At 57.8% G+C, this 47442-nt stretch carries 38 protein-coding genes, 2 tRNA genes, 2 rRNA genes and 4 pseudogenes (2 of these 46 only partly in view); 23 read left to right on the forward strand and 23 right to left on the reverse strand.

Going from position 1 to position 47442, the window contains the following annotated elements; genetic code table 11:
* The 3 genes in view from prmC to hemA are tightly spaced (each overlapping or abutting the next) and all read right to left on the reverse strand, a layout consistent with a single transcriptional unit that may run on beyond the window.
* Nucleotides 1-179, reverse strand: the 5' end (the start) of a protein-coding gene (gene prmC / locus AC1MDT_RS17495; protein WP_480418278.1) for a peptide chain release factor N(5)-glutamine methyltransferase. It extends 652 nt beyond the left edge of the window; 179 of the gene's 831 nt are visible here — the first part of the coding sequence; its start codon is at nt 177-179; the stop codon falls past the left edge of the window.
* The gene (prfA, locus tag AC1MDT_RS17500) at nt 180-1262 is read right to left on the reverse strand and encodes a peptide chain release factor 1 (RefSeq protein WP_414907518.1); all 1083 of its coding nucleotides are present in this window, start codon (nt 1260-1262) and stop codon (nt 180-182) included.
* Nucleotides 1259-2548: a glutamyl-tRNA reductase gene (gene hemA / locus AC1MDT_RS17505; protein ID WP_008011966.1), complete on the reverse strand. Its 1290-nt coding sequence runs from the start codon at nt 2546-2548 to the stop codon at nt 1259-1261. Before hemA ends, prfA begins: the two co-directional genes overlap by 4 nt.
* Before the next feature lie 275 nt (nt 2549-2823).
* Between hemA and AC1MDT_RS17510 the strand changes: the two genes are divergently transcribed.
* The 8 genes from AC1MDT_RS17510 to ychF all read left to right on the forward strand — a co-directional run bounded on the left by AC1MDT_RS17510 (nt 2824) and on the right by ychF (nt 9742).
* Nucleotides 2824-4548, forward strand: a complete 1725-nt coding sequence (locus AC1MDT_RS17510) for a tetratricopeptide repeat protein (RefSeq protein ID WP_480418279.1) — start codon at nt 2824-2826, stop codon at nt 4546-4548.
* A gap of 4 nt (nt 4549-4552) precedes the next feature.
* Nucleotides 4553-5170 carry a lipoprotein insertase outer membrane protein LolB gene (lolB, locus tag AC1MDT_RS17515; protein ID WP_480418280.1) on the forward strand — a complete coding sequence of 206 codons (618 nt, stop codon included), beginning with the start codon at nt 4553-4555 and terminating at the stop codon, nt 5168-5170.
* 2 nt (nt 5171-5172) lie between these two features.
* Nucleotides 5173-6024 carry a 4-(cytidine 5'-diphospho)-2-C-methyl-D-erythritol kinase gene (gene ispE, locus AC1MDT_RS17520; RefSeq protein ID WP_480422818.1) on the forward strand — a complete coding sequence of 284 codons (852 nt, stop codon included), beginning with the start codon at nt 5173-5175 and terminating at the stop codon, nt 6022-6024.
* Nucleotides 6025-6060: 36 nt separating this feature from the next.
* A tRNA-Gln gene (locus tag AC1MDT_RS17525) sits at nt 6061-6135 on the forward strand.
* A 46-nt stretch (nt 6136-6181) separates the two neighbouring features.
* Nucleotides 6182-7123: a ribose-phosphate pyrophosphokinase gene (locus AC1MDT_RS17530; protein WP_003208392.1), complete on the forward strand. Its 942-nt coding sequence runs from the start codon at nt 6182-6184 to the stop codon at nt 7121-7123.
* 141 nt (nt 7124-7264) lie between these two features.
* A complete protein-coding gene (locus AC1MDT_RS17535) occupies nt 7265-7864 on the forward strand; it encodes a 50S ribosomal protein L25/general stress protein Ctc (RefSeq protein ID WP_480418281.1) in 600 nt (199 codons plus the stop codon).
* Nucleotides 7865-8033: 169 nt separating this feature from the next.
* Nucleotides 8034-8618, forward strand: a complete 585-nt coding sequence (pth, locus tag AC1MDT_RS17540) for an aminoacyl-tRNA hydrolase (RefSeq protein ID WP_480418282.1) — start codon at nt 8034-8036, stop codon at nt 8616-8618.
* Nucleotides 8619-8641: 23 nt separating this feature from the next.
* Nucleotides 8642-9742, forward strand: a complete 1101-nt coding sequence (gene ychF, locus AC1MDT_RS17545; protein WP_008011955.1) for a redox-regulated ATPase YchF — start codon at nt 8642-8644, stop codon at nt 9740-9742.
* A 261-nt stretch (nt 9743-10003) separates the two neighbouring features.
* On the opposite strand, the gene AC1MDT_RS17550 is transcribed toward ychF, so the two are convergent.
* From AC1MDT_RS17550 to AC1MDT_RS17560, 3 genes are all read right to left on the reverse strand, one after another.
* The gene (locus AC1MDT_RS17550; protein ID WP_480422820.1) at nt 10004-10732 is read right to left on the reverse strand and encodes an MBL fold metallo-hydrolase; all 729 of its coding nucleotides are present in this window, start codon (nt 10730-10732) and stop codon (nt 10004-10006) included.
* Nucleotides 10732-12252, reverse strand: a complete 1521-nt coding sequence (locus AC1MDT_RS17555) for a purine-cytosine permease family protein (RefSeq protein ID WP_480418283.1) — start codon at nt 12250-12252, stop codon at nt 10732-10734. Before AC1MDT_RS17555 ends, AC1MDT_RS17550 begins: the two co-directional genes overlap by 1 nt.
* Nucleotides 12253-12537: 285 nt before the next feature.
* Nucleotides 12538-13674 (reverse strand): alkene reductase, encoded by a 1137-nt coding sequence (locus AC1MDT_RS17560; protein ID WP_480418284.1) that lies wholly within the window; start codon nt 13672-13674, stop codon nt 12538-12540.
* 144 nt (nt 13675-13818) lie between these two features.
* On the opposite strand from AC1MDT_RS17560, the gene AC1MDT_RS17565 reads away from it, so the two are divergent.
* On the forward strand, nt 13819-14724 hold the full coding sequence (locus AC1MDT_RS17565; RefSeq protein WP_480422821.1) for a LysR family transcriptional regulator: 906 nt from the start codon (nt 13819-13821) through the stop codon (nt 14722-14724).
* 83 nt (nt 14725-14807) lie between these two features.
* On the opposite strand, the gene AC1MDT_RS17570 is transcribed toward AC1MDT_RS17565, so the two are convergent.
* Complete coding sequence (locus AC1MDT_RS17570) at nt 14808-16025, reverse strand: MFS transporter (RefSeq protein WP_480418285.1); 1218 nt, start codon at nt 16023-16025, stop codon at nt 14808-14810.
* Nucleotides 16026-16358: 333 nt separating this feature from the next.
* Between AC1MDT_RS17570 and AC1MDT_RS17575 the strand changes: the two genes are divergently transcribed.
* Together AC1MDT_RS17575 and AC1MDT_RS17580 are read left to right on the forward strand one after the other, a co-directional pair.
* On the forward strand, nt 16359-18416 hold the full coding sequence (locus tag AC1MDT_RS17575; protein WP_480418286.1) for a methyl-accepting chemotaxis protein: 2058 nt from the start codon (nt 16359-16361) through the stop codon (nt 18414-18416).
* 116 nt (nt 18417-18532) lie between these two features.
* A tRNA-Met gene (locus AC1MDT_RS17580) sits at nt 18533-18609 on the forward strand.
* A gap of 187 nt (nt 18610-18796) precedes the next feature.
* Here AC1MDT_RS17580 and AC1MDT_RS17585 read toward each other — a convergent pair.
* Nucleotides 18797-19906, reverse strand: coding sequence for a DUF2817 domain-containing protein (locus tag AC1MDT_RS17585; protein WP_480418287.1), 1110 nt, complete (start codon nt 19904-19906; stop codon nt 18797-18799).
* 163 nt (nt 19907-20069) lie between these two features.
* Between AC1MDT_RS17585 and ggt the strand changes: the two genes are divergently transcribed.
* The 3 genes from ggt to AC1MDT_RS17600 all read left to right on the forward strand — a co-directional run bounded on the left by ggt (nt 20070) and on the right by AC1MDT_RS17600 (nt 22850).
* A complete protein-coding gene (gene ggt / locus AC1MDT_RS17590) occupies nt 20070-21902 on the forward strand; it encodes a gamma-glutamyltransferase (RefSeq protein ID WP_480418288.1) in 1833 nt (610 codons plus the stop codon).
* A 270-nt stretch (nt 21903-22172) separates the two neighbouring features.
* Nucleotides 22173-22475 carry a type II toxin-antitoxin system HigB family toxin gene (locus AC1MDT_RS17595; protein WP_201120522.1) on the forward strand — a complete coding sequence of 101 codons (303 nt, stop codon included), beginning with the start codon at nt 22173-22175 and terminating at the stop codon, nt 22473-22475.
* 3 nt (nt 22476-22478) lie between these two features.
* Entirely contained in the window at nt 22479-22850 is a 372-nt protein-coding gene (locus tag AC1MDT_RS17600) for a helix-turn-helix domain-containing protein (RefSeq protein ID WP_480418289.1), read from the forward strand.
* A gap of 24 nt (nt 22851-22874) precedes the next feature.
* Here AC1MDT_RS17600 and AC1MDT_RS17605 read toward each other — a convergent pair whose 3' ends face one another.
* Together AC1MDT_RS17605 and AC1MDT_RS17610 are read right to left on the reverse strand one after the other, a co-directional pair.
* Nucleotides 22875-23303 carry a TOBE domain-containing protein gene (locus tag AC1MDT_RS17605; RefSeq protein WP_480418290.1) on the reverse strand — a complete coding sequence of 143 codons (429 nt, stop codon included), beginning with the start codon at nt 23301-23303 and terminating at the stop codon, nt 22875-22877.
* 37 nt (nt 23304-23340) lie between these two features.
* Nucleotides 23341-23625: pseudogene (locus AC1MDT_RS17610) on the reverse strand (D-alanine--D-alanine ligase A); the annotation flags it as partial.
* Between AC1MDT_RS17610 and AC1MDT_RS17615 the strand changes: the two are divergent.
* A pseudogene (locus AC1MDT_RS17615) lies at nt 23626-23829 on the forward strand (cupin domain-containing protein); the annotation flags it as partial.
* A gap of 12 nt (nt 23830-23841) precedes the next feature.
* On the opposite strand, the gene AC1MDT_RS17620 reads toward AC1MDT_RS17615, so the two are convergent.
* The 4 genes and pseudogenes from AC1MDT_RS17620 to AC1MDT_RS17635 form a co-directional block, all read right to left on the reverse strand.
* Complete coding sequence (locus tag AC1MDT_RS17620; RefSeq protein WP_480418291.1) at nt 23842-24441, reverse strand: flavin reductase family protein; 600 nt, start codon at nt 24439-24441, stop codon at nt 23842-23844.
* A gap of 54 nt (nt 24442-24495) precedes the next feature.
* Complete coding sequence (locus AC1MDT_RS17625) at nt 24496-25056, reverse strand: methyl-accepting chemotaxis protein (RefSeq protein WP_480422822.1); 561 nt, start codon at nt 25054-25056, stop codon at nt 24496-24498.
* Nucleotides 25036-25860: pseudogene (locus AC1MDT_RS17630) on the reverse strand (PAS domain-containing protein); the annotation flags it as partial. The pseudogene AC1MDT_RS17630 and the gene AC1MDT_RS17625, both read right to left, overlap by 21 nt.
* Nucleotides 25861-25941: 81 nt before the next feature.
* On the reverse strand, nt 25942-27255 hold the full coding sequence (locus AC1MDT_RS17635; RefSeq protein ID WP_480418292.1) for an MFS transporter: 1314 nt from the start codon (nt 27253-27255) through the stop codon (nt 25942-25944).
* Between the two features lie 314 nt (nt 27256-27569).
* Here AC1MDT_RS17635 and AC1MDT_RS17640 point away from each other — a divergent pair, with 314 nt between their 5' ends.
* On the forward strand, nt 27570-28988 hold the full coding sequence (locus AC1MDT_RS17640) for a short-chain fatty acid transporter (protein ID WP_480418293.1): 1419 nt from the start codon (nt 27570-27572) through the stop codon (nt 28986-28988).
* Between the two features lie 90 nt (nt 28989-29078).
* On the opposite strand, the gene AC1MDT_RS17645 is transcribed toward AC1MDT_RS17640, so the two are convergent.
* Nucleotides 29079-29306: a hypothetical protein gene (locus tag AC1MDT_RS17645; protein ID WP_480418294.1), complete on the reverse strand. Its 228-nt coding sequence runs from the start codon at nt 29304-29306 to the stop codon at nt 29079-29081.
* Nucleotides 29307-29395: 89 nt separating this feature from the next.
* On the opposite strand from AC1MDT_RS17645, the gene AC1MDT_RS17650 reads away from it, so the two are divergent.
* The 3 genes and pseudogenes from AC1MDT_RS17650 (at nt 29396) to AC1MDT_RS17660 (ending at nt 32963) form a co-directional block, all read left to right on the forward strand.
* A complete protein-coding gene (locus AC1MDT_RS17650) occupies nt 29396-31096 on the forward strand; it encodes an acid phosphatase (RefSeq protein WP_480418295.1) in 1701 nt (566 codons plus the stop codon).
* 192 nt (nt 31097-31288) lie between these two features.
* Nucleotides 31289-31609 (forward strand): hypothetical protein, encoded by a 321-nt coding sequence (locus AC1MDT_RS17655; protein ID WP_480418296.1) that lies wholly within the window; start codon nt 31289-31291, stop codon nt 31607-31609.
* Between the two features lie 181 nt (nt 31610-31790).
* Nucleotides 31791-32963: pseudogene (locus tag AC1MDT_RS17660) on the forward strand (hypothetical protein).
* 63 nt (nt 32964-33026) lie between these two features.
* Here the strand turns inward: AC1MDT_RS17660 and can are convergent.
* Complete coding sequence (gene can / locus AC1MDT_RS17665; RefSeq protein ID WP_480418297.1) at nt 33027-33671, reverse strand: carbonate dehydratase; 645 nt, start codon at nt 33669-33671, stop codon at nt 33027-33029.
* Nucleotides 33672-33844: 173 nt separating this feature from the next.
* On the opposite strand from can, the gene AC1MDT_RS17670 reads away from it, so the two are divergent.
* On the forward strand, nt 33845-34249 hold the full coding sequence (locus AC1MDT_RS17670; RefSeq protein ID WP_480418298.1) for a serine kinase/phosphatase: 405 nt from the start codon (nt 33845-33847) through the stop codon (nt 34247-34249).
* A gap of 113 nt (nt 34250-34362) precedes the next feature.
* Here AC1MDT_RS17670 and rimI read toward each other — a convergent pair whose 3' ends face one another.
* Nucleotides 34363-34815 carry a ribosomal protein S18-alanine N-acetyltransferase gene (rimI, locus tag AC1MDT_RS17675; RefSeq protein ID WP_480418299.1) on the reverse strand — a complete coding sequence of 151 codons (453 nt, stop codon included), beginning with the start codon at nt 34813-34815 and terminating at the stop codon, nt 34363-34365.
* A complete protein-coding gene (locus AC1MDT_RS17680; protein ID WP_480422823.1) occupies nt 34808-35548 on the reverse strand; it encodes an energy transducer TonB in 741 nt (246 codons plus the stop codon). Before AC1MDT_RS17680 ends, rimI begins: the two co-directional genes overlap by 8 nt.
* Before the next feature lie 238 nt (nt 35549-35786).
* Here AC1MDT_RS17680 and mksB point away from each other — a divergent pair, with 238 nt between their 5' ends.
* Genes mksB through mksF form a run of 3 tightly spaced genes read left to right on the forward strand, consistent with a single transcriptional unit; the run spans nt 35787 to nt 40592 of the window.
* Nucleotides 35787-37064, forward strand: a complete 1278-nt coding sequence (mksB, locus tag AC1MDT_RS17685) for an Mks condensin complex protein MksB (protein WP_480418300.1) — start codon at nt 35787-35789, stop codon at nt 37062-37064.
* A complete protein-coding gene (gene mksE, locus AC1MDT_RS17690) occupies nt 37054-37755 on the forward strand; it encodes an Mks condensin complex protein MksE (protein ID WP_480418301.1) in 702 nt (233 codons plus the stop codon). Before mksB ends, mksE begins: the two co-directional genes overlap by 11 nt.
* Complete coding sequence (gene mksF / locus AC1MDT_RS17695) at nt 37752-40592, forward strand: Mks condensin complex protein MksF (RefSeq protein WP_480418302.1); 2841 nt, start codon at nt 37752-37754, stop codon at nt 40590-40592. Before mksE ends, mksF begins: the two co-directional genes overlap by 4 nt.
* A 222-nt stretch (nt 40593-40814) precedes the next feature.
* On the opposite strand, the gene AC1MDT_RS17700 is transcribed toward mksF, so the two are convergent.
* The 5 genes from AC1MDT_RS17700 to AC1MDT_RS17720 form a co-directional block, all read right to left on the reverse strand.
* Complete coding sequence (locus AC1MDT_RS17700) at nt 40815-43118, reverse strand: PqiB family protein (RefSeq protein WP_480418303.1); 2304 nt, start codon at nt 43116-43118, stop codon at nt 40815-40817.
* Complete coding sequence (locus AC1MDT_RS17705; RefSeq protein ID WP_480418305.1) at nt 43111-43734, reverse strand: paraquat-inducible protein A; 624 nt, start codon at nt 43732-43734, stop codon at nt 43111-43113. Before AC1MDT_RS17705 ends, AC1MDT_RS17700 begins: the two co-directional genes overlap by 8 nt.
* The gene (locus tag AC1MDT_RS17710) at nt 43721-44380 is read right to left on the reverse strand and encodes a paraquat-inducible protein A (RefSeq protein ID WP_480418306.1); all 660 of its coding nucleotides are present in this window, start codon (nt 44378-44380) and stop codon (nt 43721-43723) included. Before AC1MDT_RS17710 ends, AC1MDT_RS17705 begins: the two co-directional genes overlap by 14 nt.
* Before the next feature lie 147 nt (nt 44381-44527).
* Nucleotides 44528-44643 (reverse strand): 5S ribosomal RNA (gene rrf / locus AC1MDT_RS17715).
* Nucleotides 44644-44816: 173 nt separating this feature from the next.
* Nucleotides 44817-47442: ribosomal RNA gene (locus AC1MDT_RS17720) — 23S ribosomal RNA — on the reverse strand; it runs 266 nt beyond the window's last position.

Consider the following 47442-nt stretch of genomic DNA (forward strand, 5'->3'; position numbering starts at 1 on the left):
CGTTGCAAATACTCGGCAAATATCAGTGCCGCCTCGCTCGGCACGATACGTTCCGGCCACGTGTGCAAAAAGCTGCGGGACTTGCCCAAGGCGGCCGCCAGCAGCAATTCGGCATCCAGGCGCGCGCTGGGCGAATCGGGCAAATCGGCGGCGCGCAGCAAACTGGCAATGATCGTCATTTACTCACCTATGGCCGCCAATTGGTCGGCCTGGTACTCGGCCAGCAACGGCTCGATCACCGCATCGACACCGCCCGCGAGGATTTCGTCGAGGGAGTACAGCGTCAGGTTGACCCGGTGGTCGGTGACCCGGCCCTGGGCAAAGTTGTACGTGCGAATCCGCTCGGAGCGATCACCCGAACCCACCAGCAACTTACGCTCACTGGCGATGGCATTGGCAGCGGCGCTGGTCTGCTGGTCGTTCAGTTTGGCCGACAGCCAGGACATCGCCCGGGCGCGGTTCTTGTGCTGGGAACGTTCTTCCTGGCATTCGACGACGATACCGGACGGCAAGTGCGTGATGCGGATCGCCGAGTCGGTCTTGTTGACGTGCTGACCGCCGGCCCCCGAGGACTTGTAGGTATCGACCCGTATATCCGCCGGGTTGATCTCGATTGCTTCCTGCTCATCCGGCTCAGGCAACACCGCGACGGTGCAGGCCGAGGTGTGGATGCGGCCCTGGGATTCGGTGGCCGGAACACGCTGTACGCGGTGCGCACCGGATTCAAATTTCAGCTTGCCATAGACGCTGTCGCCTTCAACCCGGGCAATGACTTCTTTATAGCCGCCGTGTTCGCCGATGTTCTCCGAGAGAATTTCTACCCGCCAGCCACGCCGCTCGGCGTAACGCGAATACATGCGGAACAGGTCGCCGGAAAAAATCGCCGCCTCGTCACCACCGGTGCCAGCACGGATTTCGAGGAACACGTTGCGCCCGTCGTTCGGGTCCTTGGGCAGCAGCATGCGTTGCAGGCTGGCTTCGATGTCGATCAGTTGCTCTTTGGCTTCGCGGACTTCTTCCACGGCCATTTCGCGCATGTCCGGGTCGCTGTCTTTTAGCAGTGCCTGAGCGCCTTCGAGGTCACCTTGCACTTTGAGCAACTGTTTATAGGTGTCGACAATCGGCTCGACTTCCGCGTACTCCTTGGAATAGGTGCGGAATTTGTTCTGATCGGAAATGACTTCGCCGTCGCCAAGCAAGGCAGTCAGTTCCTCGAAACGGTCCTGGAGGATGTCCAGCTTATTGAGCAGTGACGCTTTCATTGCGGTTTTTTATCCGAAAAGCTATCCGATGAGCCCTCACCGAGGGCAAAGAGTTCCTGGGCCATGGCCAGTGCGTCGAGGCGACCTTCGGCAGAAAGCTTTTTCAACTGCACGCTCGGTGCGTGCAAAAGTTTGTTGGTCAGGCCCCGCGCCAGTTGCACCAGCACGTCTTCGGCGCTGCTGCCGTTGGCCAGCATGCGCTGGGCTTTCTGCAATTCTTCGTCGCGCATGCGCTCGCTTTGTTGGCGATAGGCCTTGAGCACATCCACGGCCGCCAGTTCACGCAAGCGGACCATGAAATCTTCGGCGCCGACCGAGACCATCTCTTCGGCCGCCTGGGCCGCCCCCTGACGACTCTTGAGGTTCTCTGCAACGACTTCGTGGAGATCGTCGACGCTATAGAGGTAAACGTCGTCCAACTCGCCGACTTCAGGCTCGATATCGCGAGGGACGGCGATATCCACCATAAAGATCGGTTTGTGCTTGCGCAGCTTCAAGGCGCTTTCCACAGCGCCCTTGCCCAGGATCGGCAACTGGCTGGCCGTGGAACTGATGACGATATCGCTGCGCACCAGCTCTGCCGGAATGTCCGAGAGCAATACGGCATGAGCGCCGAATTGTTCTGCCAGAATGCTTGCGCGCTCAAGGGTACGGTTGGCGACAACGATGCGTTTCACCCCCAGTTCGTGCAGGTGACGGGCGACCAGGGTAATGGTTTCGCCGGCGCCGATCAGCAAGGCCTGGCTGCGTTGCAGGTCGCTGAAAATCTGTTTCGCCAGGCTGACCGCTGCAAACGCCACGGACACCGGGTTCTCGCCAATGGCGGTGTCGGTGCGTACTTGCTTGGCCGCATTGAACGTCGCCTGAAACAAACGCCCGAGCAATGGACCGATGGTGCCGGCCTCGCGGGCTACGGCATAGGCCGATTTCATCTGACCGAGAATCTGCGGTTCGCCCAACACCAGCGAATCAAGCCCGGAGGCGACCCGCATCATGTGACGAACTGCCGCATCGTCTTCGTGCACATAAGCGCTCGCACGCAGCTCATCGAGGCTCAAATGGTGATAATCAGCCAGCCAGCGCAACACGATGTCAGCTGAAAGGTGATCCTGTTCTATGTAGAGCTCACTGCGATTGCAGGTGGAGAGGATCGCAGCTTCGCGGCTGTCGGTGAGTCGGCAGAGCTGCTGCAAGGCCTCCACCAGCTGCTCAGGGGTAAAGGCCACGCGCTCGCGGACGTCTACTGAAGCAGTCTTGTGGTTAATACCGAGTGCAAGGAAGGCCATTCAAGGTCGCTGATGGTGACGTGAAGCCGGCAATTGTCCTACTTCGACAGAGCCAGAACAACTACCGCTGACTATTGTCCTGCCAGCTTGCGTTTATAAAGACCTTTTTGCAGGAGCGAGCTCGCTCGCGAAGGTCGTTAACGATATCGCGGGCTCACTGGATAAAACGCGTTATCCTCAGGTTCTTCGCGAGCAAGCTCGCTCCTACATGGTTATGTTTGGCCGAAGGCTTGTGTCATGATGATCTGACCGCAGGTTAGTCGCCCTCTTCCTATATGAATAGATCTTCCGCGTTGCTCCTTGCTTTTGTCTTCCTCAGCGGCTGCCACGCCTTGGCACCCGTTTCGTCGGACGGTACGTCGCCGGTCGAAGACAGCACTCCGGCCCCTGAAAAGCCCAAGGTTTATAGCTCATTCAGCGAAGAAACCATCTTCAGTCTGTTGAGCGCTGAACTGGCTGGCCAGCGCAATCGTTTCGACATTGCCCTGGACAACTATGTGACCCAGGCCATCAATACCCAGGATCCGGGCATCTCCGAGCGCGCATTCCGCATCGCCGAATACCTGGGCGCCGATCAGGCCGCCCTGGATACCGCGCTGATCTGGGCAAAAAACGCCCCGAACGATCTCGAAGCGCAACGAGCCGCTGCCGTGCAACTGGCCCGCGCCGGGCGTTATGACGACTCCATGGTCTATATGGAGAAAGTCCTGCAAGGCAAGGGCGATACGCATTTCGACTTCCTCGCCTTGTCCGCGGCCGATACCGACCAGGAGACGCGCAACGGCCTGATGAAAAGTTTTGATCGTCTATTGCAGCGCCATCCAAAAAACGGCCAGCTGATTTTCGGCAAGGCCTTGCTGATGCAACAGGACGGTGATGCCAAAGGCGCACTGGCCTTGCTGGAAGACAATCCGCCGGACGAAGGCGAAATAGCCCCCATTCTGCTGCGCGCGCGCCTGCTGCAAACGCTCAATCGTGGCTCTGAAGCCTTGCCTCTACTGCGAAAGAGCATCAAGAAATACCCGGACGACAAGCGCCTGCGCCTGACCTATGCGCGCATGCTGGTTGAACAGGACCGCATGAACGACGCCAAAGCCGAGTTCTCGAGCCTCGTTCAGCAGTATCCGGAAGACGACGAATTGCGGTATTCCCTGGCCCTGGTGTGCCTGGAAGCCAAAGCCTGGGACGAGGCCAAAGGTTACCTGGAAGACTTGATCACGCGGGAAAGCCACGTCGATTCGGCGCACCTGAACCTTGGCCGAATCGCTGAGGAACGCAACGACCCCCAAGGCGCACTGATTGAGTACGCCCAGGTCGGCCCGGGCAACGACTACCTGCCGGCACAATTGCGTCAGGCCGATATTCTGATGAATAACGGCAGGACCGCTGAAGCGCAGAGTCGCCTGGCGGCGCAGCGCGATGAACAACCCGATTACGCGATTCAGCTGTATCTGATCGAAGCCGAGACTCTATCCGCCAACAAACAGGGGGACAAGGCCTGGAATGTATTGCAGAAAGCCTTGCAGCAATACCCGGACGACCTGAATCTGCTTTATACCCGCGCCATGCAAGCGGAAAAACGCAATGACCTGGCGCAGATGGAAAAAGACCTGCGGCTGATCATTAAGCGCGATCCCGACAACGCTATGGCATTAAACGCCCTCGGTTACACGCTGTCGGACCGTACGACGCGTTACGCCGAAGCCAAGGCCCTGATCGAACAGGCTCACCAGCTCAATCCGGAAGACCCGGCAGTACTCGACAGCCTCGGCTGGGTGAACTATCGCCTGGGCAATCTGGACGAGGCCGAACGCCTGCTGCGCAAGGCGCTGGACCGCTTCCCCGACCAGGAAGTCGCCGCTCATCTGGGTGAAGTCCTATGGGCCAATGGCAAGCAACGGGAAGCCAAGCAAATCTGGAGCAAGTTCCTCAAGGAACAACCCGACAGCCCTACCCTGCGCGGCACCATCAAGCGCCTGACCGGATCAGAGACTCTTTAAGATTATGTTTTTGCGCCACATTATCGTTTTCAGCTTCATCGCCCTGCTCGCCGGTTGTGCGGGCTTCGGCGCTCGCGAATCGGTCGAGGGCCACGGCAACCCCGCCCAATGGCGCGAGCACAAACAGCAACTCACGGGCCTGGATGGCTGGCAAATCAACGGCAAGATCGGCATTCGGGCTCCGAAAGATTCGGGCAGTGGCACATTGTTCTGGCTACAACGCCAGGATTACTACGATATTCGCCTCTCCGGCCCCTTGGGTCGCGGCGCAGCACGCCTGACCGGTCGCCCGGGCAAGGTCTCGCTGGAAGTGGCCAACCAGGGTCGGTATGACGCACCGAACCCGGAAACCCTGCTCGAAGAACAGTTGGGCTGGAAATTGCCAGTCTCTAATCTGGCCTGGTGGGTTCGCGGACTTCCGGCTCCCGACAGCAAAAGCCATCTGACCCTGGATGCCGACAGCCGCCTGGCCAAACTGGAGCAGGATGGCTGGCAGATCGAGTACTTGAGTTATGCCGAGCAAAATGGCTATTGGCTGCCTGAGCGGATCAAACTGCATGGCACCGACCTTGATGTCACGCTGGTGATCAAGGAATGGCAACCTCGCAAATTGGGGCAGTGAATATGACAGCTCCGCGCTTGACGCTGCCCTCCCCGGCCAAACTCAATTTGATGCTGCACATCCTCGGTCGCCGTGAAGACGGCTATCACGAACTGCAGACGATTTTTCAGTTTCTCGATTACGGCGATGAAATCACCTTCGCCGTGCGCGACGACGGCGTGATTCGTTTACACACCGAATTCGAAGGCGTTCCCCACGACAGCAACCTGATCGTCAAAGCCGCGAAAAAACTTCAGGCGCAATCCGGCTGTGCGCTTGGCGTCGATATCTGGATCGAAAAAATTCTGCCCATGGGCGGTGGAATTGGTGGCGGCAGTTCAAATGCCGCGACGACGTTGCTCGGTCTGAATCATCTCTGGCAACTGGGTTGGGACGAGGATCGACTGGCTGTACTGGGCCTGACGCTGGGTGCTGACGTCCCGGTTTTCGTGCGTGGGCACGCGGCTTTTGCCGAGGGCGTGGGGGAGAAACTCACCCCTGTAGACCCCGAGGAACCGTGGTATCTCGTGCTTGTGCCGCAAGTATCTGTAAGTACAGCAGAAATTTTTTCAGATCCGTTGTTGACACGTAACTCTTCTCCCATTAAAGTGCGCCCCGTTCCCAAGGGAAACAGTCGAAATGACTGCTTACCGGTGGTAGCAAGGCGTTACCCAGATGTACGTAACGCATTGAATTTGTTAGGTAAATTTACCGAAGCAAAACTCACCGGAACTGGAAGTTGTGTGTTTGGGGGCTTCCCAAGCAAAGCTGAAGCTGATAAAGTCTCGGCCCTTCTGACAGAGACCCTTACAGGGTTTGTAGCAAAGGGAAGCAACGTTTCGATGTTGCATCGCAAGCTGCAGAGTCTGCTTTAAAGGAATCGAGTACTGGGTACTCGTTGCAACAGATACAGGGGCGTCGCCAAGCGGTAAGGCAGCAGGTTTTGATCCTGCCATGCGTTGGTTCGAATCCAGCCGCCCCTGCCATTTTCCTATACTCATCCAGGTTACCCTCAGCCTTCAGGTACTGCGCGTGTCCAAGATGATGGTCTTTACGGGGAACGCTAACCCCGATCTGGCTCGGCGTGTCGTACGTCAGCTGCATATCCCTCTCGGTGACATCTCTGTCGGTAAATTCTCCGACGGCGAAATTACAGCCGAGATCAATGAAAACGTCCGCGGTAAAGATGTCTTCATTATTCAGCCGACTTGCGCTCCGACCAACGATAACCTGATGGAACTGGTAGTGATGGCTGATGCCTTCCGCCGCTCCTCGGCTACTCGTATCACTGCTGTTATTCCTTACTTTGGTTATGCCCGTCAGGATCGCCGTCCGCGTTCCGCACGTGTGGCTATCAGCGCGAAAGTCGTTGCTGACATGCTTACCGTAGTCGGCATCGACCGTGTTCTCACGGTTGATCTGCATGCTGACCAAATCCAGGGTTTCTTCGATATTCCAGTAGATAACATCTACGGCTCCCCGGTATTGGTGGATGACATTGAAGATCAGCGCTTCGAAAACCTGATGATCGTGTCCCCGGACATTGGCGGCGTCGTGCGTGCACGTGCTGTGGCCAAATCCCTGGGCGTGGATCTCGGGATCATCGACAAACGCCGTGAGAAAGCCAATCACTCTGAAGTGATGCATATCATCGGTGATGTCGAAGGGCGTACCTGTATTCTGGTCGATGACATGGTCGATACCGCCGGCACTCTGTGCCACGCGGCCAAGGCCTTGAAAGAGCATGGCGCTGCCAAGGTTTTCGCCTACTGCACACACCCTGTGCTGTCCGGTCGGGCGATCGAAAACATTGAAAATTCCATGCTGGATGAACTGGTGGTGACTAACACCATCCCGTTGTCCGCTGCTGCTCAAGCCTGCTCGCGTATCCGCCAACTGGATATCGCGCCGGTAGTTGCCGAAGCGGTCCGCCGCATCAGCAATGAAGAATCGATCAGCGCGATGTTCCGTTAAGGGCCCTGCCCTTCTCGAACATTTCGTTGACGAAAAGCGCCCCGCCCCGGCATTCCTGTCGGGGCGGGGCTTTTTTGCCCATATCGCCTTTAGCGCTGGTCGCAAACGCTGGGGCGAATGTGGTTATTTTGGAGATACAACATGAACGATTTTACTCTGAATGCTGAAGTGCGTTCCGACCTGGGGAAAGGTGCGAGCCGCCGCCTGCGTCGTCTCGCAAGCCTGGTTCCAGCTGTAGTTTACGGTGGCGAAAAAGCCCCTGAATCCATCAGCATGCTGGCTAAAGAAGTTGCCAAACTGCTCGAAAACGAAGCGGCTTACAGCCACATCATCGAGCTGAACGTTGGTGGCACCAAGCAAAACGTAATCATCAAAGCTCTGCAGCGTCACCCGGCTAAAGGCCACGTGATGCACGCTGACTTCGTACGCGTTGTAGCTGGCCAGAAACTGACCGCTACCGTGCCTGTACACTTCGTTGGCGAAGCGGCTCCGATCAAGAAAGGCGGCGAAATTTCGCACGTTGTTGCTGAAGTCGAAGTGTCTTGCCTGCCGAAAGATCTGCCTGAATTCATCGAAGTTGACCTGGCTGATGCCGAAGTCGGCTCGATCATTCACCTGTCCGACCTCAAAGCCCCTAAAGGCGTTGAGTTTGTTGCTCTGGCTCACGGTAACGACCTGGCTGTTGCCAACGTTCACGCTCCACGTGTTGCTCCAGAAGCTACTGAAAGCGCTGCAGAGTAATTTCACTCTGTTTGCCGGAGTGACCGGAAACATCGCGGACTAGAGCGTAGCGAGAAAGCGGGCGAGAACGCGGAGTTTACATAATGGTAAATGAGCACTTGTCGTCCACTTTCGCCGCACTCCCTGATTGCGGCGATGTTATCCACCACTCCAAGGAAGGGCCCCTATCGTGACTGCCATCAAACTGATCGTTGGCCTGGGAAATCCAGGCGCTGAATACGAACAGACCCGGCATAACGCAGGGGCCCTTTTTGTTGAGCGCATCGCGAACGCGCAAGGCGTAAACCTTGCGGCCGATCGCAAATATTTTGGCCTGACCGGACGCTATTCGTATCAGGGTCAGGATGTTCGTCTGCTGATTCCCACCACGTACATGAACCGTAGCGGCCAGGCCGTGGCGGCACTCGCCGGCTTCTTCCGCATCAAGCCTGAAGAAATCCTCGTGGCGCATGACGAACTCGACTTGCCACCTGGCGTTGCCAAACTCAAACAGGGCGGCGGCCATGGCGGTCACAACGGGTTGCGCGACATCATCGCGCAACTGGGCAATCAGAATACCTTTCACCGCTTGCGGCTTGGCATTGGCCACCCGGGCGTTGCCAGTATGGTTTCAAATTTCGTCCTGGGTCGTGCGCCACGCGCCGAACAGGAAAAACTCGATGCCAGCATCGACTTTGCCCTCGGCGTGCTGCCGGATATCCTCGCCGGTGAATGGAACCGCGCGATGAAAAACCTGCACAGCCAGAAGGCCTGACTCTACTCCTCGGGGAAAACACCATGGGATTCAATTGCGGCATCGTCGGCCTGCCTAACGTCGGCAAGTCCACCCTGTTCAACGCCCTGACCAAATCCGGGATCGCGGCCGAGAACTTCCCCTTCTGCACCATCGAGCCGAATACCGGTATCGTGCCGATGCCGGATCCGCGTCTGGAAGCCCTGGCAGCCATCGTCAATCCAAAGCGCATCCTGCCGACCACCATGGAGTTCGTCGACATCGCTGGCCTGGTTGCCGGTGCATCGAAAGGTGAAGGCCTGGGCAACAAATTCCTGGCCAACATCCGTGAAACCGATGCCATCGCTCACGTGGTCCGCTGCTTCGAAGACGAGAACGTGATTCACGTCTCCAACAGCGTCGACCCGAAACGCGACATCGAAATCATCGACCTGGAACTGATCTTCGCCGACCTCGACAGCTGCGAGAAACAACTGCAGAAAGTCGCCCGCAACGCCAAGGGTGGCGACAAGGACGCCGTGGTCCAGAAAGGTCTGCTGGAGCAACTGATTGCTCACTTCACCCTCGGCAAGCCAGCGCGCACGCTGATGAAGAACATGGGCGCCGACGACAAAGCGGTGATTCGTGGCTTCCATCTGCTGACCACCAAGCCGGTCATGTACATCGCCAACGTCGCTGAAGACGGTTTCGAGAACAACCCGCTGCTGGACATCGTCAAAGCCATCGCCGAAGAAGAAGGCGCCATGGTGGTTCCGGTCTGCAACAAGATCGAAGCCGAAATCGCCGAGCTGGAAGACGGCGAAGAGAAAGACATGTTCCTCGAAGCCCTGGGCCTCGAAGAGCCTGGCCTGAACCGTGTGATTCGCGCCGGCTACGAAATGCTGCACTTGCAGACCTACTTCACCGCTGGTGTCGAAGAAGTCCGCGCCTGGACCGTCCGTGTCGGTGCTACCGCACCGCAAGCCGCTGGCGTGATCCACACCGACTTCGAGAAAGGCTTCATCCGCGCTGAAGTGATCGCCTATGACGATTTCATCCAATACAAGGGCGAAGCCGGCACCAAAGAAGCCGGCAAATGGCGTCTGGAAGGCAAGGACTACATCGTTAAAGACGGCGACGTGATGCACTTCCGTTTCAACGTGTAAGCGCGGAGCTGGATTCTGGCGAGCGCCAATGGACACCAAACCCCCATACTCACACAGTGATATGGGGGTTTTTATTAGCCAGCAACATCCACGAGGATTCGTTGTGATCCGAATTTTAACCGGGTACAAAGCCGGTTAGGCTGACATTTCTCACGAACCGTGGATACGCACCTGAGTTGGTTTTGAGGTGGGTGCGCCAGCGCACAGTGGCGCTGGCTCCCTGATGATGGCCACACAGGGTCAAGCGTGAAGCTCTTCTGGTCAATCTGGATGATCAGCAAGCCAGCTTTTGATGATTTGCTTCAGTCTGGAACCGGAGAAGCTTGGGAAATGACCTCCATGTACGGTTGTAACCGGAAGATTTTGAAGCCTCTCCAGGCTGGCTCGATAGTCACCTAGGTCGGCGTGGTAAGCATCTTCAATCAATGGCCCGTCATAAATTACGTCTCCACTGAACAGGGTCCGGGTTTTGGCCTCCCAAAGGCTGATACCGCCTGGAGAGTGACCAGGTGTATGCATGACTTCCAGCACCCGATTACCCAGATCAATGACATCCCCGTCCTCGATCAGCTGGGTCGCGGGAGCAGCTTTCACTGCGTACTCCTCATAGCAGATAAGGCAGTCCGGGTGCGCCTCAAACATCCCATCGCCTACGAAGACATCCGCCAGCGTGGCGTTATTGGTGGGACAGGCCAGAATGTCCGCTTCAGCCGGGTGAATGAGCCTGTCAGAAAACTCATGATGCCCCGCGATGTGGTCAAAGTGAGCATGGCTGGCCACCGCCAGGAGTGGCCGATCCGTCAGCCAGGGCAGTTGTTCTCTCAGACTGACCACACCCGATCCGCTATCGATCAGTACATCTCGCTTGCGACCGGTGATGTGCCACAAGTTGCATCTGTAGAACGGGCGTACGAAGGGCTCATGAATCAGTTTCACCGCGTCGTCTTTTTGCACCACCTCAAACCACTGATCGCGCGTGACAATTTTCATCATTTGGCAATCGAAGCCTGAACACGGTCAGCAGCAGATTTGACCCGAGCAGCTCCCTGGGGTTTCTTCAGCAGTGCTTCGTGTGGGCCGTAAACTTCTACTGGCTCCGGGTACAAGCGTAATAAAACAAGGTAAGTCACCGCTGCAAAGCCGACGGTAATGGGCAAGCTGATATCGATGCCGCCAACCAGATTACCCAAGGGGCCCACGAATTGACCTGGAAGGTTCACGAAGCACAGTCCAAGCAAAGCGCTAGGGATCCAGGCGCCCATTCCGCGCCAGTTCCAACCGTGATTGAACCAGTACCGGCCGCCTGTTTCTCCACGGGTAAACACCTGGAGGTCATCAGGGCAATAGAAGCCTCGACGCTTTATCAGGCCAATAATCATGATCACCATCCAGGGGCTGGTGCAGGTAATGATCAACACCGCGAACGTTGAAACGCTCTGCACCAAATTGAAAGCGAAGCGACCTACGAAGATGAAACCAATGGACAACAGACCAATCAGCACTGTTGCTTTCACCCGACTCAGCGCCCTGGGGAAGACACTCGACATATCCAGGCCGGTGCCATACAGGGATGTCGTTCCTGTGGACATGCCGCCGATGACGGCGATCAAGCAGACGGGTAGAAAGAACCAGTTCGGTGAAATCGCCAACAGGCCGCCGACATAGTTGTTTTGAGCGATGTAGTCAGGTGCTTGAACAGCGACGATTGTGGCGGTCACCAACCCGAACATGAACGGTATGAACGTGGCAACCTGCGAAAATATAACGGCCAGCATAATGCGCGACTTGGAAGTATCTCTTGGAATGTAACGGGTCCAGTCTCCCAAAAATGCCCCAAACGAAACCGGGTTACTCATTGAAACCAGGGCGGCGCCAATAAAAGCGGCCCAGAAACCCGAGTCACCCATTTTTACCGTCCCGGCATAATGCACATCGAACGGCCCACTGAATGCGAAGCCACCGAGCAAGAAAAGAATACTTGCACTGACGACTGCAACTTTATTTACCAGCAGCAGGAATTTAAAACCATAGATACATACTATCAAAACGAGCACGGCGAAAAATCCATAGGTTATCGCCAGCGTAAGGTCGTTTTCAGGCAGTCCAATTAATCGTTTAGCCCCGCCGACCAGCGCATCACCGGAACTCCAGACGGATAAAGAGAAGAACGCGATAGCCGTCAAAAGAGACAAAAACGAACCGACCACCCTCCCGTGCACTCCGAAGTGAGCGCCAGAAGAGACTGCATTGTTGGTGCCATTGATAGGGCCGAACAACCCCATCGGTGCCAGTATCACTGCACCAAACAGAACACCGAGCACGATGGACCATACGCTGGCCTCAAATGAGAGTCCAAAGAGTACGGGGAAACTTCCAAGCACGGCTGTAGAAAAAGTATTGGAGCCGCCGAATATCATTCGAAAAAGATCAAATGGCGACGCGTTTCGCTCTGTGTCCGGGATCTGTTCGACGCCGAACGTTTCGATGGTTGTGGTTTTCGACTGGGTCATATTTTATTAGCTCTACCACCTGTTTCATTATTATAAGAGCCGTTAACGTGGACTCTTGAGGACACATACCCTCTTGAATCCAGGTTAAAGCTCGTTCTTGTATCTGCCGGATGAATACTTCACCCGATCAGCACTTAGGCAGTCGTCCGCAGGGCGACAATAAAACTGACGCTAATGCTCAGCCACTGGCCGAAGCATTCACTCTTGTTTTTATTCTTTTCGTACTCGTTTTAATATCGGGTACTTTGCGAGTCATTTTCTTGAAGGTGTTTCACCTCCGGCAACTTAGCGGTAGCAGGGGTAATCGACATACCCTTTCGCATCCCCACCGTAGAACAAGTCCGGATCTGCCTCGCTCAGGGGCCAGCCATTCATCAGCCGTTCAGGAAGATCCGGATTTGCGATAAAAGGCACACCGAACGCGACCAGATCAATGTCCCCGTCCTTCAGGAACTGCTGAGCGGTCTCTTTATTCAAGGCTCCGCAGAGGATCAGCGGCCCGGCGAAGCTCGTCTTGAAGCAACTCAGAAACTCTTTAGGAATGAGGCGAAGACCAGCGCTGGTCGAAACGTCGTTATGGGCAGCATTCAGGTGGCCGATGGAGATGGGCTCGTCGTTGAAATGCACATAGGCCACCCGACGTGCGCGTAGCTCCTGAGCGAGGTAAAGAAAGGTCTCTTCGACCGTGGGATCCGCTGGCATGCCGTTGAAGAAGCCATAGGGAGACAAGCGCACCCCGATGGTCAGATCATCATTGAGTTCCACACGAATGGCATCGAGTACCTCCAGGAGCAAGCGGCATCGATTTTGCGGCGTTTGTCCTCCATAGCGGTCGGTACGCGTGTTTGTGGCGGAGTTAATAAACTGTTCAAACAAGTAGCCATTTGCTGCGAGCAGCTCCAGGCCATCAAATCCGGCATCTCGGGAGTTTCTACTGGCCGTGGCGAATTGTCGGATCGTCATGTCGATATCGGCCTGCGTCATTGCCCGCGGCGGGCTGACAGACACTTTCCCCGGCGTGCCGCTCTGATTCAGGGCGAAGGTTTCCAACCCCATAATACGCTCGGTAGTGGGCGCCAATGGAGCACCACCCTCAGGCAAAACCGATTGATGCGAAACCCTGCCGACGTGCCATAACTGGGCAAATATCCGACCATTGGCTTCATGCACTTTGTGTACAACTTCGGCCCATCCCTTCACTTGGGATTGCGAATAGAGGCCAGGCGTTGAAAGGTAACCGCGAGCCTCAGGCGATACGACGATGGCCTCGCTGATAATGAGACCGCTGGAGGCTCGTTGCGCATAATACTGAGCGTTGAGCGCCGTAGGAGCCCCTCCCTCGCCAACTCGAGAGCGGGTCATCGGTGCCATGACGATACGGTTCGGGAGCCGCAGCTCCCCCAAACTGAACGCTGAAAACATCACGAGTCTCCTGACTGGCAGATTTTGGACTTCATCGCCTCTTTGGATTTGGGCGAATGTCACTGAGCAGTCGCTGGGGATCGTATTTGTTAATCACTGACAGAAAAAGTCGGCTGCTGTCAGAAAAACTGATAGCGTATGGAAATGGCCTTCTCCAGTGATAACGTCAAAACCTTCTTGGCTGTTCTTGATAACGGCTCATTTTCGGCTGCCGCCAGAGCACTGGGCCGAGTGCCGTCCGCCGTCAGCATGGTCATTGCGCAGCTTGAGGCTGAGCTTGATCTCACCTTGTTTGAGCGCACCCCCAGAGAAGCTCGACCCACAGCGGTGGCCAAAGCGCTTGAAGCCCAGGCTCGTCATCTGGCGAACCAGCTTCGGGAGCTCGATGCGCATGCTCTGGCACTTCATCAAGGGTTGGAACGTCGGTTGGTGATCGCCATTGCGCCCGAATTGCTTTCAGCTTCGTGGAGCCAGTCGCTTTCAATACTTGCTGATGAGTATCCATTGCTGGATGTAGAGATCATCTCTGCTCCGCACGCCGACGCCTTGCGACTGCTGCATGACGAAGCAGTGCAGCTCGCACTGGTTTTCGAGCGTCCCGGAACGAATGAGCGGGAGGATTTTCAGGAGTTTGGTTACGAGACACTGGTTGCGGTGATGTCGCCAAAACACCCTCAATGTCTGGAGCATGGTGGGCGATTCAGGCAGGAAAAGATGATCAACATACGACAAATCGCCGTCGCCAGCCGCGATCCGAACATCTCCGACCCACGCTTGCAGGTGGCGCGCCGCATCTGGCGCACCGATAGCCACCTCGCCACACTTAGCTTGGTGCAATCCGCGTTGGGATGGGCTTATTTGCCAAGCAAGCTCGTAAAGCCACTGCTCGTGACGGGGGAACTCCTGGAAGTTGAATTCGAGAACATGAGCAATCAGATCTTCCTGTGGGCAGATATCGTCTGGCTCAAGGATCAGCCACTGGGGCTCGGTGCAAAACGGTTCATTGAACTGATGCGTATCCAATCCAAGAGCAAAGCCACTCGACGATAAAAGCCGTTGGTCGCAGTCCAAAACCATCATTGTCCAGGCAGTAGCGGCGAGAAAGCCCGCCCCATCATTCGACTTGTGTGGGTTCAGGCCTTTTTGGTTCTCGGCAGGAAGATAGCCAGCACACCAAACAACGGCAGGAACGAACACAGGAAGTACACGTATTCGATGCCATGAATATCCGCCAGATGCCCCAGCAGTGCCGCGCCAATCCCGCCAAAACCGAACATCAACCCAAAGAACACCCCGGCGATCATCCCGACATTGCCCGGCACAAGCTCTTGCGCATACACCACAATGGCCGAGAACGCCGAGGCGAGGATGAAGCCGATCAGCACGCTCAGAATGCTGGTCCAGAACAGGTCGACGTGAGGCAGGATCAGGGTGAACGGCGCCACGCCGAGGATCGAAAACCAGATCACTGCTTTACGGCCAATCTTGTCGCCGATCGGGCCACCGAAGAAGGTCCCCGCCGCGACCGCGCCAAGAAAAAGGAACAAGTGCAGCTGCGAACTGGCGACCGACAGGTCGAACTTCTCGATCAGATAAAAGGTGAAGTAGCTGGTGAAACTGGCCATGTAGAAATACTTGGAGAACACCAGCAATCCGAGCACTACCAACGCACTGATCACCCGGTTTTTCGACAACCCGTGAGTCGCCGCGTGGCCAGCCTTGAGCTTGAACAGGTTCAAGTGGTTGGCGTACCAACGGCTGATCCGATAGAGCACAAACAGGGCAAACACGGCGAATAGCCCGAACCATGCAACATGGCCCTGCCCGTAGGGAATGATAATCGCCGCCGCCAGCAATGGACCAAAAGCCGAACCCGCATTACCGCCGACCTGAAAGGTCGATTGCGCCAGGCCGAAACGCCCGCCCGAGGCGAGTCGCGCCACACGAGACGCTTCCGGGTGAAAAGTCGACGAGCCGATACCGATCAACCCCGCCGCCAGCAGTATCAACGGGAAGGTGCCCACCATCGACATCATCAGAATGCCGATCAAGGTGCAGACCGTCCCCGCTGGCAAAAGCCAGGGCTTGGGGTGGCGATCGGTGTAATAGCCAACCCAAGGCTGCAACAACGAGGCCGTCAGCTGGAATGTCAGCGTGATCAATCCGACCTGAGTAAAGGTCAGGCCATAGTTGGCCTTGAGCATCGGGTAAATAGACGGCAGAACCGACTGAATCAGGTCGTTGATCAAATGCGCCAGCGCCACCGCGCCGATGATGCGCATGACCAAAGGACTGCTTTGTGAGGTCGCGGATGCCGGCGTTGTGCCGGCCTGGGCATTGCTGATAGCCATGAGAGTTTCCGTACAACAGAGGGGTGCACACGGGCAGGTGCGTCAATGTGCCATTTTTCAGTGCCGTAGCGCCATCCCCTTAGCCTGCTAACGACCTCGATGTTCATCGCTGAGAAGGTGGTAGCGCAAAGCCATGGTCTGAATCTTGCCTTGTTTCTCCGCTTCAACGCGGCCCCCTTACAAAGGGGACCGAGAATGGGAAGTTTCGTCACAGAGTCGGCCTACAGAGCTGGCGAGGGTGAACTTTCGAGGCCTTTTAAGAGGGCACAAGTCGTGGTCGCAATGGCCTCGGCGCACGCCAATAGTGCGTGGTGTCCAGGGGAGTCATGGGGCATGCAGGCTTTTTTATCACCGGGGATCGGGTTGCTGGGGCGTTTCGGTTTCGCACGCAAATTCCAACTGTTGTTTCTGCTGTTTATTCTGCCCCTGACAGGCAGTCTGTGGATGATTGGTCAGGACTATCGCGAGAAACTGACGCTGATCTCCGGCGAACGTGCCGGGGTTCATCAATTGCTCGCCCTCGATGCGCTCGATAACCTGCTCGCTGCCCAGCGCGACCGCGCCGCCCGCTGGCGCGCCACCGAAACCAATCGCCAGCCGACGCCTGCCACACTCGCGGCGATGGCTGCGTTTGATGCGGTTCAGCCAGCCGTCGCGCAAGCCACCTCGGACCTCGGCAACGCACTGCAAACTGAAGGCGCCGAGGGTGAAACCCTGGCCCGTTACCAAGCCCTACAAGCCGCGCTCAACGGCCTGGACTCGAAAAGCCTGAGCAGCGTCGGCTGGTGGCCGGACGGCTATGATCGTTTCACCAATGCCTTGAGCGCCCTGCAAGCCTTGCGCGAACAGATCGCCATGGACAATCGCCTGACCCTCGCACCGTGGCTGGAAACCTACCTGCTGACGCAGATCGCCACACAGCACGCGCCGGACCTGATCGAACAGGTCGGTCGTCTCGCCAGCGTTGGCCAAGCGTCGGTAGTGTCCGGACAGTTCACCCTGCAAAGCCGTCTGCAACTGCGAGACTTGCGCAGCCGCATCGGCGACGCCCGAGAGCAACTGGTGAAAACAGCCAGTCTGCTGGAGGCACGCCTGCCCAGCGCCTTGCAAGCCTGGGCCGGGCAATACCATGACAGCCTCAAGCACCTGGACGCCGAGCTGCAAGTGCTCGACGACGGTGTATTCGGCGGCAGCATCAAGCTCAAGCCCGAGGAGTTCGAACGCAGCCTTGACACCTTGCTCACCGACCTCGCCTCGTTACGCCAGCAGTCGTTGGTTTCGTTGGATCAGCGCCTGGATTACTACCACGGTTCGGCCATCCGCCAGTTCATAGTGGTGGCGACGATTCTGGGTGGCCTGCTACTGGCCGCGCTGTACCTGTTCATCTGCTTGCAGGCCTCGATACGTCGCAGCGCCAGCGGCATCACGTTGTTGGCCGAAGCACTTCGCGACGGCAATCTGAGCCTGCAAGTGCCGGTGCACGGTCGGGATGAATTGGCAGCCATCAGCACGGCCCTCAACGTCGCCGTGGTGCAACTGCGTAACAGTCTGCTGGGGGTCGATCACGAAACGCTGCAGCTGAGCAACGCGGTGCGCACCCTCAATCATCATTCCAGTGGTGCATTGGGCGAGGTCGAAGCGCAGCAATTGCAGATCAGTCAGATCGCCGCTGCGGCGACACAATTGGCCGCTACCTCTCTAGGTGTCGCCCAGAGCTGCGAACACGCCTCCGGCAGCGCGCAGCACACCCAGCGTATCGCCGCCGACAGCAGCCGCGACAGCCAGCGCACGACCGCTAGCATCCAACAGCTCAACCAGCGTTTGAACGACACGGCTGCCGCACTGGGCCGAGTCAGTGAACAAGGGCAGCAAATTCAATTGGTGGTGGACACCATTCGCGGCGTCGCCGAACAGACCAACCTGCTCGCGCTCAACGCCGCCATCGAAGCGGCCCGAGCCGGCGAGCAAGGTCGGGGGTTTGCCGTGGTGGCCGATGAAGTACGCAGCCTCTCCCAGCGCACCCAGGCCTCCACCGCACAGATTGCCGGCACCGTCGACAGCCTGCGCAATACGGTCAATGAAGCGGTCAGCCTGATGGAGGCAGCCTGCGGCCAGGCACAATCTGACGCACAGGCGGTCACGGGCCTGGGCGAACGATTGGGGGAAATTGCCAGCGCCGTGCAGAGCGTCACCGATACCCTGGCGCAAATCGCCACCGCGGTCGACGAGCAAGCGACCACCGCCGATGAAGTCAGCGGCAATATCCAGCAAGTCGATCAGGCGGCGCTACGCTTGCTCGAAGGCGCACGGGCGGTGAACCTGGCGGCAGACACCTTGAGCCAGGGCAGCAAGGCCTTGAGTGCCAATACCGGGAGATTTCAGCTCGGTTAACGCCCTCCCCCGGCCCGTTTTTTCGGGCCAGGTGGATAAGCGGTTGAAAGCGTAGAGAAATATTTTACATTTACGCTTGACGCATCTGCATTACCGGTGAATAATGCGCGCCACTTGGCTACATAGCTCAGTTGGTTAGAGCATAGCATTCATAATGCTGGGGTCCGGGGTTCAAGTCCCTGTGTAGCCACCAAGTACTAAAAACGGCTTACCGAAAGGTAGGCCGTTTTTTTATGCCTCGAGAAAAGTGCCCTGAATCACAGGGCGGTATATTTACGCGTGTTTTGTTTTCTCAGCGGCTTCATCCACATCGGCGAAGAAAACATGCTGCGGTTGCAAGAGGACTCGAACCGCATGCATTCGGGCAATAAGAGCCCGCGTCACGAACGAAGCGTCGGCAAGGCCGACAGCGCCCGCTCCCATATCTGCCACGTACGCAGCCAGACCATGGCCTGCCAGTCGCTGTCAGCAGGATAGAACTGTTCAACCAGATTCAGTTTGATCTCGCGCCCCACCGCATCACTCGGATTGCCGTGCAGGTGCAGCCATTGATCATCGCGCAGATGACGATGGACGTCCGGCCCCGGATAAGTCCCACACTCGATCACAAACGGCATCAGCCGCACGTTCGGTAACGCATTGATCAACGCCTGTGAGGTATAGCCAGTGGCGGTGGCCGCGACACCGGTTTCGCTCAGCGTGTCGGCGCCTGTGTGCAAGGTATAAAGCCAAGGACCATAGATGGCCTGCGCATCTGCAAGCGCTGGATACGCCGACTCGGTAATGGTCAGCAACATCGGGTGACCGTACTCCCCGGCGCCGGTGTGCAAGTCGAAACACATGGCCACTTCGGCATGGGCAACATGCTTTTGAATGATCTGATGCAACGTGCGGTTCGACCAGCTCGGCGCCAGCCCGCCGTAAAATAGTCCATCGGGATGGCGGTGCTGGCCACCCTCGACAACCGACATCACCGCCGGCCAGCCGTGTTCGCGGATCTGCTCGTCGAGCAAGGCATCGGCATGCTCTCGCTCAGGCCCTTTCAATTCCGTGCAGGCATAGATTTCATGCAGCGCGGCATAGGCCTGATTGTCCGGCAGCAGGCCTTCGAAGTTCAGGTGATTGCGGTTCAGGTCGATGTTGTCTTCATTGACCCGTCGCAGCCACGCCGTCCCCCAGGGATTGATCAGGTGGATCATCACCACGGCGACATCCATCGGCAGCGAACGCTTGCCCAACTCCTGCAGCCACTTGATCTGGCAGCCTGAACCATAGAAGCCTTCGACCCCGTGGGTGCCGCTGAGCGCAATCAGCAGGCGCTTGGCGGCCGGATCACCAAGCACTGCGACATCGGTGCTCAAGGGCTCACCGAATGGCCCTTTAAGTGGATGCGGGTACTCAGTGAGCGTTGCGCCGGCCGCCGTGGCGGCTGCCAGAAATTGTTCGCGCTGAGTGCGGTAGCTGGGCTGGGTGGGAAACTCGGTCTGCATGTCTGCCTCTTGTTGATCTTCTGGCCAATCTGTTGCCCTCGACCCTACAGAAAATCTGTCGACTGATGAAGGACAAACGCATCTTTACTGTAGGCCTTGGTTTGCGTCACTTCCTGTCGGTCGATAAAGTCCATGGATCTTTCCCATGGACGGAGTACCCCGCATGTTCTCAGCGCTCCACTTGAGCCGCTTTCGCCTGTCGGCGCTTTCGCTGATCGCCACCGCATTAACCCTTGCCGCCTGCAATGTTCCGTCCTCTTCGACATTGCCGGTCGCGCCGGAAATCGCCTCGGGTTACCGCACCGACCTGGTCACGCAGCACGCTACGAAACACATGGCGGCAGCGGCTAATCCTTTGGCAGCCGAGGCCGGGCGAGAAATGCTGCGTCTGGGCGGCTCAGCGATTGATGCCGCGATTGCGATGCAAGCGGTGTTGACCCTGGTCGAGCCGCAATCCTCCGGCATTGGGGGCGGTGCGTTGATCGTGCTGTGGGATGGCAAACAGGTGCGTACTTACGATGGCCGTGAAACTGCACCGGCCGGTGCCACCGAGAAGCTTCTCCTGCAGGCCGACGGCAAACCGATGCCGTTCACCCAGGCGCAGATTGGTGGCCGTTCGGTGGGAACTCCGGGCGTGTTACGAGCACTTGAGCTGGCCCATCAGAAACACGGTCGGTTGCCATGGGCGAAGCTGTTCGAACCGGCCATCAAACTGGCGGAAGAAGGATTCGCCATCTCGCCACGCCTTCACCAGTTGATCGCCTCGGACTCGTCCATGCGACGCTCGCCAGACATGATGGCTTATTTCCTCGATGCGGATGGCAGCCCGAAAGCCGTCGGCACGCTACTGAAAAACCCGGCACTGGCCGCAGTCCTGAAACGCATCGCCATCGAAGGGCCTGATGCGTTTTACCAAGGCCCCATCGCCCAGGAGATCGTCACCAAGGTGACGGGCCACTCCAACCCCGGCAGCCTGTCGCTGAACGACCTCAAAGGTTACAGCGCCAAGGAGCGCGCGCCGCTGTGCACCGACTACAAACGCTGGCAGGTGTGCGGCATGCCGCCTCCGTCATCAGGCGGGATCGCTGTGGCGCAGATCCTCGGCATGCTGGAATCGTTGGAGACTCGCGACAAACGCTTTGACCTGGCACCGCTCAAACCGATCAAGACTGACGCCCCTGCAGGCATCGAACCGCCCGCTGAGGCCGTACACCTGATCTCTGAAGCCGAGCGCCTGGCCTACGCCGATCGCGCACAGTACGTGGCCGACACGGACTTCGTGCCCGTCCCCGTCAAAGGCCTGGTGGACCCGACGTATCTGGCGAGCCGCGCAGGGCTGATCGGCGACCGCAGCATGGGCATCGCCAAGCCCGGCAACCCGCCGGGCATTCAGGTGGCTTACGCGCCGGATCGCTCCCCCCTGCGGATCTCTACCTCACAAGTGGTGGCGGTCGATGACCAGGGCGGTGCCGTGTCCATGACCACCACCATCGAATCCGCGTTCGGCTCGCACTTGATGGTCCAGGGCTTTGTGCTCAACAACCAGATGACCGACTTTTCGTTCATTCCCGAAGAAAACGGGCAAAAGGTCGCCAACCGCGTAGAACCCGGCAAACGCCCACGCTCGTCTATGGCCCCCACCCTGATCTTCGACCGCCAGAGCGGCGAATTCCTCGCCACCCTCGGCTCGCCGGGTGGCTCGCAGATCATCGAATACGTTGCCAAATCCACCATTGGCCTGCTCGACTGGAACCTCGACCCACAAACCGCTATCCGCCTGCCCAACTTCGGCAGCCGCAACGGCCCGACCGAGCTGGAGCGAGGGCAGTTCAGCCCTGCACTGATTCAGGCCCTAAAGGACAAAGGGCACAGCGTGGACGAGATCGACATGACCAGCGGCACCCAGGCGATTGTTCGGGTGACGGATGCGCAAGGGAAAGCGTCATTGGCGGGCGGGGCGGATCCGCGGCGTGAGGGGGAAGCGTTGGGGGATTGAGTCTTACGTTGAGTGGAAAGGGCTTACCGGGAGGTAGGCCTTTTTTTATGAAAAAAAATACTGATCGGCCCGGTCGCGCAGTCTTTTCCTACCCGCAAATGACTGCTTCCCGGATAGAGTTCGGGGATCAGTTTCCCAATTTCCGAGTCAGCCCCTGCTCATCAAATCGGCAATCAACACACTTGATACAGAAGTCGAACTCACGTCCCCGCACATCGGACACGCCTTCACAGACTTGCATCAGTCCCACCGCGGGACTAGGATCACCCAATGAGAATCATCGCTATCAGTCAACTGAAAAGGTTTTGGGAGAAATACCCCGATTCGGAACAGTCCTTTCTGGCCTGGATGGACGAGGCTAGAAATGCTGAGTGGAAAATGCCAGCGGACATAAAAGCGCACTTTGCTAGCGCCAGTATTCTCAAAAGCCGTAGAGTCGTGTTCAACATCAAAGGCAATGACTTTCGGTTGGTAGTCGCTGTGGCGTATCGCTTCGGCGCCGTATACATAAAATTTGTCGGCACTCACAAGCAGTACGACGCTATCGACGCTGATACCGTCGAGATGGAGTAACCCATGAACATTCGTCCGATTCACACCGACGACGACTACCGTGCAGCCCTCAAGGATGTGTCAGCACTCTTCGACAACGAACCAGAGCCTGGCACCCCTGAAGGTGATCACTTCGACATCATGATCACGCTTATCGAAGCCTATGAATCGAAGCAGTTTCCAGTGGATCTGCCCAATCCGATTGACGCGATAAAGTTTCGTATGGAGCAGTCCGGCTTGTCTGCGGCTGACCTGGCACCCGCTATTGGACGTACAAACCGGGTCTACGAAGTGCTCAATGGCAAACGCGCACTGACACTCCCGATGATTTGGAAGCTTCATGATTTATTCGGGATACCAGCAGAAAGTCTGATCAAGCCCGTGAAGCAGGCTTGATCAGGTATAAGCCAACGCCTGAAATCAAACCGGCACACCCAAAATAATGTGAGACGCCTTGATCACCGCCGTCGCGCTCACGCCAGGCGCCAGGCCCAGTTCTGCTACAGCCTGACGCGTCACGATCGAATAGACCTCGGTGCCGCCGTCGAGCTCGATGACGACTTCGGCGTTCACTGAGCCGTCGATGACGCTGGTGACTTTGCCGGCCAGGCAGTTGCGCGCCGAGAGACGAATGTCGCTGGATTCGGTCATCAGCATGACCCACGGCGCCTTGACCAGCGCGACCGCTTCCTTGCCGACCGCCATGCCGAGGTTCTTCACGCTTTCCATGGTCACCACGGCCACCAGCTCATTGCCGCCGGGCAGTTTCAGCGAGACTTCGGCGTTGACCGCACCTGGCTGCAATTGACTGATGGTGCCTTTGAATACATTACGTGCACTGACTTTCATGACGTTATCGCCTCGAATAATGACTTTTCGTTAGAAACTATCGAGAGTTCTTCAGCGCCTGCCGTGCCTTGTGCTTCTCCAGCGCCAGGTCGATCAAACGGCTGACCAGCTCGCTGTAACTCATGCCGGTGGCCTGCCACAGCTTGGGGTACATGCTGATGCGAGTGAAGCCTGGTAGCGAATTGATTTCGTTAATCAGCACTTCGCCGCTGTCGGTCAGGAATACATCGACCCGGGCCAACACGGAACAGCCCAGAACTTGAAACGCTACGACGGCCATGGCGCGAATGCGTTCGCTCGCATCGACGCTGGTATTAGCCGGGTTCTGGAAGGCCAGTTGCGCATCGACTTTCGCGATGGCCACGTTTTGGTGGGCGCCGGCGAAATGTATGGGGTGCCAAAGGGCGTCGAGCACAAGCCGTTCGCCGGGCAAGAGGTGAAACTGCTGCTGATCGAACCCAAGGGTGTCTTGAACACCGGCAGTGAAGTTGGCGACCGCACCGCGCAAAATGACCTGTGGGTGTGAACAGCAGCCGGCTTACACCTGCAAGGTTTTGCCATCCACAGGATCGCCAATCTTCAAGAAATGCCCGCCGGCCACATGGTGCAAGGTACGCAATGCGTCTTGCCCTTCGAAGTGCCAGCGGCCTTCGCTGAACACGCGTTCGTCTGCCTGAGCGGCAATCACTTCGGCCAGGAACAGATCGTACTGCTGGTGATTGCCCGGCTCCGGCAGCAGCCGGCATTCCAGCCAGGCGACGCAGCCTTCGAGCATCGGCGCATCGATCAACTCGCCACTGAAGGTTTGCAAGCCATAGACCTGGAACTTGTCCCGACCTTGGCCCTGAGTCAATTCAAGGCCGGATGTCGAACCGACTGTTTGCACAATATCGGCCTGGGCCGCGCAGGGTACGTTCAGCACGAACGTACCGGAGCCTTCCAGCAGCTGCCGGGTCCAGGTGGACTTATCCAGCACCACGGCAATTTTCGGGGGTTCGAAGTCCAGCGGCATGGCCCAGGCGGCGGCCATGATATTGCGTTGGCCATCATGGGCCGCGCTGACCAGCACGGTCGGCCCGTGATTGAGCAGGCGATAAGCCTTGGACAACGGAACCGGACGGCGATAGGAAACGCTCATGGATGTCTGCTCCTTGGAAAAGAGCCGATTGTAGCGATATCCGCCCGGATGGCATCAACTCGCCAACTGATTGGCAAACTGCCCCACCGCGTTCACCACTTTCTGCGCCCCGTCCTGAATTTCGACGATCACCGTGCCGGCCTCTGCTGCCAACGCCAGGCCTTGTTCAGCCTGAAGCTTGCCGTCGGTAATCAGGGCCACGGCGTTGCGGGCCATTTCCTGATTCTGGCGCACTACGCCGACAATTTCATCGGTGGCCTGGCTGGTGCGTGATGCCAGTTGCCGGACCTCGTCCGCCACTACGGCAAAACCACGCCCCTGTTCGCCCGCCCGAGCCGCTTCGATGGCCGCATTGAGCGCCAGCAAGTTGGTTTGTTCGGCAATGCCGCTGATGGTTTTAACGATGGTGCCGATCACCAGTGATTGCTCGTTAAGGGCTTCGATACCTTCACCGGCGGTTTGCATATGCTTTGCAAGATCTCGCAGCACATTCACCGCTTGTGTGACCACGGCGTTACCACGCTGAGCACTACTGTCGGTTTGTTGTGAAGTGCTGTAGGCAATGTTGGCCGCTTCGGCGACGGCCTGTTCCTGCTTGACCTGGTCGCTAATCACCGTGGCGAATTTCACCACTTTGTAGAGCTTGTTGTTGGCATCGGTCACCGGGTTGTAGGACGCCTCCAGCCAGACCGTACGGCCGTGGCTGTCGACGCGTTTGAAACGGCCGGCCACATATTCACCGGCGTTCAAGCGCTGCCAGAAGTGTTGATACTCGGCGCTGTTGTGCTCCTGCGGCTCGCAGAACGTTCGGTGATGTTTACCCTTGATCTGCGCCAGGCTGTAACCCATGCCGCTGAGGAACCGATCGTTGGCCGTCAACACCTGACCATCAAGATCGAACTCGATCACCGCGGTCGAGCGCACCAGCGCGCCGATCAGGTTCTCGTGCTCACGGGACGCCTCAATGGTGCGGGTCAGGTCGCTGGAGTAAATCGCGAAGTGCCTGATCCGGCCGTCCGCCGACCGCACCGGCTGCACGATCGAGCGCAGCCAGGCTTCCTGGCCATTACCACGCAACAAACGCACCGCACCGGCGAAGTGCTCGCCACGGGTCAGCGAGGCCTTGAAGCGGTGATGGAACTCGTCCGATTTCACATGGGCCGGGACGATGTCTTCGAGGTGTCGGCCGATCAGGTCATTGCTTTTGTAAAGCATCTCGCCGATGAAGTTTTGGTTGACCGACTGAATCCGTCCATCGGGATCGAGGGTCAGGACCAGCATCTCGCTTTCCAGACTTTCCTTCACTTGCTGAAGGCTGGAGAGTTCTTCGCGAAGAGCCGACAACTCTTGCTTCAAGCGTTTGTTGAACATTGGGAGCACCGATGGACAGGGATAGAAAGCGGAATGCAGCCTAGCCATCGGCTTTGGAAATATTTTCTGAAGAGCGTTTGCGGTTTGTCCTACAAAAATAAATGGAGGCAGGCACTTCGCTGCCTTGAATCAGATCGCGCCAGCCGCTGAGCACCTTCCGACGTTCGGCATCCGGGCGCCAAAATACGCGGCACTGCCCACGCCTACCACCCCCATCGCTGCGCAGAAAATCACGCAGATCCAAGGACTCCACGGCATCAGACCGATCAGCAACAGCGGCGTGACACTCGCCCATGCGGCGTAGGCAATGTTGTAAGTGAAGGAAATGCCGGAGACACGAATCCGCGCAGGGAACAGGCTGACCATCACCGACGGCACCGCGCCAACCACCCCGCAACTGAGGCCGGCAATCGAGTACGCCAGGCCGATCCAGCTGCCGCCGATAATCAAGCAGGTATACAGCACGCCGATACCCAACGGCAGCAGCAGGCTATAAAGCATTACCGTGCGCCATGCGCCGATACGATCGACCAACAACCCGGCGAGCACGCAGCCAATATTCAGAAAAACGATGCCCAAGGCACTGAGTGCGAAGGTGTGACCCGCGGTCATGCCGAAGGTTTTCTGCATCATGGTCGGGGTGATCACCACGAACACCACCACCGCCGATGTCAGCACGCAAGTGAGGATCATCGCTGGCAGCATTGCCAGGCGATGTTCACGCAAGACTGTGCGCAATGGCAGTTCGACAGCGGCGTCGCGCTGCGCCTGCATGGCCATGAACACCGGGGTTTCGCTGAGCCAGCGACGCAGCCAGACGCCGATCACGCCAAACACGCCGCCCAACAGGAACGGATAACGCCAGGCGTAATCAAGGATTTCGGCCGGCGTGAACACCTGTGTCAGAAACGTCGCCGTCAATGCGCCGATCAAATACCCAAAGGTCAGCCCCGCTTGCAAAAAGCCCAAGGCGTAGCCGCGATGGCCGACCGGTGCGTGCTCGGCGACAAACACCCAGGCGCTGGGCACTTCACCACCAACCGCCGCGCCCTGGAGGATTCGCAGCGCTAACAGCAGCAGCGGCGCGAAATAACCTATTTGCGCGTAGGTCGGCATGATGCCGATCAGCAGGCACGGCAGTGCCATCATCAGGATGCTCAGGCTGAAGACCTTCTTGCGCCCCAGTCTGTCGGCGAAATGCGCCATCAGAATTCCACCCAGTGGCCGCGCCAGGTAGCCGGTGGCAAAGATCCCGAAGCTTTGCAGTAGCCGCAGCCACTCGGGCATTTGCGGTGGGAAGAACAACTGGCTGAGGGTCAGGGCAAAAAATACGAAAATGATGAAGTCGTAGATTTCCAACGCCCCGCCGAGGGCGGCGAGCCCCAGGGTTTTGTAGTCCGAGCGGTTGAATGGCGCCGGGGGCGAATCGGTGTTGGCAGTCATGAAGAATAACTCTGGCATCGGCAAAAAAACCAAGGCGCCCATGGTCTACGCAAACGTGTCCACGGACAACCCGTTAGACCTTAGTCCCATACGCCCAAAACAGCGCCGCAAAAAGCATCCTATTGTTTTACTGTTGGCAGCTGTCCAAATGGGCCTTTGCCGCCAATGCATTGTAGGAGCGAGCTTGCTCGCGATGGTCGTTAACGATGACGCGTGTTTACTGGCTAAACACGGCGCTCTGAAGTCCATCGCGAGCAAGCTCGCTCCTACAGCCCCTGAAGACCACAATAAACATAAGAATTAGAGGTACTCCCGTGGCCGCTGAGATCGAAGATAGCCGCTATGCCCGCTTTGCCCTGCGCTGCTCAAGCTTTGCCGAACGCTGGTTCCCCGACTCCTGGGTGTTTGCCGCACTGGCGGTGATCATCGTCGCATTGGCCACCATGGCCATGGGCGCCAAACCCACCGACGCCGCCATGGCGTTCGGCGACGGGTTCTGGAGCCTGATCCCGTTCACCATGCAGATGGCGTTCGTGGTGATCGGTGGCTATGTGGTCGCCAGTTCGCCACCGGCAGTGAAATTGATTGATCGCTTGGCGCGCATCCCGAAGAACGGCCGCTCCGCCGTGGCCTGGGTGGCGCTGATTTCCATGGTCGCGTCGCTGCTGAACTGGGGCTTATCGCTGGTATTCGGCGGTTTGCTGGTGCGCGCCCTCGCCCGCCGCACCGATCTGAAAATGGATTACCGCGCTGCCGGTGCTGCCGCGTATCTCGGGCTTGGCGCCGTGTGGGCCTTGGGCCTGTCGTCGTCCGCCGCGCAACTACAGGCCAACCCGGCCAGTCTGCCGCCGTCGATTCTGTCGATCACCGGCGTCATTCCCTTCACCCAAACGATTTTTCTCTGGCAGTCCGGTGTGATGTTGCTGGCGCTGATCATCATCTCGTTGATCATTGCCTACGCTACCGCCCCCGGCCCGAATACAGCGCGTGATGCCAAAGCGTGTGGCATCGACCCCAGTTTCAACCTACCGCCGTTGCAACCGCGCACCCGCCCCGGCGAATGGCTGGAACACAGCCCGCTTCTGACGATTCTGCTGGTGTTGCTGGCCGCCGGCTGGTTGTTTCATGAGTTCTCGACCAAACCGGCGATCAGTGCCATTTCGGGCCTGAACACCTACAATTTCCTGTTCCTGATGCTCGGCGCGTTGCTGCACTGGCGCCCACGCAGCTTCCTCGACGCCGTGGCCCGCGCGGTGCCGACCACCACTGGCGTGTTGATCCAGTTTCCGCTGTACGGCTCGATCGCTGCGCTGATGACCACCGTCAAAGGCGCTGACGCTCAAACCCTGGCACACCACATCTCGAGCTTCTTCGTCAGCATCGCGTCCCACGACACCTATGCGCTGCTGATGGGTGTGTACTCGGCCATCCTGGGTTTCTTCATCCCGTCCGGCGGCGGTAAATGGATCATTGAAGCGCCGTATGTGATGCAAGTGGCCACCGACCTCAAGTACCACTTGGGTTGGGCCGTGCAAATCTACAACGCCGCCGAAGCCCTGCCGAACCTGATCAACCCGTTTTACATGTTGCCGCTGCTCGGTGTGCTGGGGTTGAAGGCGCGGGACTTGATCGGGTTTTCGTTCGTGCAACTGCTGGTGCACACGCCGCTGGTGCTGTTCCTGCTGTGGGCGTTGGGGACGACGCTGACGTATACGGCGCCAGTGATGCCGTAACTGAAGTTGATTGCACCTGCTGTGGAGCAGGTGCAATCAGGTTTTCTCGGTCATATGGCCGAGCCTGCTCAAGCACCTGTTGGCTAAATTTCAAGGAAGATCCCCTGGCGTCAGCAGATCAACACTTACGCCCAGCAAATCTTCAAGCTCGACTTGAAGTCCGCCGAGATCAAAAAGTGTGGCGCCGGGCAGAGCATCTACCAGCAGGTCAAGGTCATCTTTACCAGGTTCGGTATCGCGCCAGTCTGGCGGCGCCTGAGGATGGTAAACACCGCACACCGTGACAGGATGCGTGCCGGCCATCGCAGTGTCAGCCAATCGAAACTCTCGTGTAACCTCCACGCCACATCGCGCTGCTAGCGTTCAGCAGCAATATATTGCAACAACTTTGCAAGGCAGGAGTCGGAATGAACGACGAAAAAGACGGAAGCGACATCCCCTCCCCCGAAGACGATCAACCCACCGATACCAGCCGTCGCCGTTTCCTCGGTAGCGTTGCGGTATTGGGTGTAGGCGCTACCTTAAGCGCTTGCGGCCCCCATGGTGATGAACCGGGAAAACCGGCTGAACGAGCACTGACGCCAACCGAACTGGATAAAGCCCTGCGCGAGCAGGTGAAAAACGTCGTGGTGATCTACGGCGAAAACCGCAGCTTCAACAACCTGTTTGCGGATTTCCCCGGCATCGAAAACCCGCTGTCCGCGATCAAACCCGAGCAATACCTGCAACGCGACCGCGACGGCAGCGTGCTGTCGGGCCTGCCGCCGGTATGGGGTGGCGTGAACCAGGTCGGCCCGCAAACCCTTGATGGCGTGATTTATCCCGCCGGTACGCAGTTTCAGGAACATCTGCCCAATGCCCCGTTCGCCCTCAAGGGGCCACAAGGCGAAGACTTGCCCCTGAGCCTGGTCACTCGCGACCTGTGGCATGTGTTCTATCAAAACCAGATGCAGATCAACGGCGGCAAGAACGATCACTTTGTGGCATGGGCCGATTCCGGCGCCCTGACGTTCGGCCATTACGCCCAGACCCGGTACTCGCTGCGCTTGTGGGATGTCGCCAAAGAATTCGTCCTGTGCGATAACTTTTTCCAGGGCGCGTTCGGCGGTTCGTACCTGAACCATCAATATCTGATCAGTGCCCAGGTGCCGTTTTATCCGGATGCCGCCAACTCGGTGGCCAAGTCGCAGATCGCCACACTGCAGAGCGATGATCCGACCGATACGCGCCTCAAGCCGTTGGCCCAGTCGCCCACCAGCGCCATGACCGGCCCGCCGCAATTCGGCCCGAGCCTGCTGACTCCCGACGGCTATGCTGTGAACACCATGGCTCCCCCTTACTGGCCGACCTGGATCCGCGATCCCGAGCGCCCGGACTACGCCAAAGCCGATTTGCCCAGCGTGCTTGTCCCACAAACACACGAACATATCGGCGACAAGCTCTCGAAGAAAAACGTCGACTGGGCGTGGTACGGCGGCGCATGGCAAGCCACGATCGATGAGTACAAGGATTCGGGAGCCATTCCGAAAATTCCGAATTTCCAGTACCACCATCAGCCGTTCAATTACTTCAAACGCCAAGGCCCGGAGAACCCGGTGGAACGCAGCAAACGGCTGCGCGATGGCGGTTTGGGCGATGAGTCGAGCACCAACAAGTTCCTGGCCGATGCCGAAGCCGGCAAGCTGCCAGCGGTGACGTTCTACAAACCCCAGGGCAACTTGAACATGCACGCGGGCTACGCCGACGTAGCGTCTGGCGACCGGCACATCGTCCGCGCGCTGAAGGTTTTGCAGCAGAGCCCGCAATGGAAAAACATGGTGGTGGTGATCGCGGTCGATGAAAACGGCGGCTGGTGGGATCACGTTGCTCCGCCCAAAGGCGATCGCTGGGGCCCGGGGACGCGTATCCCGGCGCTGGTCATTTCACCGTTCTCGCGCAAGGGCACGGTGGACCATACGGTCTACGACACGGCTTCGATCCTGCGGCTGATCACTCGGGTGTTCCAACTGGAGACACTCGACGGGATCAAACTGCGCGATGAGGCGATGATTGCCCGTGGCCAACAGCCAATGGGGGATTTGACCAATGCCTTGCATTTCACGAGCTGACTGAAGATGGCATCGCCCCTTGCCGAAGGGGCGAATGACTGCAACTGGATTGGTCTTACAAACAGGTTCGGTGTTGCCTGACACAACGCCAGGTAACGTCCTATCTTCAATGCATAAAACACCGCGTTAGACTTCGACGGAGCAGTCAATTTCTGTTCAATAAAACTGCATTAACCAAGGACGAACAAGTAAATGCCTTTAATATCGAAATCGCTGGAAGAAATGATTAATGAAATCTACCAGGATGGCAGAGTTTCATTCGTTGAATATAAAGCCCTGCGCGAGGATGCCGACAGACGCATGGACGCTGTCATTCGTGAGTTTGGTCACCATAACAATGTGACGGCTTTTCAAAAAGCAATGGATGTCGCCATGCAGTTACTGCAGTCGGCAATTATCGATGCAAAGAAAGCCAAACTGACCGACACCGGCGAGGCCATCGTTAAAGACGCTGTTGTTGCCCAAGTGGAATACTTGCGCGCAGGAAGTGATTTGGCCTTACGCCTACTGTAACGCCACGGCCATGAGCCGGTCCGCCGCATAAGTGCGGCGGGCTACCTGCCGGGATTCAACATTGAAACCGTCGACCGCCCATCATAAGAAATCTGTTTCATACCACTTCTTTGTCTCCCCCTGCTGATCCAGTATGACGCTCATTCCCATTCGGGGACCCATCGCTGAAAAGGATCTGAGCATGTTCAAACTCGCAGGACTCACCCTTGCCGCCCTCACCCTGAGCACCACCGCCCACGCCGATGTCGACCTGAAGCTGGGCAACACTGAACGCGTCACGCGCCTGTTTGCCTTCCCCAACAACTGCAACGTGATCTGTTTTCGCAACTGGACGCTGGAACAGACCGTCGAGCATTACCTGACCCAAAGCGTGCAACGCGATGGCTACAGCGAAGCGAAGGTTCTGGTCAAAACCGATAACGATCAGCTCTACGCCGAAATCAGCGGCGTGCCCAAGAGTTATGAAAAACCGTTGGCAGCGCTGCTCGATGCCGGCGACCTGGCCTACACCGGTGCCAGCAAACTGAATGCCGATGGCAAGTGGGCCTACAACTGGTATCTGTTCCTGCCATTGGGCATGGCGCTGGAAAACCGCAAAAGCGTTGAACTGTTGCACTTCCCACCGGATTACTCGTTGACCCAGGCACAGGATTATCTCAGGTCTGCCACCACCGATCGTTGGGCCACGCTGCTCACCGACAACGGCATCCCCGCAGACCAGACGCCGGGCTACTAGACCATCATCGACATCGCACCGATTGCCGCGCCATCCAGTGCCGGCAAGGATCTGGAAGGGGTCTACGACTACTTCAAGGACTATCAGACCTCCATGGTCAAGGACGTCAGCCAGAACGCCAGCGGTGCCGCGTTACCGATGGTCGCCTTCGGCGCGCCGGTGCGTAACTGGATCAAACAGCAATACGGTCCGACCGTGAACGTGTTGGGTCTGGCCACGATCAGTCCAAGTACAGGGGTGAACGTGCCGGTGCTGGGTTCCAACCACCCAAGCTACATCTGGTACGCCGCCGACCCCGCGACCTACACCGGTGAAGATGCACAGGCCAAGGCCGACGACGCTGGCTTGAAAGTCATGGGGCAGGATTTGAGCGCCGCGTGCTGGCAGGCCGGTATGGGCAGCAAACCGGGCACTGACCCTCAAGTTCAGCTGAAAAGCTGCACCCAGACCTGGCAAGTGACCCAAAAAGAAAAGACCTGCGAGTTGTTCTACACCTCGATCCGCAACATGACGCCCGACCAAGCCGCGGCCAAGTGCGCGACGCCACCGATCAAGTCCAAACTCAAACAGCTCAAGGCCCCGGCACCCGCGACCGCGATGCCTTCTCCGCACCTGTAGACGATGCATGACTTTCCCGCGTGGGCGATGGCTGACGCGGGAAAGCGTCTGTGCTGAAAGGCTCTACAACTTCTCGACCGGACGCAAGCGGTATTGCGGCGGCAGTTGCTCGAAACCGCTGATGGTCGTGTTCAGGCTCTTCCAGCGGCCATCCTTGATGCCGTAGATGCAACCGTGGATCGACAGCTTCTGCCCACGATGCCAGGCGTTTTGCACAATGCTGGTGTGGCCGACGTTGGCCACCTGCTGGATCACGTTGAATTCGCAGAGGCGGTCGACCCGCTCTTCTTCGGTCGGCAACTGGGCCAGTTCTTCGCGCTTTTCGTAATAGAGATCACGAATCGAGCGCAGCCAGCCGTCGATCAGGCCCAGTTGGCGATCCTGCATCGAAGCGCGCACACCGCCGCAGCCGTAATGCCCGGTGACGAGGATATGTTTGACCTTGAGCACGTCCACCGCGTACTGGATCACCGACAGGCAGTTGAGGTCAGTGTGCAGCACCACGTTGGCCACATTGCGGTGTACAAACAAGTCGCCCGGCAGCATGCCGACAATCTCGTTCGCCGGCACACGGGCATCAGAGCAACCGATCCACAGGTATTCCGGCGTCTGCTGACGGGCCAGCTTGGCGAAGAAATCAGGATCTTCTTTGGTGATCGCGTCGGCCCAGCGCTCATTGTTATCAATCAGATCTTGTAATTCGTTCATACAATAAAGCCTCGATAATGGTGCGTTGCTTTGACAGACAACCGTCCGTCTGGGTCACGCGCGAGATGTAGATCCCCTGATGCCCCCAACGGCTGGCTGGCGCTCCATGCCGGTGGAATTCCCAGCAGTCCCGTGGGTCCACCGTAGTAAGGCCCACAGTATGAGGAATTACCATGACTGATTCACGACGTCCTTTCGATGCGGTGCAACCCGAGCCCATCGATGATAATGAAGACCGCATGGGATCGATGCATGAGCTGGATTTCGACGAGGAAGAACCCAGCGCCAAAATTGGCGATGAACTGACGACAACAGCGCGCGAGCGACTGATACCCCGCCATCGCGCGCGCGAAGCCGGCATGACCGGCGCCTCGACCGATGATCATGAGCCCACCGACGACGACATGAGCCCGGAAAACCTGATCCGCGAAGACGGTGCCCGGGATGCCCACGAAGCGGGTGAAGGCGGCCAGGCCGATTGGGATTTAAGCATCGTCGATGAAGACGACATTGGGGGTGGCAATGGGCTGGATGAGGCAGAGATGGCAGAGCGCGATTCGATAGACGGTAATCGCTGAACTAGAGGGCAGACCGTATCCCGCTATAGAAGCTGCCGAAGGCTGCGATCTTTTGTTGTCGCAAAATAGAAAGATCAAAAGATCGCAGCCTTCGGCAGCTCAGGGAACTGTGTTCAGTCGACGAGGGTGCAGGCCATGACCACTGCATCTTCCCGTCCGCCAACAGCAGGGTAATAGTCACGTCGACGCCCAATCTCGTTAAATCCATACCGCTCGTACAACCGAAACGCCGACCGATTACTGTCGCGCACTTCGAGAAAGCACTCCCGCGCCTGGGCCTTGTAGGCAATCGACATCAAATGCTCAAGCAATGTCAAACCCAGCCCGCGGCCTTGGTTTTCCGGTTTGACCGTGATGTTCAGCAGATGTGCTTCATCAAGAATGATCTGCACCACGCCATGGGCGACCTGCTGCTCGCCTTCGAACATGAGCCAGATCTGGTACTTGCCCAGCCCATCGAGAAAAATCCCGCGGGTCCAGGGATGGCTGTAGGCCGCATATTCAATTTTCAGGACAGCGTCCAGGTCCGCTTCGGTCATCGGGCGGAACGATACAGCCTCACTCATTCGATTCTTTCCAGCGCGCCATCAGCCGACGCATGGCTTGCCAGACATCAGCTTTACGCTGTGGCTCTTCCATTAATAATTCCAGACCCGGCAGGGCCCAGGCCGAGCCCAGGCCTTCGACCTGGAGTTCACGGTTGAACGATTCGGCGTTCGCCTCGCCGGCAAAACGCACCGCTGGCAGGCCGATCAGCCACACGCAAACGCAGGGAGCATCTTCCAGCCGGGCCGAGAGAAAACCTTGCACAAAGTCTCGAGCGGCTTCCGGGCCCTGGTCCATGGTGCCCCGAGCCAGCAGCGGCCAGCGCACCGGCTCGCCGATGATCTGCGGGCTGTCCGGCAGACCGGCTGCGCGCAGCATGTCCTTGAGCAGCAGATACGCGGGGTCGCGGGTCTGGAACGTTTCGCCTGTGGGTAACTCCACCAGCAGCAGGCAGCGGCCGGCGCGCAGTAATTGCAGGGCGAAACGCGGTGGCGGCACGACCGGCGCCTTGACCGCGACCGGCGCTTCCTCTTCTTCGACCTTGGCGTTCGTGCGTGTGCTGGCCAACGATGGCCGCGGGACCTCGATCTTCACCCGTTCCGCCGGCTTGATCACAGGGTCCACTGACGCTTCAGCCATCGGAGCCGGCGCCACCGGGGCGATGACCAATGGCTCGGGCATCTCCAGCAGCTCGGGGCGCGAGGGCGCGGCGAAGGGCAATTCGGTGCGCGGCAGCCAGTTGACCACCTGCATGGCGGTCAAATAAGCGCGGCGACGGGACTCGATAAGCAAGGGTCGGCCACTTGTGGATAACTAAAGTGCGGTGATTCTACCGCCCTTCGCTCAAGATCGCCCGCGCTGTTGATCGATAGACTTCACCGATAGTCTTTCCACCTATGAAAAATGGCGACAGCCCGTCCCGAGAGTGAAGCGCCGCGCCTTCGATGAAGTACAATCGCGGCTTTTAATCGCCAACCAGCCGGCCATTCCGATGATCGAACCCAAGCGCGTCTTGCGCGCCCTCGCTGAACACTGGGCACTTCTGGAGCCACTGTGCGAGCACTTCGACCAAGGCACCTTGAGCCTCAACGAACTGCGTTCACAGTTGGCCGCCCAGCAACTCGACAGTACGCCGCAGGACATCACCAGCCTGCTGGACGTGTGGATCCGCCTCGACATTCTGGTTCCCGTGGCGAAAAGCCCGAACCGTTTCGAGCTCAACGCGCAGATCCATGACTTCCTCGCTTACCTGCGCCGTGAGCACCGTCTGGGCCTGTGCCTGGAAATCGAAGCCTACTTGCGCCACCTCGAGCGCCTGGCCGGTTACATTCAGGACGCGTTCGACATCCGCGACGGCGACGACCTGGCGCGGCAGTTGCGCCTGCTCGACATGCGTGTGCGAGACGTTCTGAAGAAGCTGGCCAACGACGAACAGGCCCTGGTGGCCGTCGCTGAGCGTGCCAAGACCAGCGACCGGCAGATTCCGTTGCGTCAGCGTTACGCTGAAGTGCTGGCGACCTGGGATGAATACGTCGAGCCGATGATTCAGTTGGTGAACGCCGACGGCGCCTTCGAACAAGGCGTGCGCAAGGTCGAAAACGTCCTGCTGAAGATGCTCACCGAGCAGCAACGCCTCGGCCACCTGGTCGATGACGACATGCTGCTGCGCACCCACGCGCGCATCCTCGAAATGCAGACCAGCGCCCAGCTGACCCTGCGCCACGCCCGTGAATTGTTGCTGCCGCTGCGTGAAGAAGCCCGGCGCCACAACGCCGTGACCCGTGGCGCGGCGCTGGCGCTGGCGGCCATCCGCCGCAAAGGCATCGATGCGGTGCCGCAGGCCGCTATGCCGATGTTCACCCGCCCGCAAAGCACGTTCCTCGGCAGCGCCAGTCAGGTCGAGGCCTACGTGTACGCACTGGCCCGTTTCGAGCCGAAACCTGCGCGTTTCCCCAAGGCCCACAAGACTCAGAAAGGCGAAGCGCCGCGCGCGCCACGCACGGTTCGGGAAATGCTCGAGCGCTGCGAGGACGCCCTGCCGATGCCGGACCTGATGATCTGGCTGCTGGAACAGGAACCGGACGGCGCCACCGACGAATTACTTTATTGGTTCTCGCGCCTGTCGCGGGAAAAACGCTTCAAACGCGAGCGTCTGGAACGTCGCGACTACCACACTCACGAGCACCAGGTCAGCCTGCGCTCCTTCGCCCTGCTCTCGGCCGGCGACGACGCCGCCGAGAATTCTGCGAGCACTCCATATGCATCTTGATCTATCCGAACTATCCCAGCTGGCGCCGATCTTTCGCGAGCTGTTCAAGGGCTACCACGTCAGCCGCCGCGACCCGGAACTGTACGCACAACTGTCGAACTTCCAGGACCAGTACCGCACGCTGTTCAAGGCGCTGGGCTTTGAACTGGTCTGCGACACCCGCGGTTTCTACTACTTCGTCCCGGACCTCGCCGCGGCGGCGGTGAATAAAACCGCGCAACGTCTGGCGCTGTTCACCTTCATCCTCGTCGAGCATCTGGCCGATCAGGGCCGTGACCCGGTCGCCGTACTCGATGGTGGCAGCCTGGGCCGCGATGAATTGCCGTCGCTGCTGGAAAAGTACCGCGACCTGTTCATCCAGGCCGAAGTGCAGACCCAGGAAGAACTCGAAGAAAAAATCATGCGCCGCATGACCCAACTCGGTTTTGCCGGCGAAGAAAACGGTGTCTACCGTTTCCTGCCGCCGATGCACCGATTCCTCGATGTCTGCCTGTCGGTTCAGCAGGACCGCGATTTGGCGGCCAGCCTGCACAGCGTGCTACCGCTGCCGGTTCCGGTGTTGATCGATGACGACAGCGACGAAAAGCTGCTGCAAACCGATGATCCACTGGACCTTAGCGACTTCGAAGAAGAAAGCGAAGAAGACGCGATGGCCCGCGCCATTGCCGAAGAACAGGAGACCGACGCATGAGCAAGGAACGCTACGGCATTCGCCGCTTCGCCCTTTTGAACACCGCCGGCTACAGCCTCGGCCTGTTCCCGCTGGAAGAACCGCTGTCGGTCTACGGCGCGAACAACCTCGGTAAATCCGCGTCGATCAACGCCTTGCAGTTTCCGATTCTGGCGCGCATGTCGGACATGAGTTTCGGCAAGTACAGCCTGGAACAGTCCCGGCGCTTCTACTTCGCCTCAGACACCAGCTACATCCTCGTTGAAGTCTCGCTGCCCCACGGCCCGCACGTGATCGGCGTGGTCGGTCGCGGCCCGGGCGGTGGTTTCGGTCACCAGTTCTTTGCCTACGCCGGCAAACTGGACCTCGCCCACTATCAGAAAAACGACACCTGCCTGCGCCAGAAAGAGCTGTTCACCAACCTTGAGCGCGAAGGCCTGAAGGCCTACGAACTCAAACCGGATGAACTGCGTCGTTTGCTGGTCGGCGGTCACACCTCGATTCCGCTGGACTTGACGCTGATCCCGCTGCGCTCCACCAGTGAACAGAGCCTTAAGACTTTCCGCGCGTTGTTCATCAACCTGCTGCACATGCGCGAAATCACAGCGGCCAAGCTCAAGCAGCTGTTTCTCGATGCGTTCGAACACAGCCTGCGCTCCGGCAGTGTCGACTACATCGCCGCGTGCGAAGAAGCATTCCGCGATGTACGACGCATGGAGCAAGACTACAACTCGCTGGTCACCGCGGGCCCATTGGTCGAAGCCCTCGCGGCAGGCGTGACCCAGCGCAACATCCTGCGCGGCAAATTGCACCGGATCTCGCCTCTCCTCGATTCCTTGCTCGGCACCTGGTCGGACTACGCCAGTGCGCGCAAGGAAGAGCTGACGATTCAGGCCGAGCACTATCGCAACGAGCAGGACGCGTTGCAAAACGATCAACGCGGCGGCACTCAGGAGCTGATGCGTCTGGAGCGGGAAATCACCGGCATCCAGCGCTGGCTTGGCGAGCTGTCGGTGCTCAAGCATCGCTTCGCTTTAGTCGATGACGTCAAAGTCCTGGAGCAGCAACTGCTCGCCGCCAAGGACGCGCACGATGAGCTGGCCGGTGCGCTGGCGCAGTCGCGCCAATTCACCGCCGAGGATTTGGAAGAACGTCTGCGGGATCTGGAAAAACGCCTGAAGTCGGTCAAGCAACAACTCGATCACGCCGACAACAACAGCTACGCCCGCCTGCGCGAAGAATTTTCGCAACAGGATGTAGAGCGCCTGATGCGCCTGTTCAATAGTGCGTTGTTCAGCCTGCCGCTGGGCGAGCACGGGATTGCGCTGGACGAGGACGGTCAGTGGGTCAAATCCATGGAGCTGATCCTCGATGGCTTCAAGGGTGAGCGCTTCGAAGTGCCGGGCCTGTCCATCGACCTGTCGCACATCGAGCCTCCAGCGCTGCAAGCCTTGGCTGACCGCGCGGCATTGCGCGATCAGAAAGAGCGCCTGGACAAAGAGCTCAAGCAACTGAAAACCCAGCAAGCCGTTGCAGCGGACCGCGCGGCCAGCAAAACCCAGACCGAAGCGCTGTACCAGCAAGTGCTGGACGCGCAGAAAGCCCTGGAAGATTTCCGTCGGGCGCAAACCCTGAGCGCCGAGGAAGGCGACAAGCTGGAACAGCTGGCGCAAATGGAAGCCGCGCAGGATGAATTGAAGCGTTCCAGCGACGCCTTCACCGAACGTGTCCAGCAATTGTCGGCCAAGCTGCAACTGGTCGGCCGGCAGATCGGCGACATGGAGGCCAAGCAACGCACGCTCGACGACGCGCTGCGACGCCGTCAATTGTTGCCGGCAGACCTGCCCTTCGGTACCCCGTTCATGGACCCGATCGATGACTCCATGGACAATCTGCTGCCGCTGCTCAATGACTATCAGGACAGCTGGCAGGGGTTGCAGCGCAGCGATGGTCAGATCGAAGCGCTGTACGCTCAGGTCCGCCTCAAAGGCGTAGCCAAGTTCGACAGCGAAGACGATATGGAGCGTCGCCTGCAATTGTTGATCAACGCGTACGCGCACCGTACCGACGAAGCCCTGACCCTGGGCAAGGCGCGCCGTGCGGCAGTCACTGACATCGCTCGGACCCTGCGTAATATTCGTAGCGACTACGACAGCCTTGAGCACCAACTGGCGCTGTTCAACCGCGAGATCAACAAGCGTCAGGTCTCCAACCTGCAGAGTTTCCGTATCGTGCTAGCGCCGAACAAGGAGGCGCTCAAGCATATCGACCAGATCATCCACAGTGCCGGCCAGTACGAAGAAGGCGAAACCCTTTCCGTCTTCGACCTGAGCCAAAGCGCCGATCAGGACAACAAGAACGAAGAGGCCAAGGAGTATTTGGCACGGCTGGTGGCAGCGAACCACAACCAGCTCGGCCTCAAGGACTTGTTCGAGCTCGCGTTCGAAATCACCAAGGTCAACGGTCAGCCGGTGATTCACACCGACATCGATGGCGCCGCTTCCAACGGCACCACGATGACCATCAAAGCGCTCACCAACATGTACTTGTTGCTGCACTTGATGGACCGCGACCAGGCCGGCCGCGTGCGTCTGCCGTACTACCTCGACGAGGCGGCAGACATCGACGAAAAGAACCAGGCAGCCTTGCTGGAAACCAGCCTGCAACTGGGCTTCGTGCCGATCCTGGCGAGTGTGAAACCGCAGGTTTGCGCCAGTGTCGCCATCGACCTGGAAGGTGGCAGCGGGCCGAACGGGATCTACATCGACGAAGCGGACTGGAAGTACATTCGCCGTCACGATGAAGTGAAGCCGACCGTTGTTGTGCAGGCGGATGAGCCGGAGCTGGACGCGGTCTGATTCGCATTATTCAAAGGCCATGAAAAAGGCCGCGATCCAATGGATCGCGGCCTTTTTTGTGTGCTGACTTGAGACTTTCTGGGAACTTGAGGGCCCCTTCGCGAGCAGGCTCGCTCCCACATTTGATCGGTGTCGTACACGAATGCCATGATCGACATGGATTCAATGTGGGAGCGAGCCTGCTCGCGAAGGCGGCATCACAGACGCCCAATGAACTGCCTGCTACTTACCGATGGCGATTTTCGGCGCCCAGGTCAGCCACTCCTCTTCAAACTTGTCGAACAGTGGGAATGTTTGCTCAGGCCGTGCAGGGTTCCCCATGCGATCACCATCCGGCGTGGCGAAAGCGATGCCCCCCTGAATCAGCGTCTCTAGCGATTCAGTACGGACCGTCGCGCCTTTGAACAAGCCGTAGTCGAAACCAAAACCGCTGGTATTCCAGAATCGCGTGCCGCTGCGCACCAATGCCGCATACTTCGGTTCAATCAGGATGCGCACCAACACACGGTCAGCGGTCTCGCCCAATTCATAGCCTGTCACCTTGCCCACGGTGACCTCGCGATAGGTCACCGGTACGCCGATTTTCAGCGACCCACGGCGAGCGGCACTCAGGACCAGACTCAAACCGGGTTCTTGCTTGGCGGTTTCCGGTGGATTGGCCAGGGCCACAAAGTTCTTCTGCGGGCCGAGGTTTTTCGCAGCAGGCTGCACTTCGATGTATTGGCCGGTGACCAGTGTCTCCAGATTCGAAGTCTTGATCAGACCCAATTCTGGTTTGACCACCCAAAACTGACTGCCAACCCGGGCGATACGCTCCGGCACTTCGGTGATTCGTGCAGTGAGCATCACCGATTGCAAGTCATCCGTGAGGTCGACGTCTTCAATCTTGCCGACATCCAGACCTTTGAACCGCACAGGTGTGCCGTTGCGCAAACCATCGGCGCGATCAACCTTGATCGTGACTACGGTGCCTTTCTGGTTGGCCTCGTCATGGTTGGCGAACAGACGGAAACGTGGAATACGTTTCTCCAGCGGCGCTTTTGCTTCCGGTGTTTCGAAGGCAATGCCGCCGGCCATCAGACTCTGTAGCGACTCGCTTTTGACCTGGATTCCCCCGGTGAGTCCCCCCGTCAGCGTGATGCCACTGGCATTCCAGAACCGCGTCGAGGCGTTGACCAGGCCTTCGTATTCCTTCTCGATGTGTACGCCGATCACCAACTGCTTTTTGGTGCGTGAGAACTGATAGCTCTGCACCGAACCCACCTTGACCTGCTTGTAGAGAATCGGGCTGCCGACTTCCAGCGAGCCGAGGTTCTCGGTGAACAACACCAGGTGCAAGCCCGGTGAACGCAAATCAAGCGGTGGCGCCTTGGGCCGTGCCACGAACTCGCGTTGTGGCGCTGCGCCTTTGTCACCGGGGCGCACGGCGATGTAATTACCTTTGACCAGGGCTTCCAAACCAGTAATGCCTGCCAGGGATATCGACGGTTTGACCACCCAGAACTGAGTGCCTTGGACCAGATAATCTTCGGCCAGCGGGTCAAGGGTCAACTCAGCGGTAGCAGCAGACAAATCAGGATCGATCTTCAGTGCTTTCAGCGTGCCGACTTGGATGCCCTTGTACATCACCGGCGTGCGACCGGCCTGCAAACCTTCAAAATCGCTGAGTTTGACCTTGACCCGAATACCGGCCGCGGCCGCGTCAAAGTCCTCGTAGAGGCGGAACGGCAGACTCGGATCGGTGGGCGGGCTGTCCTTGCGGTTTTCTGGCGTGGCAAACGCGATGCCACCCGCAACGATACTGGCCAGCGACTCGCTGCGCACTTTCACACCGGACAGGTTAGCGTCGATGCTGATGCCGCTGGCATTCCAGAAACGCGTGTATTTGCGCACGAGCTTGGCGTAAGTTGGCTCGATGAAAACTTTGAGTTCAACCGTGCTTTGGTCTTCGGACAGCAAGTAGCTTTTGATCTGGCCGACCTTGATCTGTTTGTAGAACACTGGGCTCCCGCGGTTCAGCGAGCCGAGGCGATCGGCCCTGATCGTCAGGTGCAATCCCGGTTTGGCGTCCGACAACGGTGGCTCTTCGGCCAAGGCCTTGAATTTGCGAGTCGGCTCGCCTTCGCCAGGGCTGATGGCTACGTAGTTACCCGACACCAGGGTTTCCAGGCCAGTGATACCGGCCAGGGTCACGCTTGGTTTGACCAGCCAGAAACGCGTACTGGTCCTGAGGTATTGCTCCACGTCCTTGTTCATCTCGATGGTGGCAATCACACCTTTGGAGGCGCCTTCGTCGTCGAGCTTGAGGGTTTTCACCTTACCGACCGACATGCCTTTGTAGACGACTTCGGTCTTGTTGGCCTGAATGCCTTCGCCACTTTCGAATCGAACCTGAACCTCGATGCCGGTTTCGGTGTAGGCACGCCAGCCGAGCCAGCCGCCGATGATCAAGGCGATCAGGGGCAACACCCAAATGGCAGACCAGTTCGAGGCCGGTCGGGTTTTAGCAGTAGGCAAATCAGTCATGGTCGTCGTCCGACTCCGTGTTATCCCAAATCAGTCGGGGATCGAAAGTAACTGCGGCAAGCATCGTCAGAATCACCACACTGGCGAAAGCGATGGCGCCAAGATTGGCTTCGATGCTGGCAAGCCGTCCGAAATTCACGAGCGACACCAGGATTGCGATCACAAAGATGTCCAGCATCGACCAGCGGCCAATGAACTCGATAAAGCGATACATCCATATACGTTGACGAGCAGAGAGCGGCTGGCGACGCTGCACCGAAAACAGCAGCAGTGCGATGCCTACCAATTTGAATGTCGGGACCAGGATACTGGCAATGAAAACCACGGCGGCGATGGGAATCATGCCGTGCTGAACCAGCTGGATCACCCCGGACATGATGGTGCTGGGATCACCTTGACCGAGGGTACTGACCGTCATGATCGGCAGCACATTCGCAGGGATGTAGAGGATCGCTGCCGTGACGAGCAACGCCCAGGTACGCATTAGACTGTTGGGACGACGAGCGTGAACCAAGGCACCACAACGGGTGCAAACTTGCTCGTCAGTATCGGCTTCCTGCTTATTCAATTCATGGCATTCCGCGCAAATCAGAATGCCTGCATCAATCGCCCGCATGGGCATCCTCTCCTGATAAAGCCTGCCAGATCTGATGAGGTGACATCACAACCTCCAACCAGACCTGAACCAACAACAAACTGATAAAGCAGCCCAAGCCAAGACCTACGGTAATGGTCGCCATATCTGCCAGTTTTACGATCGCGACCAACACGCCCATGAGGTAGACCTCAAGCATCCCCCAATCGCGTAGATGGTGATAAATGCGGTAGAGCAGGAGGCCATAGCTGCGCCCAACATCAAAACGAATACTCAACAGCACGACCAGTTGGCAGAGCAACTTCAGCAACGGGATCCCCATGCTGCAGAGAAACACGACGACTGCCACGCCTTTCATACCCGTATCGAACAGACCGACAACACCTTTCCAGACAGTGTCATGCGACGAGTGCCCGAGTAGATGGAGCTGCATGATGGGTAAAAAGTTCGCCGGGATATACAGCAATAGAGCGGCGATGACCAAGGCAAGACTACGCTGCACAACGTTGTGCCGGTGCGCGTAAAGCTCGTAACCGCAGCGTGGACACAGGGCTTTCTCGCCATGGGCAAGCTCAGGCTTGCGCATCAGCAAATCGCACTCATGACACGCCACCAAGTCGTCCAGCGGTAATTCTGACAGCCCGGGGGCGTCAACCGGATCTGGCATAAAGGCTCTGGCTCCGAAAAAGGTGGGCCTATTCTAGTGTTCTAAATCGAAAATAACTGTGCAAATTTGTGCTATCCGGGATGATGCTTTTTTCAAGGCAAAACAAAACCCCTACCTGCATACGCAGATAGGGGTTTCGGAATTTAATCTTGACGATGACCTACTCTCACATGGGGAAACCCCACACTACCATCGGCGATGCATCGTTTCACTGCTGAGTTCGGGATGGGATCAGGTGGTTCCAATGCTCTATGGTCGTCAAGAAATTCGGTAGCCAGGTCGTTCACCTTTCGGTTTACGCTCCAGCGAATGGGTAGGTGATAGAGCTGGGTGCTTTGTGAGTTTGTCGAACTTTCGGTTCGTTTCGTCTTCACACACCGCAATCTGGTGCTCTTTCGCTTTTCAGCTCGAAGCCTGCAAATTGCTTGGGTGTTATATGGTCAAGCCTCACGGGCAATTAGTATTGGTTAGCTCAACGCCTCACAGCGCTTACACACCCAACCTATCAACGTCGTAGTCTTCGACGGCCCTTCAGGGGACTCAAGGTCCCAGTGAGATCTCATCTTGAGGCTAGTTTCCCGCTTAGATGCTTTCAGCGGTTATCTATTCCGAACATAGCTACCCGGCAATGCCACTGGCGTGACAACCGGAACACCAGAGGTTCGTCCACTCCGGTCCTCTCGTACTAGGAGCAGCCCCTCTCAAATCTCAAACGTCCACGGCAGATAGGGACCGAACTGTCTCACGACGTTCTAAACCCAGCTCGCGTACCACTTTAAATGGCGAACAGCCATACCCTTGGGACCGGCTTCAGCCCCAGGATGTGATGAGCCGACATCGAGGTGCCAAACACCGCCGTCGATATGAACTCTTGGGCGGTATCAGCCTGTTATCCCCGGAGTACCTTTTATCCGTTGAGCGATGGCCCTTCCATACAGAACCACCGGATCACTAAGACCTACTTTCGTACCTGCTCGACGTGTCTGTCTCGCAGTCAAGCGCGCTTTTGCCTTTATACTCTACGACCGATTTCCGACCGGTCTGAGCGCACCTTCGTACTCCTCCGTTACTCTTTAGGAGGAGACCGCCCCAGTCAAACTACCCACCATACACTGTCCTCGATCCGGATAACGGACCTGAGTTAGAACCTCAAAGTTGCCAGGGTGGTATTTCAAGGTTGGCTCCACGCGAACTGGCGTCCACGCTTCAAAGCCTCCCACCTATCCTACACAAGCAAATTCAAAGTCCAGTGCAAAGCTATAGTAAAGGTTCACGGGGTCTTTCCGTCTAGCCGCGGATACACTGCATCTTCACAGCGATTTCAATTTCACTGAGTCTCGGGTGGAGACAGCGCCGCCATCGTTACGCCATTCGTGCAGGTCGGAACTTACCCGACAAGGAATTTCGCTACCTTAGGACCGTTATAGTTACGGCCGCCGTTTACCGGGGCTTCGATCAAGAGCTTCGCGTTAGCTAACCCCATCAATTAACCTTCCGGCACCGGGCAGGCGTCACACCCTATACGTCCACTTTCGTGTTTGCAGAGTGCTGTGTTTTTAATAAACAGTCGCAGCGGCCTGGTATCTTCGACCGGCATGGGCTTACGCAGTAAATGCTTCACCCTCACCGGCGCACCTTCTCCCGAAGTTACGGTGCCATTTTGCCTAGTTCCTTCACCCGAGTTCTCTCAAGCGCCTTGGTATTCTCTACCCAACCACCTGTGTCGGTTTGGGGTACGGTTCCTGGTTACCTGAAGCTTAGAAGCTTTTCTTGGAAGCATGGCATCAACCACTTCGTGTACCAAAGGCACACTCGTCATCAGCTCTCGGCCTTAGAATCCCGGATTTACCTAAGATTCCAGCCTACCACCTTAAACTTGGACAACCAACGCCAAGCTGGCCTAGCCTTCTCCGTCCCTCCATCGCAATAACCAGAAGTACAGGAATATTAACCTGTTTTCCATCGACTACGCTTTTCAGCCTCGCCTTAGGGACCGACTAACCCTGCGTCGATTAACGTTGCGCAGGAAACCTTGGTCTTTCGGCGTGGGTGTTTTTCACACCCATTGTCGTTACTCATGTCAGCATTCGCACTTCTGATACCTCCAGCAAGCTTCTCAACTCACCTTCACAGGCTTACAGAACGCTCCTCTACCGCATCACCTAAGTGATACCCGTAGCTTCGGTGTATGGTTTGAGCCCCGTTACATCTTCCGCGCAGGCCGACTCGACTAGTGAGCTATTACGCTTTCTTTAAAGGGTGGCTGCTTCTAAGCCAACCTCCTAGCTGTCTAAGCCTTCCCACATCGTTTCCCACTTAACCATAACTTTGGGACCTTAGCTGACGGTCTGGGTTGTTTCCCTTTTCACGACGGACGTTAGCACCCGCCGTGTGTCTCCCATGCTCGGCACTTGTAGGTATTCGGAGTTTGCATCGGTTTGGTAAGTCGGGATGACCCCCTAGCCGAAACAGTGCTCTACCCCCTACAGTGATACATGAGGCGCTACCTAAATAGCTTTCGAGGAGAACCAGCTATCTCCGAGCTTGATTAGCCTTTCACTCCGATCCACAGGTCATCCGCTAACTTTTCAACGGTAGTCGGTTCGGTCCTCCAGTTAGTGTTACCCAACCTTCAACCTGCCCATGGATAGATCGCCCGGTTTCGGGTCTATTCCCAGCGACTAGACGCCCTATTAAGACTCGCTTTCGCTACGCCTCCCCTATTCGGTTAAGCTCGCCACTGAAAATAAGTCGCTGACCCATTATACAAAAGGTACGCAGTCACCCAACAAAGTGGGCTCCCACTGCTTGTACGCATACGGTTTCAGGATCTATTTCACTCCCCTCTCCGGGGTTCTTTTCGCCTTTCCCTCACGGTACTAGTTCACTATCGGTCAGTCAGTAGTATTTAGCCTTGGAGGATGGTCCCCCCATATTCAGACAAAGTTTCTCGTGCTCCGTCCTACTCGATTTCATGACTAAGAGATTTTCGCGTACAGGGCTATCACCCACTATGGCCGCACTTTCCAGAGCGTTCCGCTAATCTCAAAGCCACTTAAGGG

It is taken from the genome of Pseudomonas sp. ASL7 (assembly GCF_056680375.1).

Bases quoted from the DNA above. Each gene is read 5' to 3' on its own strand.
- AC1MDT_RS17575 (WP_480418286.1), top strand. From the start codon at position 16,359: ATGCAGGCTTTTTTATCACCGGGGATCGGGTTGCTGGGGCGTTTCGGT.
- ggt (WP_480418288.1), top strand. From the start codon at position 20,070: ATGTTCTCAGCGCTCCACTTGAGCCGCTTTCGCCTGTCGGCGCTTTCG.
- AC1MDT_RS17535 (WP_480418281.1), top strand. From the start codon at position 7,265: ATGAACGATTTTACTCTGAATGCTGAAGTGCGTTCCGACCTGGGGAAA.
- AC1MDT_RS17510 (WP_480418279.1), top strand. From the start codon at position 2,824: ATGAATAGATCTTCCGCGTTGCTCCTTGCTTTTGTCTTCCTCAGCGGC.
- can (WP_480418297.1), bottom strand. From the start codon at position 33,671: ATGAACGAATTACAAGATCTGATTGATAACAATGAGCGCTGGGCCGAC.
- mksB (WP_480418300.1), top strand. From the start codon at position 35,787: ATGATCGAACCCAAGCGCGTCTTGCGCGCCCTCGCTGAACACTGGGCA.
- rimI (WP_480418299.1), bottom strand. From the start codon at position 34,815: ATGAGTGAGGCTGTATCGTTCCGCCCGATGACCGAAGCGGACCTGGAC.
- AC1MDT_RS17570 (WP_480418285.1), bottom strand. From the start codon at position 16,025: ATGGCTATCAGCAATGCCCAGGCCGGCACAACGCCGGCATCCGCGACC.
- lolB (WP_480418280.1), top strand. From the start codon at position 4,553: ATGTTTTTGCGCCACATTATCGTTTTCAGCTTCATCGCCCTGCTCGCC.
- AC1MDT_RS17560 (WP_480418284.1), bottom strand. From the start codon at position 13,674: ATGTTTTCAGCGTTCAGTTTGGGGGAGCTGCGGCTCCCGAACCGTATC.
- mksF (WP_480418302.1), top strand. From the start codon at position 37,752: ATGAGCAAGGAACGCTACGGCATTCGCCGCTTCGCCCTTTTGAACACC.
- AC1MDT_RS17680 (WP_480422823.1), bottom strand. From the start codon at position 35,548: ATGCAGGTGGTCAACTGGCTGCCGCGCACCGAATTGCCCTTCGCCGCG.
- AC1MDT_RS17565 (WP_480422821.1), top strand. From the start codon at position 13,819: ATGGCCTTCTCCAGTGATAACGTCAAAACCTTCTTGGCTGTTCTTGAT.
- mksE (WP_480418301.1), top strand. From the start codon at position 37,054: ATGCATCTTGATCTATCCGAACTATCCCAGCTGGCGCCGATCTTTCGC.
- AC1MDT_RS17655 (WP_480418296.1), top strand. From the start codon at position 31,289: ATGCCTTTAATATCGAAATCGCTGGAAGAAATGATTAATGAAATCTAC.
- AC1MDT_RS17700 (WP_480418303.1), bottom strand. From the start codon at position 43,118: ATGACTGATTTGCCTACTGCTAAAACCCGACCGGCCTCGAACTGGTCT.
- ychF (WP_008011955.1), top strand. From the start codon at position 8,642: ATGGGATTCAATTGCGGCATCGTCGGCCTGCCTAACGTCGGCAAGTCC.
- AC1MDT_RS17620 (WP_480418291.1), bottom strand. From the start codon at position 24,441: ATGAGCGTTTCCTATCGCCGTCCGGTTCCGTTGTCCAAGGCTTATCGC.
- AC1MDT_RS17710 (WP_480418306.1), bottom strand. From the start codon at position 44,380: ATGCCAGATCCGGTTGACGCCCCCGGGCTGTCAGAATTACCGCTGGAC.
- AC1MDT_RS17635 (WP_480418292.1), bottom strand. From the start codon at position 27,255: ATGACTGCCAACACCGATTCGCCCCCGGCGCCATTCAACCGCTCGGAC.
- AC1MDT_RS17585 (WP_480418287.1), bottom strand. From the start codon at position 19,906: ATGCAGACCGAGTTTCCCACCCAGCCCAGCTACCGCACTCAGCGCGAA.
- prfA (WP_414907518.1), bottom strand. From the start codon at position 1,262: ATGAAAGCGTCACTGCTCAATAAGCTGGACATCCTCCAGGACCGTTTC.
- AC1MDT_RS17705 (WP_480418305.1), bottom strand. From the start codon at position 43,734: ATGCGGGCGATTGATGCAGGCATTCTGATTTGCGCGGAATGCCATGAA.
- ispE (WP_480422818.1), top strand. From the start codon at position 5,173: ATGACAGCTCCGCGCTTGACGCTGCCCTCCCCGGCCAAACTCAATTTG.
- AC1MDT_RS17605 (WP_480418290.1), bottom strand. From the start codon at position 23,303: ATGAAAGTCAGTGCACGTAATGTATTCAAAGGCACCATCAGTCAATTG.
- AC1MDT_RS17550 (WP_480422820.1), bottom strand. From the start codon at position 10,732: ATGAAAATTGTCACGCGCGATCAGTGGTTTGAGGTGGTGCAAAAAGAC.
- AC1MDT_RS17600 (WP_480418289.1), top strand. From the start codon at position 22,479: ATGAACATTCGTCCGATTCACACCGACGACGACTACCGTGCAGCCCTC.
- hemA (WP_008011966.1), bottom strand. From the start codon at position 2,548: ATGGCCTTCCTTGCACTCGGTATTAACCACAAGACTGCTTCAGTAGAC.
- AC1MDT_RS17670 (WP_480418298.1), top strand. From the start codon at position 33,845: ATGACTGATTCACGACGTCCTTTCGATGCGGTGCAACCCGAGCCCATC.
- AC1MDT_RS17555 (WP_480418283.1), bottom strand. From the start codon at position 12,252: ATGACCCAGTCGAAAACCACAACCATCGAAACGTTCGGCGTCGAACAG.
- AC1MDT_RS17595 (WP_201120522.1), top strand. From the start codon at position 22,173: ATGAGAATCATCGCTATCAGTCAACTGAAAAGGTTTTGGGAGAAATAC.
- AC1MDT_RS17650 (WP_480418295.1), top strand. From the start codon at position 29,396: ATGAACGACGAAAAAGACGGAAGCGACATCCCCTCCCCCGAAGACGAT.